Origin of the sequence: Nonomuraea sp. SBT364, from assembly GCF_001083785.1 — a bacterium.
Taxonomy (GTDB): Bacteria; Actinomycetota; Actinomycetes; order Streptosporangiales; family Streptosporangiaceae; genus Nonomuraea.
Genome location: NZ_LAVL01000043.1, coordinates 1 through 56437, shown reverse-complemented (window position 1 = coordinate 56437; position 56437 = coordinate 1). Strand labels below are relative to the sequence as shown.

The 56437-nt window shown below is 72.6% G+C and carries 49 protein-coding genes (1 of these 49 cut by a window edge); 27 read left to right on the top strand and 22 right to left on the bottom strand.

What is annotated here, in order from left to right; all coding sequences use genetic code 11:
• Window positions 1-460, top strand: part of the annotated coding region (locus ADY59_RS20715) for a tetratricopeptide repeat protein (protein WP_049564529.1) (this coding region is incomplete at its 5' end). Its footprint begins 733 nt before the window's first position; 460 of its 1193 annotated nt are in view.
• Here the strand turns inward: ADY59_RS20715 and ADY59_RS20710 are convergent.
• Complete coding sequence (locus ADY59_RS20710) at window positions 430-1410, bottom strand: helix-turn-helix domain-containing protein (protein WP_049564527.1); 981 nt, start codon at window positions 1408-1410, stop codon at window positions 430-432. The two genes, ADY59_RS20715 and ADY59_RS20710, sit on opposite strands and share 31 nt — an antisense overlap.
• A gap of 102 nt (window positions 1411-1512) precedes the next feature.
• On the opposite strand from ADY59_RS20710, the gene ADY59_RS20705 reads away from it, so the two are divergent.
• From ADY59_RS20705 to ADY59_RS20695, 3 genes are read left to right on the top strand one after another with little or no spacing between them, the layout of a single operon-like run.
• Window positions 1513-2541: a saccharopine dehydrogenase family protein gene (locus ADY59_RS20705; RefSeq protein ID WP_049564525.1), complete on the top strand. Its 1029-nt coding sequence runs from the start codon at window positions 1513-1515 to the stop codon at window positions 2539-2541.
• Window positions 2542-2578: 37 nt separating this feature from the next.
• Window positions 2579-3163 (top strand): sugar O-acetyltransferase, encoded by a 585-nt coding sequence (locus ADY59_RS20700; protein WP_049564545.1) that lies wholly within the window; start codon window positions 2579-2581, stop codon window positions 3161-3163.
• Complete coding sequence (locus ADY59_RS20695; RefSeq protein WP_049564523.1) at window positions 3160-3729, top strand: TetR/AcrR family transcriptional regulator; 570 nt, start codon at window positions 3160-3162, stop codon at window positions 3727-3729. The genes ADY59_RS20700 and ADY59_RS20695 overlap by 4 nt, the downstream gene beginning before the upstream one ends.
• A gap of 8 nt (window positions 3730-3737) precedes the next feature.
• Here the strand turns inward: ADY59_RS20695 and ADY59_RS20690 are convergent, their stop codons facing one another.
• Genes ADY59_RS20690 through ADY59_RS20675 form a run of 4 tightly spaced genes read right to left on the bottom strand, consistent with a single transcriptional unit; the run spans window position 3738 to window position 7768 of the window.
• Window positions 3738-4649, bottom strand: a complete 912-nt coding sequence (locus tag ADY59_RS20690) for an LLM class flavin-dependent oxidoreductase (protein WP_063780721.1) — start codon at window positions 4647-4649, stop codon at window positions 3738-3740.
• A 53-nt stretch (window positions 4650-4702) separates the two neighbouring features.
• Window positions 4703-6118 carry an oxygenase MpaB family protein gene (locus ADY59_RS20685; RefSeq protein ID WP_049564521.1) on the bottom strand — a complete coding sequence of 472 codons (1416 nt, stop codon included), beginning with the start codon at window positions 6116-6118 and terminating at the stop codon, window positions 4703-4705.
• Window positions 6115-6849 carry a polyprenyl diphosphate synthase gene (uppS, locus tag ADY59_RS20680; RefSeq protein ID WP_269433627.1) on the bottom strand — a complete coding sequence of 245 codons (735 nt, stop codon included), beginning with the start codon at window positions 6847-6849 and terminating at the stop codon, window positions 6115-6117. Before uppS ends, ADY59_RS20685 begins: the two co-directional genes overlap by 4 nt.
• A gap of 58 nt (window positions 6850-6907) precedes the next feature.
• Window positions 6908-7768, bottom strand: a complete 861-nt coding sequence (locus ADY59_RS20675) for a DUF4240 domain-containing protein (protein ID WP_049564518.1) — start codon at window positions 7766-7768, stop codon at window positions 6908-6910.
• A gap of 100 nt (window positions 7769-7868) precedes the next feature.
• Here ADY59_RS20675 and ADY59_RS20670 point away from each other — a divergent pair, with 100 nt between their 5' ends.
• A complete protein-coding gene (locus ADY59_RS20670) occupies window positions 7869-8663 on the top strand; it encodes a helix-turn-helix transcriptional regulator (RefSeq protein ID WP_049564516.1) in 795 nt (264 codons plus the stop codon).
• A gap of 2 nt (window positions 8664-8665) precedes the next feature.
• Here ADY59_RS20670 and ADY59_RS20665 read toward each other — a convergent pair whose 3' ends face one another.
• A complete protein-coding gene (locus ADY59_RS20665; RefSeq protein WP_049564514.1) occupies window positions 8666-10201 on the bottom strand; it encodes a long-chain-fatty-acid--CoA ligase in 1536 nt (511 codons plus the stop codon).
• A 262-nt stretch (window positions 10202-10463) separates the two neighbouring features.
• Here ADY59_RS20665 and ADY59_RS20660 point away from each other — a divergent pair, with 262 nt between their 5' ends.
• The 3 genes from ADY59_RS20660 to ADY59_RS20650 all read left to right on the top strand — a co-directional run bounded on the left by ADY59_RS20660 (window position 10464) and on the right by ADY59_RS20650 (window position 14295).
• The gene (locus tag ADY59_RS20660) at window positions 10464-12401 is read left to right on the top strand and encodes a rhamnogalacturonan lyase family protein (protein ID WP_156325620.1); all 1938 of its coding nucleotides are present in this window, start codon (window positions 10464-10466) and stop codon (window positions 12399-12401) included.
• A 128-nt stretch (window positions 12402-12529) separates the two neighbouring features.
• A complete protein-coding gene (locus ADY59_RS20655; RefSeq protein ID WP_049564512.1) occupies window positions 12530-13192 on the top strand; it encodes a response regulator transcription factor in 663 nt (220 codons plus the stop codon).
• The gene (locus ADY59_RS20650; protein WP_049564509.1) at window positions 13189-14295 is read left to right on the top strand and encodes a sensor histidine kinase; all 1107 of its coding nucleotides are present in this window, start codon (window positions 13189-13191) and stop codon (window positions 14293-14295) included. Before ADY59_RS20655 ends, ADY59_RS20650 begins: the two co-directional genes overlap by 4 nt.
• 77 nt (window positions 14296-14372) lie before the next feature.
• Here the strand turns inward: ADY59_RS20650 and ADY59_RS53425 are convergent, their stop codons facing one another.
• The gene (locus tag ADY59_RS53425; protein ID WP_269433626.1) at window positions 14373-14912 is read right to left on the bottom strand and encodes a calcium-binding protein; all 540 of its coding nucleotides are present in this window, start codon (window positions 14910-14912) and stop codon (window positions 14373-14375) included.
• Between the two features lie 386 nt (window positions 14913-15298).
• Here ADY59_RS53425 and ADY59_RS20640 point away from each other — a divergent pair, with 386 nt between their 5' ends.
• The 7 genes from ADY59_RS20640 to ADY59_RS20610 are packed head-to-tail and all read left to right on the top strand — an operon-like array spanning window position 15299 to window position 21810.
• Window positions 15299-15952, top strand: coding sequence for a hypothetical protein (locus ADY59_RS20640; protein WP_082310262.1), 654 nt, complete (start codon window positions 15299-15301; stop codon window positions 15950-15952).
• A 26-nt stretch (window positions 15953-15978) separates the two neighbouring features.
• Window positions 15979-16734, top strand: a complete 756-nt coding sequence (locus ADY59_RS20635; protein WP_049564505.1) for a glycosyltransferase family 2 protein — start codon at window positions 15979-15981, stop codon at window positions 16732-16734.
• Window positions 16734-17894: a 2-phospho-L-lactate transferase CofD family protein gene (locus ADY59_RS20630; RefSeq protein ID WP_049564504.1), complete on the top strand. Its 1161-nt coding sequence runs from the start codon at window positions 16734-16736 to the stop codon at window positions 17892-17894. The genes ADY59_RS20635 and ADY59_RS20630 overlap by 1 nt, the downstream gene beginning before the upstream one ends.
• Window positions 17891-18562 carry an HAD family hydrolase gene (locus ADY59_RS20625; RefSeq protein ID WP_049564502.1) on the top strand — a complete coding sequence of 224 codons (672 nt, stop codon included), beginning with the start codon at window positions 17891-17893 and terminating at the stop codon, window positions 18560-18562. The genes ADY59_RS20630 and ADY59_RS20625 overlap by 4 nt, the downstream gene beginning before the upstream one ends.
• Window positions 18555-19307, top strand: coding sequence for an NTP transferase domain-containing protein (locus ADY59_RS20620; RefSeq protein WP_049564499.1), 753 nt, complete (start codon window positions 18555-18557; stop codon window positions 19305-19307). The genes ADY59_RS20625 and ADY59_RS20620 overlap by 8 nt, the downstream gene beginning before the upstream one ends.
• Window positions 19295-20563 carry a hypothetical protein gene (locus tag ADY59_RS20615; protein ID WP_049564498.1) on the top strand — a complete coding sequence of 423 codons (1269 nt, stop codon included), beginning with the start codon at window positions 19295-19297 and terminating at the stop codon, window positions 20561-20563. Before ADY59_RS20620 ends, ADY59_RS20615 begins: the two co-directional genes overlap by 13 nt.
• Window positions 20560-21810: a glycosyltransferase family 4 protein gene (locus ADY59_RS20610; RefSeq protein WP_049564496.1), complete on the top strand. Its 1251-nt coding sequence runs from the start codon at window positions 20560-20562 to the stop codon at window positions 21808-21810. The genes ADY59_RS20615 and ADY59_RS20610 overlap by 4 nt, the downstream gene beginning before the upstream one ends.
• Here ADY59_RS20610 and ADY59_RS20605 read toward each other — a convergent pair.
• Together ADY59_RS20605 and ADY59_RS20600 are read right to left on the bottom strand one after the other, a co-directional pair.
• Window positions 21791-22762, bottom strand: coding sequence for a glycosyltransferase family 2 protein (locus ADY59_RS20605; protein WP_231618808.1), 972 nt, complete (start codon window positions 22760-22762; stop codon window positions 21791-21793). The genes ADY59_RS20610 and ADY59_RS20605 overlap by 20 nt on opposite strands.
• 96 nt (window positions 22763-22858) lie before the next feature.
• A complete protein-coding gene (locus ADY59_RS20600; RefSeq protein ID WP_049564492.1) occupies window positions 22859-25183 on the bottom strand; it encodes a polysaccharide lyase 8 family protein in 2325 nt (774 codons plus the stop codon).
• A gap of 252 nt (window positions 25184-25435) precedes the next feature.
• On the opposite strand from ADY59_RS20600, the gene ADY59_RS20595 reads away from it, so the two are divergent.
• The 3 genes from ADY59_RS20595 to pdxR all read left to right on the top strand — a co-directional run bounded on the left by ADY59_RS20595 (window position 25436) and on the right by pdxR (window position 30566).
• Window positions 25436-28171, top strand: a complete 2736-nt coding sequence (locus tag ADY59_RS20595) for an AfsR/SARP family transcriptional regulator (protein WP_231618813.1) — start codon at window positions 25436-25438, stop codon at window positions 28169-28171.
• A 118-nt stretch (window positions 28172-28289) separates the two neighbouring features.
• Window positions 28290-29111: an oxidoreductase gene (locus tag ADY59_RS20590; protein WP_063780720.1), complete on the top strand. Its 822-nt coding sequence runs from the start codon at window positions 28290-28292 to the stop codon at window positions 29109-29111.
• Between the two features lie 6 nt (window positions 29112-29117).
• Window positions 29118-30566, top strand: coding sequence for a MocR-like pyridoxine biosynthesis transcription factor PdxR (gene pdxR, locus ADY59_RS20585; RefSeq protein WP_049564488.1), 1449 nt, complete (start codon window positions 29118-29120; stop codon window positions 30564-30566).
• A gap of 20 nt (window positions 30567-30586) precedes the next feature.
• On the opposite strand, the gene ADY59_RS20580 is transcribed toward pdxR, so the two are convergent.
• The 4 genes from ADY59_RS20580 to ADY59_RS20570 form a co-directional block, all read right to left on the bottom strand.
• Window positions 30587-31942: an FAD-binding oxidoreductase gene (locus ADY59_RS20580; protein ID WP_049564486.1), complete on the bottom strand. Its 1356-nt coding sequence runs from the start codon at window positions 31940-31942 to the stop codon at window positions 30587-30589.
• 92 nt (window positions 31943-32034) lie between these two features.
• Entirely contained in the window at window positions 32035-33054 is a 1020-nt protein-coding gene (locus tag ADY59_RS20575) for an NADPH:quinone reductase (protein ID WP_049564484.1), read from the bottom strand.
• A 61-nt stretch (window positions 33055-33115) separates the two neighbouring features.
• The gene (locus ADY59_RS50150) at window positions 33116-33517 is read right to left on the bottom strand and encodes a hypothetical protein (protein ID WP_156325619.1); all 402 of its coding nucleotides are present in this window, start codon (window positions 33515-33517) and stop codon (window positions 33116-33118) included.
• Between the two features lie 76 nt (window positions 33518-33593).
• The gene (locus ADY59_RS20570) at window positions 33594-35255 is read right to left on the bottom strand and encodes a bifunctional metallophosphatase/5'-nucleotidase (protein ID WP_197093755.1); all 1662 of its coding nucleotides are present in this window, start codon (window positions 35253-35255) and stop codon (window positions 33594-33596) included.
• Between the two features lie 274 nt (window positions 35256-35529).
• On the opposite strand from ADY59_RS20570, the gene ADY59_RS20565 reads away from it, so the two are divergent.
• The gene (locus ADY59_RS20565) at window positions 35530-36696 is read left to right on the top strand and encodes an ROK family transcriptional regulator (protein ID WP_049564481.1); all 1167 of its coding nucleotides are present in this window, start codon (window positions 35530-35532) and stop codon (window positions 36694-36696) included.
• A gap of 20 nt (window positions 36697-36716) precedes the next feature.
• Here the strand turns inward: ADY59_RS20565 and rph are convergent, their stop codons facing one another.
• The gene (gene rph, locus ADY59_RS20560; RefSeq protein ID WP_231618812.1) at window positions 36717-39314 is read right to left on the bottom strand and encodes a rifamycin-inactivating phosphotransferase; all 2598 of its coding nucleotides are present in this window, start codon (window positions 39312-39314) and stop codon (window positions 36717-36719) included.
• A 176-nt stretch (window positions 39315-39490) separates the two neighbouring features.
• Here rph and ADY59_RS20555 point away from each other — a divergent pair, with 176 nt between their 5' ends.
• Complete coding sequence (locus ADY59_RS20555) at window positions 39491-40441, top strand: hypothetical protein (RefSeq protein WP_049564479.1); 951 nt, start codon at window positions 39491-39493, stop codon at window positions 40439-40441.
• A 13-nt stretch (window positions 40442-40454) separates the two neighbouring features.
• Here ADY59_RS20555 and ADY59_RS20550 read toward each other — a convergent pair whose 3' ends face one another.
• A complete protein-coding gene (locus ADY59_RS20550) occupies window positions 40455-43244 on the bottom strand; it encodes an AfsR/SARP family transcriptional regulator (protein ID WP_197093754.1) in 2790 nt (929 codons plus the stop codon).
• A 184-nt stretch (window positions 43245-43428) separates the two neighbouring features.
• Here ADY59_RS20550 and ADY59_RS20545 point away from each other — a divergent pair, with 184 nt between their 5' ends.
• Genes ADY59_RS20545 through ADY59_RS20535 form a run of 3 tightly spaced genes read left to right on the top strand, consistent with a single transcriptional unit; the run spans window position 43429 to window position 45867 of the window.
• Window positions 43429-43881: a carboxymuconolactone decarboxylase family protein gene (locus tag ADY59_RS20545; protein ID WP_049564478.1), complete on the top strand. Its 453-nt coding sequence runs from the start codon at window positions 43429-43431 to the stop codon at window positions 43879-43881.
• The gene (locus ADY59_RS20540) at window positions 43830-44567 is read left to right on the top strand and encodes an SDR family oxidoreductase (RefSeq protein WP_231618807.1); all 738 of its coding nucleotides are present in this window, start codon (window positions 43830-43832) and stop codon (window positions 44565-44567) included. Before ADY59_RS20545 ends, ADY59_RS20540 begins: the two co-directional genes overlap by 52 nt.
• A 10-nt stretch (window positions 44568-44577) precedes the next feature.
• Complete coding sequence (locus tag ADY59_RS20535; protein WP_049564474.1) at window positions 44578-45867, top strand: FAD-binding oxidoreductase; 1290 nt, start codon at window positions 44578-44580, stop codon at window positions 45865-45867.
• A gap of 536 nt (window positions 45868-46403) precedes the next feature.
• Here the strand turns inward: ADY59_RS20535 and ADY59_RS20530 are convergent.
• Complete coding sequence (locus tag ADY59_RS20530) at window positions 46404-46919, bottom strand: SRPBCC family protein (RefSeq protein WP_049564473.1); 516 nt, start codon at window positions 46917-46919, stop codon at window positions 46404-46406.
• Window positions 46916-47278: a metalloregulator ArsR/SmtB family transcription factor gene (locus tag ADY59_RS20525; protein ID WP_049564471.1), complete on the bottom strand. Its 363-nt coding sequence runs from the start codon at window positions 47276-47278 to the stop codon at window positions 46916-46918. The genes ADY59_RS20530 and ADY59_RS20525 overlap by 4 nt, the downstream gene beginning before the upstream one ends.
• 120 nt (window positions 47279-47398) lie before the next feature.
• Here ADY59_RS20525 and ADY59_RS20520 point away from each other — a divergent pair, with 120 nt between their 5' ends.
• Window positions 47399-48625 (top strand): MFS transporter, encoded by a 1227-nt coding sequence (locus ADY59_RS20520; RefSeq protein ID WP_049564468.1) that lies wholly within the window; start codon window positions 47399-47401, stop codon window positions 48623-48625.
• Here ADY59_RS20520 and ADY59_RS20515 read toward each other — a convergent pair.
• The 4 genes from ADY59_RS20515 to ADY59_RS20500 are packed head-to-tail and all read right to left on the bottom strand — an operon-like array spanning window position 48606 to window position 51951.
• A complete protein-coding gene (locus ADY59_RS20515) occupies window positions 48606-49514 on the bottom strand; it encodes an SDR family NAD(P)-dependent oxidoreductase (protein ID WP_049564467.1) in 909 nt (302 codons plus the stop codon). The two genes, ADY59_RS20520 and ADY59_RS20515, sit on opposite strands and share 20 nt — an antisense overlap.
• A 25-nt stretch (window positions 49515-49539) precedes the next feature.
• On the bottom strand, window positions 49540-50661 hold the full coding sequence (locus tag ADY59_RS20510; protein WP_053174961.1) for a PQQ-dependent sugar dehydrogenase: 1122 nt from the start codon (window positions 50659-50661) through the stop codon (window positions 49540-49542).
• Between the two features lie 32 nt (window positions 50662-50693).
• Window positions 50694-51188 (bottom strand): DUF1097 domain-containing protein, encoded by a 495-nt coding sequence (locus ADY59_RS20505; RefSeq protein WP_049564465.1) that lies wholly within the window; start codon window positions 51186-51188, stop codon window positions 50694-50696.
• 28 nt (window positions 51189-51216) lie between these two features.
• Entirely contained in the window at window positions 51217-51951 is a 735-nt protein-coding gene (locus ADY59_RS20500) for an SDR family oxidoreductase (protein WP_049564463.1), read from the bottom strand.
• A 118-nt stretch (window positions 51952-52069) separates the two neighbouring features.
• Between ADY59_RS20500 and ADY59_RS20495 the strand changes: the two genes are divergently transcribed.
• Window positions 52070-52765: a TetR/AcrR family transcriptional regulator gene (locus ADY59_RS20495; RefSeq protein WP_049564461.1), complete on the top strand. Its 696-nt coding sequence runs from the start codon at window positions 52070-52072 to the stop codon at window positions 52763-52765.
• 68 nt (window positions 52766-52833) lie between these two features.
• Here ADY59_RS20495 and ADY59_RS20490 read toward each other — a convergent pair whose 3' ends face one another.
• Window positions 52834-54093, bottom strand: a complete 1260-nt coding sequence (locus ADY59_RS20490) for an extracellular catalytic domain type 1 short-chain-length polyhydroxyalkanoate depolymerase (RefSeq protein WP_049564531.1) — start codon at window positions 54091-54093, stop codon at window positions 52834-52836.
• Window positions 54094-54659: 566 nt separating this feature from the next.
• Here ADY59_RS20490 and ADY59_RS20485 point away from each other — a divergent pair.
• Both ADY59_RS20485 and ADY59_RS48855 read left to right on the top strand, forming a co-directional pair.
• Window positions 54660-56117 (top strand): endo-1,4-beta-xylanase, encoded by a 1458-nt coding sequence (locus tag ADY59_RS20485; protein ID WP_049564459.1) that lies wholly within the window; start codon window positions 54660-54662, stop codon window positions 56115-56117.
• 171 nt (window positions 56118-56288) lie between these two features.
• Window positions 56289-56437, top strand: a 149-nt coding sequence (locus ADY59_RS48855) for a LacI family DNA-binding transcriptional regulator (protein ID WP_156325618.1), incomplete at its 3' end; no start/stop codon positions are given.

Genomic DNA, 56437 nt, shown 5'->3' with positions numbered 1-56437 from the left:
GGCGGCGGCCCGGGCGGGCGGCATGCGGGACTACGAGGCGACCATTCTCAACGGCCGGGCCGCGGTGCTGATCAGGATGGGCCGGCTGGACGACGCGATCGACGCGAGCCGGGCAAGCCTGGAGATCTGGGCGGAGTTCGACAACCCCTACGGCGAGGGAGCGGCGACCGACACGCTGGCCGACGCCTACCGGCGCGCCGGCCGGCTCGACGAGGCCGAGGCCGGATACCGGAGGGCGGCCGACCTCCAGCACCGGGCCGGGCACCGCGCGGTGGAGGCCGTATCCCTGTGGGGACTCGGCGACACGCTGCACGATCTCGGACGGCGGGACCGGGCGCGCGAGTACTGGCACCGGTCGGCCAGGATCCTGTGTGACGTCCATCTGCTCACCGAGGAGGAGCTGGCGGCCCTGCTCGCCGAGGACGTCCCTCAGCCGCCCGGCGCCGTCAGGTACTTCTGAGCGTCCGGACCGGTCCGTGAGCGGAAGGTGCGGCGGTAGGTGTCCGGAGGCACGCCGACCGTGCGGTTGAAGTGCCGGCGCAGCGTCGCGGCGGTGCCCATGCCGGTGGCGACCGCGATGGCGTCGACGCTGTCGCCGGTGGTCTCCAGCAACTCCTGGGCGTGGCGGATCCGCTGGATCAGCAGCCATTGCAGCGGGGTGGTGCCGGTCACCGACCTGAAGTGGCGGTTCAGGCTGCGCGAGCTCATCCGCGCCTGGCGGGCCAGGTCCTCCACGGTCAGCGGGCGGTCCAGCCGTTTCAGCACCCAGGGGAACAGCTCGGCGAGCGGGTGGACGGCCGGGGTGGGCACCGGGGTGGTGACGAACTGGGCCTGGCCGCCGTCGCGGTGCGGCGGCACGACCAGACGGCGGGCGGCCACGTTGGCGATCGAGGACCCGTGGTCGAGGCGGACGAGGTGCAGGCACAGGTCCATGGCCGCGGCCTTGCCCGCCGAGGTGAGCACGCTGCCGTTGTCCACGTACAGCACGTCCGGGTCCACGTCCACGTGCGGATAGCGGTCGGCCAGGACCTGGGTGTGCGCCCAGTGCGTGGTCGCCCGCTTCCCGTCCAGCAGGCCGGCGGCGGCCAGCACGAACGCGCCCGTGCAGAGGGAGGCCACGCGGGCGCCGGCCTCGTGCGCCGCGCGCACCGCGTCGACCAGCTCGGCGGGCGGGGCCACGTCGACGTCGGCCCAGCCGGGGACGATCACGGTGTGGGCGCGCGGGAGGTGGTCGAGGCCGTGGTCGGGCTCCAGCCGGAACCGGCCGGCCGCGACGGCCCCCGGCCCGCAGACCGCGACGCTGTACCAGGGACCGGCCACGCCGTCCGGGGCGGCCCCGAAGACCTCGTACGCCAGGGACAGCTCGAAGTGCAGCATTCCGTCGGTGACGGCCAGCGCGACAGTGCTCATGTCTGGAATTGTACGCATATCGGCGTTCCGGCCACTCGCCGGGGGCGCCGGCCCCTGCCAGGCTGATCCCAGCAGCGGATCGCTCGACTGGGAGGACAACCCGTGGAATCAGGGCTCATGGTGGCGGTGTTCGGCGCGTACGGGCACACCGGGCGCTTCGTCGTGGCGCGGCTGCGGGAGCGCGGGTTCGTTCCGGTGCTGTCCGGGCGCGACGCCGACAAGCTGAAGGCGATGGCGTACGAGTCCGGGCTGGAGGCCCGTGCGGCGTCGGTCGACGACCCGGCCTCGCTCGACCGCGCGCTGGCCGGTGCGGCGGCCGTGGTCAACTGTGCCGGGCCCTTCGCCACGACGGCCGCCCCCGTGATCGAGGCGGCGCTGCGCGCCGGGATCCCGTACGTGGACGTGGCGGCCGAGGTCGAGGCCAACCACGACACCTTCACGCACTTCGCCGCCCGGGCCCGGGACGCGAGGGCGGTGATCGTCCCCGCGATGGCCTTCTACGGCGGCCTCGGCGACCTGCTGACCACCGCCGCGATGGACGACTGGACGACGGCCGACGAGGCGCACATCGCCTACGGGCTGGACAGCTGGCACCCCACCGCGGGGACCCGGGCCGCGGGCGTGGTCTCCCGGCAGCGGCGCGACGGCCGGCGGGTCCGTTTCGCGAACGGCCGGCTGGAGTACCGCGACGACGCCCCGCCGGCTCTGGAGTGGACCTTCCCCGAACCGATGGGCCGCCGGGCCGTCATCGGGGAGTACACGATGGCCGACGTCGTCACCGTCCCCAGCCACCTGCCGATCCCCGACGTGCGCACGTACATGACGGCCGAGGCGGCCAGGGACCTGTCGTCCCCGGACACGCCGGCGCCGGTCCCGGCCGACGACCTGGGGCGGTCGGCGCAGACCTTCCTCGTCGACGTCGTCGTCCGCTCCGGCGGCGTCGATCGGCGGGCCGTGGCCAGGGGGCAGGACATCTACGCCGTCACCGCGCCGCTCGTGGTGGAAGCGGTCGACCGCATCCTCTCCGGGCGGATCAGGACGACCGGCGTCGCCTCCGCCGGTGAGATCTTCGACGCGGCCGACTTCCTCCGCTCGCTGTCCCCGTACATCTCCGTGGCCCTGCACCGGTAACGGCCGGGGCGGGGCGATGTGTACGCTTGTACGTATGATGCCTGACGCGGATGGCCGATCGATGCGCGAGCGGATGCTCGCCGGTGACCTGTACATCGCCGACGACCCGGAGCTGGCCGAGCACCTGTTGCGGGCCATGGACCTGATGGAGGCGTTCAACGCGTCGGCGGCCCGGGATCCGGGGGAGCGACGCCGGCTGCTCACCGAACTGCTCGGCTCGGTCGGCGAGGGCACGGAGATCCGCCCGCCGCTGCGGGTCGACTACGGCAGCCACATCAGCATCGGCGCCAGGTCGTTCGCCAACTTCGGCCTCGTCGCCCTGGACGTCGCGCCGATCACCATCGGTGACGACGTGCAGATCGGGTCCTACGTACAGCTCATGACGCCGACCCACCCGGTCGACCCGGAGCTGCGCCGGGCCAAGTGGGAGGCCGCCAGGCCGATCACCATCGGCGACAACGTGTGGCTGGGCAGCGGCGCGATCGTCCTGGCCGGTGTCACGATCGGGACGAACACCGTCGTCGGCGCCGGCGCCGTGGTCACCCGCGACCTGCCCGCGAACGTGGTCGCGGTGGGCAACCCCGCCCGGGTGATCCGCACCATCGGGCCCGGCACGACATGACCGGCCGGGCCGGCCCGCCCGCCCCGCGGCGGCCCCGCAGGCACGACCCCGGCCGGCGGGACCGGCTGATCGACGCCGCGCTCACCGTCATCGCCGAGCGCGGCGTCGCCGGCACGACCCACCGGGAGGTCGCCCGAGCCGCCGACGTGCCGCTGGGCTCGATGACCTACCACTTCACGTCCCTGGAAGAGCTGCTGGCCGAGGCGTTCACCCGGCACGCCGGCGCGGCGGCCCGCGTCTTCGACGAGCGTCTGAGCGCCGCCGGGGACCGTGACGCGGCGGTCGAGGCCGTCATCTCGCTGGTGTCGGACGACCTGCTCGGCTCCCAGCGCGATCTCGTCCTGAGCGTGGAGCTGTACGTGGCCGCGGCGCGCAACCCGGCCCTGCGCGCCGTCACCCAGGCGTGGATGGCGCGTAGCCGCCAGGCGCTGGAGCGCCACTTCGACGCCACCACCGCCCGCGAGCTGGACGCGCTCATCGAAGGGCTCGTGCTGCACAGCGCCCTGTCGACCGACCCGATGACGCCGGAGCAGATCCGGCACGCCATCCACCGCTTCCTGCGCTGACCGCGCCCCTAGGCGCTCGGCAGGCCGAGATTGGCCTTCACCAGCGGGACGACCTCCTCGGCGAAGCGCCGGACCTGCTCCACCCCCTGCTGCTCCGGCCAGAGGACGAAGCCGGTGAACGGCTGCTCCGTGGCGAGCCTGGTCAGCTCCGCGGCCCAGTGGTGCGCGCCGGCGCGCAAGGGGTCGGCGCCGCTGGTCAGCTTCGCGCCGCCGGTACGGCCTCCGCCCGGCTCGACGGTGCCGACCACCTGGGCCAGCCGCACGACCGACGCGGGGTCGCGGCCGGCTTCCCCGGCGGCCCTGTCGACGATCTCGTTGCACCCGGGCCAGCGTTCGTACGGCAGATAGGACGGGATCGGCGCCGCCCAGCCGTCGGCGACCCGGCCCGTGAGCTCCAGGCTGCGCGGCCCCTGCGCGCCGATCCACACGCTGACCGGCGGCGAGCCGGCCTCGGAACCGTCGACCCCGTCGACCCGGTAGTAGTCGCCCTCGAAACGTACGCGCTGACCCGGCGACCACATCCCGCGCATGATCGTGATCGCCTCTTCGAGCGCCGCCAGCGCCTCGGCGGACGAGCGCCGGGGCACGCCCATCGTGGTGATGGCGTCCCAGTAGCCGCCGGCGCCGATGCCGAGCTCGAAGCGGCCGCCGGAGATCACGTTCAGCGACGCCGCCGTCCGCGCCAGCACCGCGGGCGGCCGCAGCGGCAGGTTGGCGACGTCGGGGAAGACGCGCAGCCGTGTGGTGCGGGTCAGCAGATGCCCGGTGAGCGCCAGCGCGTCCAGGAAATTCCCCACGTACGGATGGTCCTGGACGCCGACGAGATCGAGCCCGCTCCGCTCGGCCACATCGGTCACGTCATGCGCGAGAGAGAGGTCCTGGGTCGGGGTCAGCGAGATCCCGAAAGCATATTCGCTCATGGTCATCGCACCGTACCGCAGAAGGGCGACGCCGCAAGAGGGCCCAGCCTCCGTCAGGTCAGAAGGGAGTCGTAGGCGACCGAGTGCTGCTGCCCGGTCATGAAGGACACGAACTGCCTGACGAAGGCGCCGCGCGACCAGCTCTCCCCGGTGCCGGTCAGGTCACGCCTGAAGGCCGTGCGGAACAGCGCCTGATGCTCCCGCCCGTCGATCGTCTCGTCGTCGTCGACGTCGGTGACGTCGAACAGCACGTCGGCGATCCTGATCAGGCCGGAGCTGGGCAGCCGGGCGGCCGACGCGGCGAACTCCTGGCGGGTGACCCGGCCGTCGTCGTCGGCGTCGAGCTCGGTCTGCAGCTCCCGCCACCACGTGGCGTAGGCGGTGAAAAGCCGCTCCTCGTCAGGCGCGTCCAGGTCGAGCCGGGTGGCGATCTCCCTGGCCATGGCGGCCAGATCGGGCCAGGCGAGGTAGCCGTCGCCGGTCTGGTCCAGGACCTCGGCGAAGAACCGGTCGGCCGAAAGAGTGGTCTCGCTCGCCTCGTCGGCGGCCGGGGTGACGAGCCGGAACATGGCCGCGGCCTGCTCCGCCTTGCGGCGGACGCCGTCCCATGGGCCCGGAGCGCCGGTGTGGCTGGGATCGAGCAGGCTCATGAGGGTGCCGAGGCTCGTCCACTCGTCCGGAAGCAGGCGGTCGGCCAATCCGGTGCCCAGGTAGGCGGCGTGCATGAGCATCCGCGCCCCCGGCACGTCGGGCAGGGCGAGACGCCGGCAGAAGGACTCCGGCAGCGACGCGATCGTGATCGCCGCCGCCGCGGGACCCGCCACGGCGCGGCCCGCCGCCCACGCCGCGGGGCTGGCGCGCAGCAGCGGCGGCGCGGGCACGTCGGTGAAGAGCCGGTAGAGGATGACGCGGACCGCCTCGGTGTTCTCCAGGTGGTGGTCGATCATGTCGTCGAAGTAGGGCCAGAACTCCCGCACGGTCGCGGGAAGCCGGTCGCTGTGGCCCTCCAGCAGGGACAGGAGGGTCCGGAACTCGCCGTAGAGCCTCCCCAGCGCGGGCCCGTCGAGCGACTGGCCGCTCAGCCGGTACATCGTCACCGCCGACTCGAACAGCGTCGCCACCACCCAGGCGCGCGCTCCGGCGTCGGACGCGTCGTAGGGGCGGCCCTGCGGGTCGCTGCCCGAGATGCGGGCGTGCAGGCGGTTGAGGCGGGCCGCCTCCCGCGTGCGGACGCGCTGCTCCTCGTCGAGCAGCCGCTGCGTGCTCGTCAGCGTGTTGCGCAGCCGCCGCCACGGATGCGCCACGAACGTCGAGTTGGCCATCAGCGCGGTGCCGACCTGCGGATGCGCGGCCTCCAGCACCGTGGCGCGGGTCACCGCGAGGCCCCACCGCGCCTCGTCGGAGAGCCGGCGCAACATCGAGTCCGGGCCGAAGACGTCGGCGGTCTCCTCTGCGGCGGTCTGGCTCATCGCTGCCCCTCTCCCATCGTGGTCGGCCGGCGGACGTCGCCGAACCGGCGCTGCCGGCGCCGGTAGTCATCGAGGCACTCCCACAGGTGCGCCGCGCGGAAGTCGGGCCACAGCACCTGCGGGAAGGCCCACTCGGCGTACGCGACCTGCCAGAGCATGAAGTTGGAGATGCGCTGCTCGCCGGAGGTGCGGATGACCAGGTCCACGTCCGGCGTGTCGGAGTACGGGAGATGCCCGGCGAAGGTGTCTTCCGTGACCTGCTCGGCGGGCACGGCGGCGCGGATCAGCGAACGGGCGGCTTCCACGATGTCGCGGCGTCCGCCGTGGTCGAAGGCCACCGTCAGCGTCATGTCCTTGTTGTCGCCGGTGAGCGTCATCAGATCGGTGATGTCCCGGGCCAGCGGTGCCGGGATGCGCGGATCGGACATGCCGAGGAACCGGCACCGGACGCCTCGCGCGTACAGCGCGGGCGCGTGCTTGCGGATCGCCCGGCGCACCAGCCGCATGAGGATGTCGACCTCGGCCGCCGGTCTGCGCCAGTTTTCGGTGGAGAACGCGTACAGGCTCAGCCACTCGATGCCGGCCGACCGGGCCGCCTCGATGACGTCGATGACGGCGGCCTCCGCCGCCACATGACCAGCCGTGCGCGGCAGCGATCGCTGCGCGGCCCAGCGGCCGTTGCCGTCCATGACGCATGCCACATGACGCGGTAACCCGCCAATGATTCCCATAGCTGTACGTGACTATATCATTACTGTCAGTTCCTTGCCGATGCCGTGCCCGCGCAAGTCAGAGGGCGCAGAAGCAGAAGTCATCCCCGTCCGGAGCCGTGCATCCCAGCTGGATGCCCATCGGGCAGCGCAGTTCCCGGAGGGCGATCCGGTCCGCGCCCCTGCGGCGGAACGTCCACGTGCGGTTCCGTTCGTCTCCCCGGGTCAGGGATCGGGGCCGCCACGGGGTGCGTCGTCCGGCTCGGCCGTCCCTATCGCCGTCGGGTCCGTAGCGGCGGGCGAGCCGGGGTAGCCGGCGCGCGAACTCCGCCTCGTCGTCGAAGTCCCATTCTTCGCCGTCGGGCTCAGCGACATAGGTCAGGAACGGGAATTTGCTGTCGATCCCCCGGGCGCGGACGGCCTCGCCCGGGTGGGCTGATTCGTCACCGGTGACTCGCCGGTACGGGTCGTAGGTCACGTACGAGAAAAGCTCGAAGCTCGGATAGTCGTCGTCCGGCCACCTCTGGAAGCGGACCTGCGTGACCCGCCTCAGTCGTAAGGCGCCGTCCGCTGACAAGGAGGACCGCTCGTGGATGAAGTTGCGCGACAGCTCGAAGAGCCGCTGTACCTCCGGAAGCTCCAGAACCAGGTCGGGGCAGCCGGTGACCCTCTCGAAGGATTCCCGCCCGAGGCTGATCAGCCAGTGGACGAAATACTCGAAGCCGTTGGACGACCCGTAGCCGGTGATGGTCCAGCACACCGCGTACATGTCCCAGGTGCAGGCACGGTTGGCGCAGATCGTGAACCAGGCCCTGTAGTCCACGATCTCCTCGGCCGTCAGGGCTGAAAGGTGATTCTCGAGCCAGTCCACCCGCTCTTCCCGGTTACCGGTCTCGCGGGCGGAGCGCTCGACCAGGTCCCAGAAACCGTCGATGTCCATGGAAGCTGATCATGGCATGGCGCGCGGGGTGAAGCCGCCGGGAAGAGCGGTCACAATGAGCGCAGAAGTTCGACAGGTGGGGCCGACAAGGGGCGGTGTGATGTCACATCCTTGGCACGGCTGGTGTCTGCTGCGGCCCGGCCTCCTGCTGTACGGGGGCACGGTCGGCACGAACGACCTGCACGCCCACCACGCGGTTCAGCTGATCGTCTCCGCCGAGCCCTTCACCATGACGGACGCCCGCGGTGAACGGCTGACCACGCAGGTCGCCGTCATTCCCCCCGACACCCGGCACGCGGTGCTCTCCGGAGCCCGCGAGGCGCTGCTCGTCCACCTGGATCCGCGCAGCTCGCCGGGCCGCTCGCTGCTCGCGCGCTTCCGTACGGGATGCGAGGCCGCGGCCTGGTCGCCCGCCGCCGCGCCGGCGCACCCGGGCCCGGGTGGGGGGATCAGGCCGCTGATGTTCGCGGAGCCGCCGGGCGGGCACGCGCGCTCGGCCGAGGTGGCGGGCGCGCTGCGGGTCGTGGAGGGGTGGACCGGCCACGGCGCCGCCGAGAGCCTGCCGCTCCCACCGGCGGTGGAGGCGGCGATCACGGTGATCCCCGCGCTCCTGAGCCGCGGACCGGTGCGCCTGCCCACGGTGGCGGACGCGGTCCACCTGTCGCCGAGCTGGCTGGCGCACCTGTTCAGCGCGCACGTGGGGATCCCCCTGCGGCCGTACGTGCGGTGGCTGCGCCTGCAGCGGGCCATCGGCCTGGTCGCCGGGGGAGAGACGTTGACGACGGCGGCCCACGGCGCCGGGTTCACCGACAGCCCGCACTTCACCCGGGTCTTCCGGGACACCTTCGGGACCACGCCCTCCGAGCTCGCCGCCGCCATCGACTGGGTGCCCTGAAGCTAGCGGAGCTCCCGCTTGAGGATCTTGCCGGTCGCGGTCATCGGCAGGCTCTCGCGGAACTCGACGATCCGGGGATACTTGTAGGCCGCCATGTTCTCCCTGCACCAGGCGATGAGCTCGTCCTCGCCGGCCGTCGCGCCCGGTGACGGGATGACGTACGCCTTGATCTCCTCGCCGTGCGAGGCGTGGGGCACGCCGACCACCGCCACCAGCGACACCGCGGGGTGCGTCATCAGCACCTCCTCCAGCTCGCGCGGGTAGACGTTGAACCCGCCTCGGATGATCATGTCCTTGGTGCGGTCGATGATGGCGTAGTAGCCGTCCTCGTCGCGGGTGGCGATGTCGCCGGTGCGGAGCCACCCGTCCCGCAGGACCTCCGCGGTGGCCTCGGGCCGCCCGTAGTAGCCCTTCATGACGTTGTGGCCGCGGATGGCGATCTCGCCGGGGCCCTCGCCCTCGATGGTGTTCCAGTCGTCGTCCACCAGGCGCATCCGCACGCCCCAGACCGGGAAGCCGATGGTGCCGGGCTTGGTGGGCCGGCTGAGCTGGTTGAAGCTGGCCACGGGAGAGGTCTCCGACAGGCCGTAGCCCTCCAGGATCGGGATGCCGAAGGTGCTCTGGAAGTCCTTGAGCACCTCGACCGGGCAGGAGGCGCCGCCCGCCACCGCCACCCGCAGCGTCGAGGGCGCCTCGTCCCCGTCGGCGTTGATCTTCGACAGCATGGCCCAGAACATCGTCGGCACCCCGGCGAACATCGTCACCTTCTCCCGGCGCATGAGCTCCAGCGCCTCGCCGGCCTCGAAGCGCGGCTGCAGCACGAGGGTGGCGCGGCGGCGCAGGCTCACGTTCATGACCGCCGTCTGGCCGAAGGAGTGGAAGAGCGGCAGCACGGCGAACGAGACGTCGCCCTCGGGGTCGGCGGGGAACATCTCGTCGCTGACCATGGTGTTGGTCAGCATGTTCATGTGGGTCAGGACGGCGCCCTTGGGCTGTCCGGTGGTGCCGGAGGTGTAGAGGATGGCGGCGGCGTCGTCCGGCCCTGTCTGGACCGTCTCGAACTCACCGGACATGCCGCTCAGCGCCGCCCAGAACGACTCGCCGTGCTCCGACTCCGTGGCCAGGGCCGTGGCGGGCAGGACGAAGAAGTGCTCGCAGCCCTCGGTGGCGTCGAAGGCCTCCCGCCCGCGCGCGCCCATGGGCAGGTCGGGGGAGCCCTCGAAGCAGAAGAGCGCCTTGGCGTCGCTGTCGGCCAGGTGGTAGGCGATCTCGCGCCGCTGCAGCAGCACGTTGAGCGGGACCACGGTCGCCCCGGCCTTCAGGATGCCGAAGTAGACGAAGGGGAAGTAGGGCAGGTTCGGGCACAGGAGCGCGACCTTGTCGCCCTTGCCGATCCCCCTGGCCACCAGGAGGTTGGCCACCTGGTTCGCGACGGAGTCCACCATGGAGTACGGCAGGCGCAGGTCGCCGAAGACCAGGGCGGTGCGGTCCGGGACGTGACGGGCGCTGTCTTCCAGAATGATCGACAAGTTGAGCATCGCGACCCTTTCCCATGGTGACGGTCAGGGGTCAAGGCTGTCCTGAACGATGCAGGCGCCACTTGTACGAACGTGTCGAACCGTTCAGCCTCGTTCGGCCAGGTAAATCGCTTCCAGCCGGTAACCGTACGGCCTATCTGGGGTCTACCGGTGCTGACTCACTCTTGACAGGGGCTCCCGAGCAATGCTGCCATCTGGGTTACGTAAACGCTTTAACAACGGATGCGCAAGTCCTCCCACCCCCCATGCATGGAGGAGATCGATGACAGCACGAAACCGGCACCGCAGGAGCCGGGTACTGACGCTCTGCGCCCTGACCGGCCTGGTCCTGGGCGCGGCGGCGGGACCTGCGGCGTCCGCCCCGTCACCCGGACCGGCGCCGGCGAACGCCGACGGGCGGCTCATGGAGCGGCTCGATCGCGGCGTGGTGGCCGTGCGGTCGGGCGAGAAGGAGGTACTGGTCAGCTGGCGGCTGCTCGGGCTCGATCCCAGCGGCATCGGGTTCGACGTCGAGCGCTCCACCGACGGCGGGCCGTACCGCAAGCTCAACCGCGGGGTGCTCACCGGCGGCACCAACTACGTCGACACCACCGCCGACCTGGGCCGGTCCAACCGCTACCGGGTACGACCGGTGCTCGACGGGCGGCAGCAGCGGCCCAGCCGGTCGTTCACCCTGTCCGCCGGTCACGCGATCGAACCGGTGGTACGCGTGCCGCTGCGCGCAGGCGGGCGCGTCAAGTTCGTCTGGGTCGGCGACCTCGACGGTGACGGCGCCTACGACTACGTGGTGGACCGGCAGACCGCCCCGCAGAAGGTCGAGGCCTACCGAGGCGACGGCACGTTCCTGTGGGAGATGGACCTCGGCCCCAACAGCGTCGACCAGAACAACATCGAGGGCGGCTCGGCCACCATCGACGTCGGCCACAACGACGGCGTCACCGTCCACGACCTCGACAGCGACGGCCGCGCCGAGGTGGCCGTCCGGATCGCGAACGGCGTCACCTTCGCCGACGGCACCAAGCACACCGAGAGCGACGACGTCCGCCAGTCGGTCGCCATCCTCGACGGCCGGACCGGCGTGCCCAAGGCGGTCGCCCCGGTGCCGGACGACTACCTCGCCGACGGCCCCCTCTACGCCCGCTTCGGCGTCGGCTACCTGGACGGGAAGACCCCCAGCCTGGTCGCGTACATGAAGAACCGGATCGGCCGGGGCGACTTCAACCTGATGCACGTCGCCTGGAAGTTCGACGGCCGCTCACTGACCCGGCAGTGGAAGCACCTGCGCGGCGGCCAGAACCTTCCGGACGGGCACAACACCCGCATCGTCGACGTGGACGGCGACGGGAAGGACGAGGTCGGCGAGATCGGGTTCGTGCTCAACGGCGACGGCACCCTGCGCTACAGCCTCGCGCCGCAGGGGATCATCCACGGCGACCGCTGGTTCGTCGCCGACATCGACCCCGGCCGGCCCGGCCTGGAGGGTTACGGCATCCAGCAGGACCATCCCGCCGGCCTGCTCGACTACTACTACGACGCCGACGACGGCTCCATGATCTGGAAGCACAGCACCGGCGCCCCCGGCGCCGACGCCGGCCGGGGCATGGTCGCCGACATCGACCCGCGCTTCCCCGGCATGGAGACCTGGTCCATCAACGGCGAGGTGAACTACGAGCAGGGCAGGCCCAACGGCGTCTACAACGCCGCGGCCAACCAGCTCACCGAGCCCGACACGACCAAGCAGCCGTGGCCGCACATGGGCGTGTGGTGGGACGGCGACCCGCTGCGGGAGCTGTTCAACTCCGACCCCTTCCCCGACAGGCGCGACGCCAGGATCGAGAAGTGGGATCCCGCCGACCCGGCCCCGCCCGCCACCCTGCCCCGGCTGGTGACCACCTCGCGGTACGGCGCGGTCACCGCCCTCGGCAACTCGGTCTACCCGAACCTGATCGGCGACATCCTGGGCGACTGGCGCGAGGAGGTGGTGCTGACCAGCCCCGAGTTCGACGAGCTGGTCATCTTCACCACCGACCGGCCGACCGACTCCCGGCTGTACACGCTGGCGCACAACCCGGCCTACCGTAACGGCATGACCCTCAAGGGTTACCTGCAGTCCGGCAACGTCGACTACTTCCTGGGCCACGGGATGACCACCCCGCCCCAGCCGAAGATCAGGTACGCCGGCCCGCGCCGGGGCGAATAGTCGGCGGGGTCCCGGTCCCGGCCGCTGCGACCCGGTCGGAACCCGCGACCTGGCATCGTGGGGTAGGTGACATGCCGAACCGGCGGGCCGTCCCGCCGCCGTCGCCGCCCGAGCGGTGGTGATCCGCAATGAGGGTCCTGGTGGCCGAGGACTTCGAGGTTCTGGCCCGCTCCATCGGCACCGGGCTGCGCCGCGAGGGCATGGCCGTCGACGTCGTGCTGGACGGGACCGACGCGCTCGACCGTCTGGCCACCACCCAGTACGACGTGGTCGTCCTGGACCGGGACCTGCCCGGCGTCGGCGGTGACGACATCTGCCGGCACCTCGCCGGCGACCGCTCCGCCACCCGCGTGCTGATGCTGACCGCGGCCGGCACGATCGAGGACCGCGTCGAAGGGCTCAGCCTCGGCGCGGACGACTACCTGCCCAAGCCGTTCGCCTTCGCCGAACTGGTCGCTCGGGTCCGGGCCCTGGCGCGCCGGGCCACCCGCCCGCTTCCGCCCACGCTCTCCTGCGGGGACATCACCCTCGACCCGGCCCGCCGGGCGGCCTTCCGCGCCGGGCGGCGCCTCGAACTCAGCCCGAAGGAGTTCGCGCTCCTCGAATGCCTGCTCGCCTCGGCGGGCCTGGTGCTTCCCGCCGAGGAACTGCTCGAACGGGTCTGGGACGAAGCGGCCGACCCCTTCACGTCCGCGGTCAAGCACACCATGCACCGGCTGCGGGCCAAACTCGGCGACCCGCCCGTGATCGAGACCATCCGCGAAGGCGGCTACCGGATCGGGCCGGCATGACGGCCCCGCCGCGCCTGCGGCTGTCGTTGCAGGGCAGGCTCACGCTCTTCCACGCCGCGGGCCTGTTCGCCGCCGGGGTCGTCGTGCTCGTGATCGTCGGCATCCCGCTCGCCGGTCTCCAGTCGGCGGCTCCGTCCGGCAGCCCGCCACCGGGCTCGATCACCTGGGCCGGGAACGGGCTCGCCCCGTACCAGCTGCTCGTCGGCTCCGCCGTCGCGCTCGTCCTCCTCGTCCCGGTCGCCCTCGCCGGCGGCTGGTTCATCGCCGGCCGATTCCTCCGGCCCCTGCGGGCCATCACGGTCACGGCCAAGGCCATCTCGGCCGGGAACCTCCACCAGCGCCTCGACCTCGGCGAGCCCGCCGACGAGCTGACCGAGCTCGGCTCCATCCTCGACGACCTGTTCGCCCGGCTCGAAGCCTCCTTCGACGCCCAGCGGCACTTCGTCGCCAACGCCTCCCACGAGCTGCGCACCCCTCTCGCCGGTCTGCGGACCCTCCTCGAAGTCACGCTCGCCGACCCCGACGCGGACGCCGGAACCCTCCGCTCGGCCTGCGAGGAGGCCCTCGCTCTCGGCGGTCACCAGGAGCGGCTCGTGCAGGCGCTGCTCGCCCTGGCCACCGGCGAACGCGGCGTCACCCGCTGGGACCCCCTCGACCTCGCGGACGTCGTCACGGAAGTGCTCGCCTCCCGCCGCGACCGGGCGGCCCGGAGCGGCATCGCCCTCGCCGAACGGCTGACGCCCGCGGTGACGGCCGGGGACCCGAGGCTGATCGGGAGCCTCGTCGCCAACGTCGTCGACAACGCCCTCCGTCACAACCACCCGGACGGACACGTCCAGATCACCACGGGGACCTCCGGCACGCACGTGACCCTGACGGTCGCCAACAGCGGGCCGATCGTCCCCGGCGACCAGATCGAGCGGCTCTTCCAGCCCTTCCAGAGGATGACGCCGGAACGTGACGGCCGGCGCGAGGGCTACGGCCTCGGCCTGGCCATCGTCAACGCGGTCGCCCAGGCGCACCACGCCACCCTGACCGCCGTCGCACGCCCCGAAGGGGGCCTGAGCGTCACCGTTCGCCTCAACCGTCTGCCGGACGGCTGACCAGCGGCGGGACCGGTGTCCACCGGAAGGCGAACCGCCCCCGCCGGGCTGTCCGGCGGGGGCGGTCGAGCGAGCGCCTACAGCTCGCAGTTGGTTTCCACCTCACCGTCGCAGCGGTCAGTGTCGGCGCCGCCGTTGAGCGTGTCGGTGCCGATGCCGCCGCTCAGGCGGTCGTTGCCGCCCCGGCCGTTGAGCGTGTCGTTCCCGAAACTGCCGAACAGGTTGTCGGCGCCGGTACCGCCGTTGACGGTGTCGATGCCGTTGTCGCCGGAGAGCGTGCTCGGCAGCTTGGTGTTGTTGCGGATGGCGTCGCCGCCGTCCCCCGCGAACACGTCGACGCGATCGATGCCACCGGCCGGGCACTGCGTGTCGATCCCCGCCTGCGTGCACCCGGGACCGGCGGCGACCGAGCCGAGCGTGTTGCTGATGGTCACCACGGTGCCCGCCGAGTTGAGCCCGATGTCGATCCCGTCGGCCACGGAGCTGCCGTTGACGAGGATCCTGCCGCTGTCGAGTTGCGCGGTGACCGTGGCCGCCGACGCCGGTCCGGCCAGCGCGACGGCGCCGGTGACCAGGACGGTGGCGAACCCGAGGGCCATGCTCGTGCTTCTGAGCATGCGACGACCCGTGTTGATGCTGAACATACGTTGGTTCCCCTTGATGGTGTGTTCCGGACCCCGGGAACACTCTGGGGGAGTTCCGCGCCCGCCTCCGCGTACAAGGACACACTGGCCAGGCGTAGAAATTCGTGGACCGGCCCCCCGTGGCGATCTTCAGGTACTTACATCTTCAACCGATGACCGTTCATGGGATCGTTCCACATCACCACTACCTCCTATTTCAGCAGTTTTACTGAATTTCCAGACAGGCCCTGACTAGTTTCGGAATGCTCGATATCCGATATTTGTGCCTCGAATCGATCCCGCCAGGTGCCATACTGGGCACTGGCAAGGTCGTGGGAGCGCTCCCACGGCATGGTCTGGACGAGAGGCGCGCAATCCTGATGACGGCCTACGACGGGCCCCCGCCGCGCCGGTGGGCAGCTCATGTGTGGTGGATCGCCCTGGCCGTGGGCGCCGGCGGCTTCGTGTTCGTCTGGCTGGCCACCCCCCACGCGCGGGAGATCGGCAACACGTGGGACCTGGTCGCCCGGCTGTCCGCGTTCGTCTGCCTGTGCGTGGCCATCGCGTTCTTCCCGTACGTGTCGCCCCGGCTGCACTGGCTGCTCTGCGTGCCGTTCCTGTTCTTCACCGGCTATCTCATTCCGCGAATCAGCTGGTTCTATTTCGGCGACGGCGCCCGCCTCCAGGGCGACAGCTTCTACACCCACTTGTACCTGCTGCTTTATCCGGGAATCGTGCTCACCGTCGCCGCCGCCTTCCGGCTGGCCGGCGGCAGCCCGGGCCGCACGCTGAAAATCATGGCCGGCGGCGTCGTCATCGTGTTCTCGGGATTCCTGGACGTGATGTGGCAGGTCGTCAACCCCGTCGAGATCCCCGAGCTGATCGACGCCCCGCACATCAACCTGTTCACCGGCGGTCCCATCTCGTTCGGCGCGGCGATCGTCTTCACGCTCGTGCACGTCCCGATCGTCGTGGGGATCAACCTGCTGCCCCTGGACCGCTGGATCGGGCGCCTGCTCGCGCCCCAGCCCTGAGGCGTACGACTTCACGGAGGTGACCCTTGCCCCGCACCATCGACGTCTCGGTCGCGGCGCCGGCCTACAACGAGGCGGCCAACATCGCGGCCTCCGTCCGGGAGTGGCGCGACTACCTGCGCGGCCATCCGGCGGTCGGCGCGTGGGAGATCGTCGTGTGCGACGACGGGAGCTCCGACGGGACCGGCGCCATCCTGCGGGACCTGCGCGAGGCCGTGCCTGAGCTGGTCGTCGTCACGTTCGGGCGCAACCGGGGCGCCGGCGCGGCGATCGCGGCCGCGATCGCCGCCACCCGCCTGGACTGGGTGGTGCTGCTCGACTCCGACGGCCAGTTCCCGATCGCCGAGCTGGACCGTTTCCTGCCCCGGGTAGAGGCGGGCGACGGCGTGGCGTTCTCCGGCGCCCGGGTCAAGAAGGCCGACAGCCTGCCCTACCGGTGGGGGTCGGCCGCCAGCGGCGCCGTCAGCAACGTGCTGCACGGCACCCGCTTCCGCGACTTCAACTCCATCTTCAAGCTGGTGCACGGCCCGCTGCTGCGCTCGGTGCCGCTCGAGTCGGGCGGCATGAACTGCTCCACCGAGATCACCGCCCGCATCGCCGAGCTCGGCCACACCTGGGTGGAGATCCCCATCAGGCACCGCTCGCGCGGCGGCGGCCGGCGCGGCTGGCGGTTCGCGCGCGGCGCGCTGGACCGCGCGCTGTTCGTGACCTACCTCGGCTTCCGCCACTGGCTGTTACGCCGTGGCGTGCTGCGCGCGCCGATGCCCGCCGAGGAGGGCTGATGGGCCGTCCGCAACCGGGTCCGTGGCGGGTCACCATGTTCGGCGGTGGCCGGGGCGCCGCCAGCATCGCCCGCGGGCTGCTCGACCGGCCGGGCGCCGCACTCACCCTGCTGATCAACGGGTACGACAACGGGCTGTCCACCGGGGCGCTGCGCCGCTACCTGCCGGGCATGCTGGGCCCGTCGGACTTCCGCAAGAACCTGCTGCTGCACCTCGACGCCGGCGATCCCCGCCTGGACCTGCTGGAGCACCGGCTGCCCGGCGGCGCCACCCCGGCGGACCTGGGCCGCGTGATCGACGACGTGGCGGCGGCCGGGCCCGGCCTTGAGCCGATCGTGCGCGATCTGAAGGTGTTCGCCGCCCGCCTGGCCGCCCGGCCCGGCGGCCTCGACCTGGCCGACTGCGCGCTCGGCAACCTCGTCTTCGCCGGCGCCTACCTGCGCCTGGGCGGCGACTTCAACGCGGCCGTGCGCGCCTGCGCCGAGATGTTCGGCTCACCCGTCGCCCTGGAGAACGTGACCGGCGGCGAGAACGCCTACCTGGCGGCGGTCAAGGCCGACGGCACGCTGCTGGCCGACGAGGCCGACATCGTCGGCCCGCAGGACGCCGAGCCCATCACCGGCCTGGTCCTGCTGCGCGAACCGCTCACCGCGCGGGCCCGCGCCGGCCTGACCGCCCTGCCCGCGAGCGAGCTCGGCCCGGCGCTGGCGCTGCTGGCCGCCGCCGTCACGCCGAACCCGCGCGCGCTGGCCGCCCTGCGCGACACCGACCTCATCGTGTACGGGCCGGGCACGCCGCACTCGTCGCTGCTGCCCAGCTACCTGACGCCGGGCGTCGCCGAGGCGATCGACGGCAGCGGGGCGGTGGCCAAGGTGTTCGTCGTCAACCTCCGCGACGACCACGACAGCCAGGGGCTGAGCGCCGCCGACCTGGTCGACCGCACCCTGGCGTACCTGGGCGACCCGGGCAACGAGCGGGACACCATCACCCACGTGCTGTGCCACGGCCGGACGGTGCCGCCACGCGCCGGGCGCGCGGGGGTGCGCTGGGTGGCGGCGGACCTGGAGGACGAGCGCAAGCCGGGGACGCACTGCGGCGTCCGCACGGTCGAGGCGCTGGCGGCGGTGCGGGCCGAGATGATCCTGGCGCGTGCCGGGTGACGGGATCCCTGCGGGCCGCCGTCGCCGGGCGGCGGGTCTGGTTGTGCGACCTCGACGGCACGCTGGTGGACTCCGGCCCGGCCCACGAGGCGGCCTTCCGGCAGGCGATCGCCGAGCTCGCGCCCGCCGCGCTGGCCTCCTTCCGCTACGCCGACCACGCCGGGGCGAGCACCGCAGAGGTGGCCGCCCGGCTGGTGGCCGCGCCCGGTCTCGCCACGGCCCTGGCCGGGCGCAAGCAGCGCCTGTACCGCGACAACGTGGCGGCGGGCCGGGTGGCGGTCTTCCCCGGCGCCCACCGGCTCCTCGGCGCGCTGGCCGGCGGCGGCCGGGCCGTCTACCTGGTCACCAGCGGCAGCCGCGGCTCCGTCGAGCGCGTGCTGGCGGCCGGCGGGCTGCGCCGTCACTTCCGCGACGTGCTGACCAGTGACGACGTCGCGGTGGCCAAGCCCGATCCGGAGTTCTACGCCCACGCCTGCCGCCTGTGGGGCGTGGACGCGGCCGACGCGGTGGCCGTGGAGGACTCGGCGCACGGGGTGGCGTCCGCGACCGGCGCCGGGCTGGCCACACTGCACGTCCACACGACGGCGCCGTTGCCGGGCGCGGTGGCCGTACGCGATCTGCACGAGCTCGTGTCCGTCGTCGAGCAGGAGGTGAGCGCCGGTGGGTGACCGGATCTGCGCGGTGATCCCGGCGGCCGGCCGGGGGACCCGGCTGGGCCACGCCGTTCCCAAGATCATGATCGAGGTCGCGGACGGCGTCACCGTCTGGCACCTGCTCCACCGGCGGCTGCGGCCGAGCGTGGAGCACGTCCACGTGGTGCTCTCCCCCGAGGGGGAAGGACCGTTCCGGGAGCTGGCCGCCGCCGAGCTCGCCGCCGGCGAGGTGTCGGTGAGCGTGCAGCGCGAGCCGACCGGCATGGGCGACGCGATCTTCGGCGCGGCGCCGCACTGGCGCGGCCACGAGGCGATCCTCGTCGTGTGGGGCGACCAGGCGAACCTGTCGCCGGGCACCGTCCGCGCCGTCGCCGACGCCCACACCGGGCCGGGCCTGACGCTTCCGCTGGTGGCGATGGCGGACCCGTACGTGGAGTACGAGTTCGGGCCCGGCGGGCTGACGCGGGTGCGCATGTCGCGCGAGGGTGAGCCGTGCCGCCCGGGCGGGCTGAGCGACATCGGCGTGTTCTGCCTGGCCACCGCCGGGCTGGAGGGGGAGTGGGCGCGCTACGCGGCCGGGGCGGGTCTCGGCGCGGCCACCGGCGAGGTGAACTTCCTGCCGTTCCTGCCGCATCTGGCGCAGACCCTGGACTGGCCGGTGCGGGTGGTGCCGGTGGCGGACCCGGACGAGGCGCGGGGCATCAACACGCCCGCCGACCTGGAGTTCGCCCGCCGGGCCTACGAGCGGTGCGGGAGCTGACCCGCCCGCTCGGCCGGGTGGCCCGCCTGCTCGACCGGCACCGGTGGGCGGCGGGCCCGACACTGGTGAGCACGCTGGCCAGCGGGACGGCCGCGGCCACCACGCTCGTCATCGCCCGGGGAGCCGGGGCCGCCGCGTTCGGCCACTTCACCGTGGTGCTGACGATCGCGCTGATCGTCACCGTCTGCATGCTGACCAGCCTGCACTACGTCATGCTGCAGGAACTGCCCCGCGCCGACCCGGCCGAGCGGCCCGCGCTGGTCACCACCGCGCTGCTGGCGACGCTGGCGCTGAGCGCCCTGCTGGCGGTGGCGGGCCTGCTGGCCGCGCCGCTGCTGACCGGGCTGCTCGGGGTGGACGCCCGCACGCTCGGATTCGCGCTGGCGCTGGCCCTGTCGATGACGCTCAACCAGCTCACCGAGAGCTTCCTGCGCGGGCTGGCCCGCTACGCGTTCGTGGCGTGGCTGAAGCTCGGCGTGGCGGCCGTCTACCTGGCGGCCGCCGGCTACTGCCTGCTGGTGCTCGGCGTACGGGACGCCGAGCCGTACCTGGTCGCGCTGATCGCCACCAACCTGCTCCTGGCGGCGGTCGCCGTGGCCGCCGCCGGGGTGACGCCGCGCCTGTGGTCGGCGTCGCTGGCCAGGTCGCTGTACCGGCACGGCGCGTACGTGACGGCCATCGCCGTGCTCACCTCGGTGCTGTTCGGCGTGGACGTGATCTTCCTCAACCACTGGGCGGCCCCGGCGGACGTCGGCGTGTACTCCGTCTACAACGGCTTCCCCAAGCGGCTGCTCGGAGTCGTGTTCACCGACGGGATCGGCCTGGTGCTGCTGCCCGCGCTGGCCACCAGCGACAAACCAGCCGTGATGCGGCGCATCGCCCGGATCGCCCCGGCGGTCGCCGTGGCCACGGCGGTGTTCGCGTTCGCCGCGAGCACGGTGTTCTTCCTGCTGATAGGCGGCGAGTACCCGTACGCGGTGGAGCTCATGGCGCTGTCGGCCGCCGGGATCGGCGCGCACACGGTGTTCAACCTCTACTCCGTCGCCCTGTCGATGGACGGCGTACGCGGCGCGCGGGTGCTCATCGCGTGCCTGCTGGCCGGCTCGCCGGCGGCGCTGGCCGTCCAGGTGGCGTGCATCGCCTGGTGGGGGCTGGCCGGCGGGCTGCTGGCGTTCGCCCTGTCCAATGTCATCCTCGTGGCCGTCGTGGGCGTCGCCGCCGCGCGGCTGTACCGTCGCCTGGAGGCCGAACGATGAGGATCGCCTACATCGTCAACCAGTTCCCGCCCAACATCACCGCGGGGCTGGGCCGCTACGCCGAGCTGATCACTCCCTACCTGGCGCGCGAGCACCGGCTGGCCGTCTTCACCCTGAACGACGGCCGTCAGCCGGTCGAGGAGCGGCTGCCGGGCATCACGGTCCACCGGCCGCTCGGCAGGCTCCTGGGCGCGATCGGCCGCCGTCGCCGGCTCAACCGCACCAAGGGGGTGGAGTTCCTGCTGCTGGCGCTGACCGTGGTGGCGAGCAACTGGCGCTACTTCCTGCGGCTGCGCCGCTCGGCGCGCCCCGACCTGGTGGCGGTGCACGACTCGACGAACTTCCTGGCGGCGCTGCTGTGCCACTACGCGCTGCGGCTGCCGGTCGTCCTGCACGTCCACACGACCGAGTACGGGGTCGCCGAGCAGCGCAGCATCCCCGATCCGCTGGGGATGTTCGCGGCGCTGGAACGGTGGCTGGCACGGATCTCCCGCCGGGTGGTCGTGGCCACGCCCGAGGTGCGCGACCAGCTCGTGGCGGCCGGGTGGACCCGCACGCCGATCGACGTGGTGCCGCTGGGGGGCACCTTCGAGCACGTGCTCGCGGACCCCGGCTTCGACCGGGCGGAACTCGACGTCGCGGCGGCCGGCCTGCGGGCGCGGCTCGGGATCGCGGCGGACGAACCGGCGCTGCTGTTCGTCGGCCGGATCGAGCGGCAGAAGGGCGTCTACCAGTTGCTGGACGCGCTGCCGGAGATCGCCGCCGGGCTGCCGGGGGTGCGCCTGGTGCTGGTGGGCGAGGGAGACGTGGCGGGCGTCGAGCGGATCGCCGCCGCGTCGGGGCAGACGGGACGGGTGCTGGCCCCCGGGCGGTTCGTCGCGGGGCGGGAGCTGCTGGAGTTCTACGCGATGGCCGACGCGTGCGTCTTCCCGTCGCTGTTCGAGCCGTTCGGCCTGGTGGCGACCGAGGCCATGGCGCTGGACCGGCCGGTGGTGCTGGGCGACGGCTTCTCGCGGATCTTCCTGGGCGATCCGGCCGAACCGGCGTCGCGTTTCGTCCGGGCCGGCGATCCCGGCGACATCGCGCGGGGCGTACTGGAGGTCATGACCGACCCGGGGCTGAGCGCGGAGCTGGCCGAACGCGGCCGGCGGCTGGTGAGCGAGGGGCTGAGCTGGGAGCGGGCGGCCCGTGAGACGGCCGCGTGCTACGAGGCCGCGCTGGGGCGGCTCACGCGTACCTCTTCCTGATCCCGGGCAGTATCCGCAGCGAACCGACGGCCAGCCCGGTCACGAGCACCACGTGCACGGCCAGGTGCACGCCCATGAAGTAGGCGGTGAACGCCGGGCCGCGCCGGCGCCGCACAAACCGGACCAGCTCCAGGTCGGCCAGCACGAACCCGGCCACCGGCGCGGCGGGGACGGCGAGCAGCGCGGGGGACAGCAGGCCGAGCGGCAGGCACGCCAGCGCGAGCGCGCAGGCCAGGATGCCGGTGGGCCGGTTGGCGTGCTCGGGCTTGGCGGCGCCGCGCCGGCTGGTGGCCAGGGCGAGCGGGATGAGCGGCAGGGCGCGGCGCCACTGCTCGCCGAGGATCGGCAGCAGGCGGCTGCCGTCGTCGTGGCGGCCGACCACGCTGTCGGTGAGCACGATGCGGCTGCGGACGGCCAGGCGGCTGCTGTATTCGACGTCCTCGCAGTCGCGCAGGCTCTCGTCGAAGCGGCCGGCGCCGCGCAGGACGTCGCGGCGGATGGCGGCCAGCGCGAACACGACGCTGTTGACCTCGCCGAGGTGCCGGCGCCGCCAGTGCACGGCGTGCAGGATGCGGTACCACTCGGCGGGGCCGTCGTCGATGAGCGGCTCGGTGTCGTAGACGCCGTGCACGCAGCCCACCTCGGGGTCGCCGTCGAGGATCGCCAGGGCGTTCGCGACGGCGTCGGGCCGCAGCGCCACGTCGGAGTCGAGGTAGAAGATGACGTCGCCGGTGGTGGCGTCGGCGCCGGTGTTGCGGGCGGCGGACACGCCGCGGTTGGCCGGCATCCGCACGACCCGGCAGCCGAGTTCCTCGGCGAGCTCGGCCGAGCCGTCGGTGCTGGCGTCGTCGACCACGACGATCTCGTCGGGCAGCCGGGTCTGCGCCAGCACGGCCTCCAGGCACAGGCGCAGTGTCTTGGTGGCGTTGTAGCAGGGCACGATCAAGGACACGGTGGTCATGGTGGCCCGTTTCCTCCCGGCCGGGACGCGGCTGTCGATCAAGGATGGCACAACCCCGCCACCGCACGTCCGGTTCCGCCTGATCTGTCAGGAGTTGTCAGGTCGCGTGGTTCTGCCTTCGCGGTTCAGACGCACCAGCGCGGTGCGGGCGTGACCCCGGCTGCCGCCGACCTCCACCTTGACCGACTTCTTGCTCCGGCGCACGCCGCGGTCGTTCGCCTTGACCGACTTCACCGCCCAGGGCAGCGTGATCCTCACCTCGTCGGCGGTCCTGGACGGATCGGAGACCGCGAGCCGTACCTGCTCGTCGTCGCGGCGCATCAGCAGCGCGCAGGGGCCGTCGGCGGTGAGGGGGCCGAACGCGGTCTCGACGGTCCCCGCCCGCCAGAAGACGGCGGCGAGCAGGTCGTCGCGGGAGATCGCCTGCACCGTCCCGGAGTTGGCCAGGACGTCGATCCGCCCGAGGTAGGCGGCGGTCTGCGCGACGCAGGCGCCGGGCAGCACGGCGTAGGCGTAGCGCGCCCTGCGCGGGTCGACGCCGTGGTCGATGAGGATCGTCGTGTAGTGCCTGCTGACGGGGGTGTCGTCGCCTCCAGTGGTGGCGCCCTTGTCGATGTCCCGCCAGCGGCCGGTGCGCTCCTTGCGGATCACCTTCGCGTCGGCGCCGTCGAGCAGCGCGTAGCCGGCCACCCCGGACAGATGGAACCAGCCGTCGCCCCGGGTCAGCGGCGGGTGCCAGGTGTTGGTGTTGCGGTTCTCGACGACGGTCTCGACGCGGCGGCCGTCGGAGGCGGCGATGCCGGTGCCGAGCGCGACGACCGCGTCGTCGAGCAGGAACCACGCCTTCTTGGCCCGCAGCGAGGAGCCGTCGCCGATCAGCTTCATGGCCGCCGCGCCGTACTCGCCGTCGAGCGCCACGCCGCCGGCCCACGGGGTGGGGGGCAGGCGGCGCCTGCCGTGCCGGAGATCGGCGCGCCTGCGGGTGTCGACCGTCGTGCCCGGCAGCCGGTACGGGTCGATCGTGGGCCACAGGTCGTCGTTCCAGTGGGTGAGGTCGTCGGTGTAGAGGTAGGTCATGCCGTCGCCGGTGTACCACCCGTGCAGGTTCTCCCGGTTCATGGCCTCGGCCGCGCCGATGCGCTCCGAGCTCATCGCGATCGCGAAGGCCCAGGTGGGACGGCGGTGCACGATCCGGTCCATGTCGGCGAAGACGTACGTGCCCGTGGTGCGCGGGCCGACCGGCACCGACGGGTCCGCCAGCAGGGCCCGCGCCTTCGCGATGCTCGCCAGCGGCGCGAGCGTGTCGTAGGGGACGGCCTGGTTGCGGGTGAGCCAGCCTTTCACCAGCGGTCGCCAGCGCCGGGCATGGCGCTCGGGCGCCGCCTCCAGCAGGGTGAGGATGGCCTCCACGGCCTTCTGCCCCGAGTGGTGGTCGCGGTGGCCCTGACGCGAGATGGACCGGCCGCGTACGCAGTCCATCATCAGCCCGTCGAAGATGAACGGCACGAAGGAGCGGTCCACGATGTCGTAGACGTTCCCGATGTCGGGGATCTCCCACGGTGACCGCGACAGCATGGCGATCAGCTTGGCCACGCTCTCCAGGTAGTCCACGCCGTAGCTGCCGGTGTAGGGGTACACGTCGTGCTGGATGAACGAACCGTCACGGTAGAAGCCGTCGCCCGGCCCCGCGGTGCGCCGCAGCAGGTCGGAGACCGCGTTCTTGGCCCGCTTGACGAGGCGCGCGTCGTGGGTCAGCACTCCGCGCATCGCCACCGCCATGGCCTTGCTCGCCCGGTTGGCGCCGGTCTCGACCACGCCGGGGTGACTGACGCGGCGCTCCGGGTCGGGGCACCAGCGGCGCAACGGGCGCAGCCAGCGGTCGAGCCGGTCCCGGGGCAGACCGTCGTACATCAGGGCGCAGGTGTCGGTCAGCGAGCGGGGGACGCCGATCTCCCACCAGAACCAGTTGCTGCCCCGCGGGTCGAGCCTCTCGTGGTAGGCGTGCTCGTACAGGAAGTCCAGTGCCTTCACCACGGTCCCGGCGACCTGCCGGTCATGGTGCATGGCGGTGCCCGGCGTGGCCCAGCCCAGCGCCAGGGTGCGCATGCGGTTGTAGGCGCGGTTGAAGTTGCCCGTCCGCGGGTCGCCCAGCGGCAGGTCGGGCCACAGGCTCGGGCGGCGGGCGGTGGGCTTCAGCTTGCGCAGCACCGCGTTGGCCGAGCCCTCGACCGCGCGTGTCTTGTCGGCGTAGGCGGTGTCGTACGTCCCGCCGGCCAGCAGGCTCACCCACCGCTCACGGGCGGCGTCGAACGCGGCGCTGCCGACCGCCTCGGCCGGTCTGTCCCACAGGGTGAGGCCGGCCACGGCCGCGGCACCCAGCAGGGTTGACCGCCGGCTGAGGGGGTGAGTCATGAGTGCCTTTCAAGAATCTCGCAAGCGTCCTTTGCGAAGATTTTATGGTGGTACCCGGGTGGCTCTTTCGGCTCCGCGACGGTGATCCGGCGCGCGAGGCCGGCTCAAGCAGCGATGCCGGGACCAATCAGGCCGTGACGTTTCGTCACAGCGGCCCGATCACTGGAGTCGACGATGGGAGCGCTGCCCTTGAGGCTTGAGATGAGGTGCCTCGGCCCCTGGGAGGTCGAGGCCGACGGTCTACCCGTGAAGATGGTCGGGCTGCGGCGCATCGGGGTGCTCGCCCGGCTCGCCCTCGCCGCCGGGCAGGCCGTACCCGCCGAGCGGCTGCTCGCCGACGTGTGGGAAGACAGCTCCGCCGTGACCGCGGACAAGCAGTTGCACATCGTGGTCTGGAGGCTCAGGGAGCTGTTCGCCTCCTACGGGCATGCGGAGATCGTCCAAACCGTGCCCGGTGGCTACCGGCTCGCGGTCGAGCAGGGCCAGGTGGACGCCCACGCCTTCGTGCAACTGTCCGCCCGGGCCCGCGCCGCCCGCGCCGAAGGTGCGACGGCGACCGCGGACTCGCTGTTCCGCGGGGCGCTCGCGCTGTGGCGGGGCCCGGCGCTGGCCGGGCTGGAAGCCCCCTGGGCGAGGGCCGAGGCCTACCGGCTGGAGACGGAGCGGCTGTCCGTCCTGGAGGACCACGCCGAGCTGCGCCTGGCCGCCGGTGACCACCGCGCCCTGACCGGCGAGCTCGCCGCGCACGTCGCGGCGCACCCGCTGCGGGAGCGGCCCGCCGCCCAGCTCATGCTCGCCCTGTACCGCGACGCGCGGGTGCCCGAGGCCCTGGAGGTCTACCGGCGCCTGCGCCGGGTCATGGCCGAGGAACTGGGCATCGAGCCCGGTGCCGAACTGTTCCGGCTCCACCAGGCCGTCCTCGTCAAGGATCCCGCGCTCGACCTGACGCCCGAGCGGCAGGCCGCGCCGGTCCGGCACGCCGCCCCGGCCGACCTGCCCGCCGACGCGCGGGCGTTCACGGCTCGGGCCGCCGAGATCGAGCGGCTCCATGCCGACCTGGTGAACGGCGCCGCGGTCACCGTGATCAACGGGCCGGGCGGCATCGGCAAGTCCGCGCTCGCCGTGCACGTCGCCCATGCCGTCGCCGGGTGCTTCACCGACGGCGTCATCTACGTCAACCTGCACGGCTCCACCGCCGGGCTCGCCCCTTTGGCGCCCGTCGAGGCGCTCGGCCACCTGCTGCGCTCCCTGGGACTGGACGGCGCCGCCATTCCCACGGACCCCCAGGAAGCCGCCGCGCGCTACCGCTCGCTCACCGCCACGGGCAACCTGCTGGTGATCCTCGACAACGCCCGCGACGTGCGTCAGGTCCGCCCGCTCGTGCCCGCCGGGCCGGGCTGCCGCGTCCTGGTCACCAGCCGCGACCCGCTCGCCACCCTGGACAACGCCCAGCACCTGCACCTGGGCAGGCTCGACGTCCCCGCTGCCGTCACGCTGCTCGCCCGGGTCGCCGGTCCCGATCGCGTGGCGGCCGAACCGCGAGCGGCGGAGGAGATCGTGCGGCTCTGCGGCGGATTCCCGCTCGCCCTGCGCATCGCGGGCGGCCGTCTGGCAGCCCGTCCCGACTGGTCGCTCGCCGATCTCGCGGGACGGCTGGCGGATGCCGCCCGGCGGCTCGACCTGCTGGAGCACGCCGATCTGGCCGTACGCGCCAGCATCGCGGTCAGCCACCAGCAGTTGCGCGAGGAACCCGCCGGCCGGGACGCGGCCCGCTTGTTCGCCCTGCTCGGGCTGGCGGACCTGCCCACGCACACCCCGGCCGCCTCGGCCGCGCTCGCCGGCTGGCCCGAGCGCCGCGCCGAGGCCGCTCTGGAACACCTGCTGGACGCCCGCCTGCTCGAAGTCGCAGGACCGGGCCGCTACCGCTTCCACGACCTCGTCGGCCTGTACGCCCGGGAGCAGGAGGTCCCCGACGAGGACCGGACCGGCGCGGCCGCCCGCGTGCTGGACCACTACCTGGCCACCTCGCAGCGGGCCTCCGTGCTGCTGAACGGCGGCAGCGTGGACGCCTTCCACTTCCCCACCGAGCGGCCAGGAGAGGAACTCGCCACCATGGCCGCCGCCAACGACTGGGTCGAACGCGAGCGGGACAACCTGCTGGCCGTGGTACGCCAGGCGGCGCGGGACGCCGATCCCGCCACCACGGGGCTCGCGGTCTCCGCCCAATGGCTGTTCGACCGCCGGGGCTGGTTCCCGGAGGTCATCGAGGTGAGCGAGGAGGCGCTGCGGCTGGCCAGGGCGGAGGAGGACTGGACGGCCCAGGCGATCCTGTTGCAGGGGCTCAGCTCCGTCGAGCAGCAACTCGGGCGCTTCCAGGAATGCGTCTCCCGCCTGGAGGACGCTCTGGTCTGCTGGGACCGGGCCGGACTGCCGGACCGGAAGGCGGGAATCCTCAACGACCTCGGCATCAGCTACGGCGTGATGGGCCGCTACGACGACGCGCTCGCCGCGCTGGGGCGCGCCCTCGCCATCACCGAACGGACGGGGCGCCGGGATCACGAGGCCCACGTGCGCAACAACCAGGTGGACGTCTACTACCGCCAGGGCAGATACGAGGAAGCCGTGCGCGAGGCGCGGCACGTCCTGGCGATCATGGAGGAAGTGGGCGACGTGGGCGACCTCGGCGACGCCCGCGACACCCTGGCCGACGCCTATCGCGCCCAGGGACTGCTCCACGAGGCCGTCGAGGAGTACCGGCACGCGATCGAGCTCCTGCGCACGGCCGGATCCACCGTGGCCATCGCCGTGGCCTGCTGGTGGCTCGGCCACGCACTGCACGACCTGGGGCGGCGCGAGCAGGCCAGGGAGTCCTGGCGGGAGTCGCTGGAGATCCTGTGTGAAACCGGTCTGCTCACCCCGGCCGAGATGACCGCCTGCCTGGCCCAGCCGGTCCCGGACACGCCGGAACCGATCAGGAACCAGTTGTAACCCTGCGGCTGCGATCGCGAGGGGCGACGCAGCCGCGTTGACAAATTAGCGCAATACGTCAAACTGACAATGCGCTTCCGGCGAGGCTCCCCCCGCCGGGCACCGACGTGGAGGTTTGATGATGAAGGTCGTCCTCGTCACCGGGGCGTCGTCCGGGATCGGCAAGGCCACCGCGCTGGAGCTGCTGCGCGCCGGCCATATCGTGTACGGAGCGGCCCGCCGGACCGGGCACATGGCGCCGATCCGCGAGGCCGGTGGGCACGCCCTCCCGCTCGACCTGCGCGAGCCACAGGACCTGGAGCGTGTCGTCGACACCGTCGTGGCCGAGCAGGGCCGGATCGACGTCCTGATCAACAACGCGGGCACCGTGCTGCACGGCGCCGCCGAGGACGTCCCCCTGGACCTGGCCCGCGACCAGTTCGAGGTGAACGTCTTCGCCCCGGCCAGGCTGATCCAGCTGGCCCTGCCGTACATGCGCGAGAAGGCGGCGGGCACGATCGTCAACGTCTCGTCCATCGGCGGCGAGATCACGCTGCCGCTCGGCTGCTGGTACTACGCGACCAAGCACGCGCTGGAGGCCTACTCCGACACGCTGCGCCTGGAGGTCGAGCCGTTCGGCATCGACGTGGTGATCATCCAGCCCGGTATCATCAGGACCGAGTTCGAGGACCACACCGGGCGCGACCTGCGGGAGATCTCCGGCGGCACCGCTTACGGCGCGATGGCCGAAGCCATGGCCCGCAAGAGCGAGACGCAACTCGGCGAGGAGGGCCCCGCGTCGGACCCCGGCGTCGTGGCCGAGGTCATCCGCGAGGCCGTCGAGGCCGGCAAACCTCGCACCCGGTACGCCGTCGGCTACCTGGCCGACAAACTGCTGGAGCTCAACCGGACCCTGCCCGATCGCGAGTGGGACAAGCTCGCGCTGAACGCCACCAAGTAGGTCACCATGAGCGCTGGAAGCGGCGGCGGATCGAGGACCAATTCGGGGCCGGCCGAGGACCTGCTCATCGAGCTGGACCGCGACGCCGGGGTGCCGCTGCACAGGCAGATCGAGGCGTCCATCCGCGCGAGCATCCGGGCCGGCCGGCTGCGGGCGGGCGCGTCGCTGCCGCCCACCCGCGCCCTCGCCGCCGGCCTCGGGGTCTCCCGCGGGGTGGTCGTGGAGGCCTACCAGCAGCTCACCGCCGAGGGCTACCTCGCCAGCCGGTCGGGCGGCTACACCCAGGTCGCCGCGTCGATGCCGGCCGCCGCCGAGGCGGGCGCCACGGCTCCGGGGGCGCGACCACCCGCGCGCGGGGTCTTCAAGGTCGACTTCGGGTACGGGCGCACCGACGTGTCGCAGTTCCCCCGGGCCGCCTGGCTCCGCTCGGTCCGCACGGTGCTCACCACCACGCCCAACGACCGGTTCGCCTACCTCGACGGGCGCGGCGTGCCGGAACTGCACGAGGCGCTGTGCGACTACCTCAACCGGGTGCGCGGCACGTCGGCCGTCCCGGGCGACATGGTCATCTGCGGCGGCTACGGGCAGGGCATCGCGCTGCTGATCCAGGTGCTCGTCCAGCGCGGCGCCAGGCGGATCGCCCTGGAGGACCCGTCGTCCAACGACGACGCCCGGGTGCTGGCCGCCGCCGCCGGTCTGGACGTGGTCGGCATCCCGGTGGGGCCGGACGGCGTCCGGGTCGACGCGCTCCACCGGGCCGACGCCGACGCGGTCGTGCTCACGCCGTCGCACCAGTGGCCCACCGGGGGAGTGCTGTCGGCCGCGGCGAGGGCCGAGGTGATCCGCTGGGCCGAGCGCCGCGGCGCGATCGTGATCGAGGACGACTACGACGCCGAGTACCGCTACGACCGGTCGCCGGTGGGCGCCATGCAGGGCCTGGCTCCCGATCACGTCGTCTACTGCGGCACGGCCAGCAAGACGCTCGCGCCGGGGCTGCGGCTCGGCTGGCTGGTGGCGCCTCCCCATCTGGTCGCCGACGTCGCGGCGGCGAAGGTGCTCGCGGACCGGGGCTCGCCGGTCATCGACCAGCTGACGTTCGCCGACTTCCTCGCGCGCGGCGAGTTCGACCGCCACCTGCGCCGGATGCGCCCGGTGTACCGGCGTCGCCGTGACGCGCTGCTGGACGCCCTGCGCACTCACCTGCCCGATCTGCGGCCGGCCGGAATCGCCGCCGGGCAGCACGTGGTCGCCTGGCTGCCGCCCGGCCTCGACGAGACGGCGGTGGTGACGGCCGCCGCCCGGCACGGCCTCGGCATCCACGGCGTCGGCCCGTACCGGATCGCCGGCACCGGACCGGGCGGCCTCATCTTCGGCTACGCCATCCTCGGCGAGGCCGCCATCGCCGAGGGGATCGCACTGCTGGCGCGGGCCGTCCGGGAGGTACGGGGGTCCTGATCCCGCGCGGGCGGCGCGCATCAGGCCGCCGGGCGGATGTTCTGGTTCAGGTGGAACACGTTGGCCGGGTCGTACGCCGTCTTCACCTCGGTCAGCCGGGCCAGCTTCGCCGCCGAGTACGCGCGACGTACGCCATGCCGCCCATCGGCCAGGTCGTCGGCCGTCAGCGAGTTGACGTACACCCCGCTCGCGTACGGTTCGAGCGCCGCGCCGGCGGCGCGGGCGGCGTCCATCCTGGCGTCGTCCTCGGCCGGGTCGGTCCAGCGGGAGCCGGCGCCGAACTCGAACATGGTGCCGCGGTGGCTGAACGCCGCGTCCGCGTCCGGGACCTCGGCGATCGCGCCGCCGTGCGCCTGCAGGCCGGCGCCCGGCAGGTACGGGCTCGCGCCCAGGTCGGCGGCGCCGCGCAGCAGGAACGCCTCGATCGCCGCGGTGGGGAATCGCCGCAGGTAGTGCCCCTTGGAATAGCGGCGGTAGGTGTGGCCGCCGGTGGAGTCGTCGCGCCGCTGCAGCGCGAGGTACGACGGCGTGGTGACGCGCGACGCGACGGGACGCCCGAGCGCCCGCATCGCGGGCAGCAGGCGGCGGCCCTCGTCCGGGTCGCCGACCCACACGAACCCCAGCGTGGCGATCGGGCCGGCGGGTCCGCTGCCGACGCCGGCGGTGAACGTCGCCTGCCGGGGCGCGACGGCGTTCAGGTCGCGCCAGCCCTCGATGACCGGCACGGCGTCCTCGGCGCGGAAGTCGAACTCGGCGACCAGCGTCCGCGTGCCGACGTGATGCAACTGGAACTCGAACTCGGTGACGACGCCGAAGTTGCCGCCGCCGCCGCGCAGGCCCCAGAACAGGTCGGGGTTCTCGGTGCGGCTCGCGGTCACCACGTCCCCCTCGGCGGTGACCATCGTGTACGAGACGACGTTGTCGCAGGCCAGGCCGTACTGGCGGGCCAGCCAGCCCATGCCGCCGCCGAGCGTGAGCCCGCCGACGCCGGTGTGCGAGACGTTGCCGGCGGTGGTGGCCAGGCCGTACGCCTGGGCCGCCCGGTCCAGCGCGCCGAGCAGCGCGCCGCCCTGCACCCGGGCCCGGCGGCGGACCGGGTCGATCCGCACGCCGCCCATGGGCGTCAGGTCGATCATGAGACCGTCGTCGGGGACGGCGAATCCGGCGACGTTGTGGCCGCCGCAGCGGACGCCGATCTCCAGGTTCAGTTCCCGGGCCAGCCGCACGGCGGCCACCACGTCGGCGACGCCCGCCGCGCGGACGATCATGCGTGGACGCCGGTCGACCATGGCGTTCCAGACGGTGCGGGCGGTGTCGTAGCCGGCGTTGCCAGGTGTGAGGAGCCGGCCGTCGAAGCGGGTCGCTGTCGTTGTCATACCACTGAGCCTGACAGGAATCGGTACCCTTGCCAGGGTCCGATCCTGTAGGCGGTTTCAGGACCAATTTCGGGCCGGCGGCGGCCCGGGCGTCACGGCGTGACGTCCACCAGGACCTTGCCGACCGCGCCGTTCTCCACGGCCAGGTGCGCGTCGGCGGTGCGGTCGAGCGGGAAGCGGACCAGCGGCAGGCCGTGCTCCTCGCCGACCGGCAGGGCGCCGTCGCGGACCGCGGCGGCGACGTCCTCGGCGGCCGAGGTGAGCGCCTCGGGACCGACCGTGTAGAGCACCAGGAACTGGAAGCGGGTGTTCAGCCGCATGTTCTGCATCACGTCCAGCTCGACCGGCCTGCCGCCGTCGTTGGCGTAGGTCGAGATCGTGCCGCGGGTCCGCAGCACGGCCATGTCCAGGGCGAGGTTGGCGCCGAGCGCCACCTCGGCGACGATGTCGACGCCGTCCGGGGCGAGCTTGCGGATCTCGGCCGCCGGATCGCCCTCGCGATAGTTGACCACGTGGTGGGCTCCGGCGGCGGTGGCCAGCCGGGCCTTCTCCGGGCTGCTGATCGTGCTGATCACGGTGGCGCCGGCCCAGCGGGCGAGCTGGATCACCGCGTGCCCGACGGCCCCGGCGCCGCCCGCGGCGAGCACCACCTTGCCGTCGAGCGCGCCGGGCCGCAGACGCCGCGGCCCGTCCTCGGCGACGGTGAGCGCGCGGTGCGCGGTGAGGGCGGGGACGCCGAGTGAGGCGCCGACGTCGAAACCGGCCTCGTCCGGCAACGGCACGGCCTGCCCGGCGGGCACGACGGTGAACTCGGCGGCGGTGCCGGTGGGCCGCCCGGCGGTGGCCATGAACAGCCAGACCCGCTGGCCGACCCGGCTCCGGTCGACCCCCTCACCGACGTCGTCGATCACCCCGGCGCCGTCCAGGTGCGGGGTGACCTCCGGGAAACTCATGGGGTTGGTGGCGCCGGAGCGGGTCTTCCAGTCGGTCGGGTTGACCCCGGACGCGGCGACCCGGACGCGGACCTCGCCGGGGCCGGGGGCTGGCACGTCACGGTCGACGAGCTGCAGAACGTCGGGGCCGCCGTTGTCGCGGTAGATGATGGCCTTCATACCGATAACTCTCTCCCAGGAGCACCTGCCTCACCAGGACGACACCCTGGGCGCGATCACATCAAGCGGTGCAGATCGCGTCTCTCGGCCAGCGCTTCGAGGCCGGCCGACCGGTAGGTGGCGGCGGCGGTGTTGGAGCTCCCGCAGCACACGACCACGCTGGACGAACCCAGCTCCCGGAGCGCTCGCGGGTGAACGTCGGCCCGTCGAACGACGCCGGCAGGACCGCGGTCCACTCGTGCGCCCGTTCCGGCCCGATCTCCTCGACGTGTACGCCGGGGTCCGGCACAGGCGCGGTGAGGTCACGCCGCAGGAGGGTCCACGGTTCGCCGATCTCCCAGCCGTCCTCGGACAGCAGGTCAGCGCCATCCAGCAGCCCGATCGCCAGGATCTTCCCGGCCCGGCTCCAGGTCCGCGTAGCCTCCGCCGACCGCTGCGCACCGAACCGCCGGAACCATCCCACACCACCCCGTCGCCCCTCCGCACTCCGGGCCCGCCCCCTGTGCGGGGGGCGAGCCCGGATGCGATGGTGGAGATCCCTACGTCAGCGGCACCGCCCGATCCAGGGCGGGCGGGGTCAGCGGCCCCTGCCGCAGGTAGGCCCGCATGGCGTCGTAGTCGCGGCTGCCGCGCACCGCGTCGGTGTACCCGGCGAAGGCGGAGTATCCGTCGGCGCCGAGCAGCGTGTAGGCCAGCGCGGCGAGCCGGTAGGTCTTACCGGTGTCGAGCGGCTGCCCGTTGACGATCACGTCGGCGGGGTTGATCCGATCCCCCACGGGCCCGTCCGGGGCGTAGGAGAAGCGCACGTTCCCGGACACGGCCAGCGGCGCGAACTTCACGCTGCCGTCGGCCTGCGCCTGCCACTGCTGCTCCAGGGCCTGCTCCAGCTGCGAGCCCCGGACCGAGACCGTGAGCACCGGGTTGGCGTAACCCCACGCCGCCCACGACTCGCCCATGAGCACCTGGCCGTCACTGTCGGCGGGGTTCGTCCCCTTGGCGAACCTGAGGTCGCCGCGGAGCGAGTTGGAGCCCTTGGCCGGCGCCACGGCCACCATGGCGAGGTCGGCCTTGCCGCCCTCGGTCTGCTGCGAGTCGAAGTACGCCACGTCCGCCACGGTGTTGCCGAGCGTGCTCTGCCCCGTCGCGTCGCGGGTCCTGGTGATGTCGCCGGTGATGGTCCCGTACGGCTTGGCGTAGGTCTCCTTCTGCTTGGCGTTCCAGTGGTCGACGAGCTTGACCATGCCGGGGTCGGGGGTGACGTCGCGGGTCACGGGGTGGTTGACCGCGGTGGTCGCGGACCTGATGACGTCGCGGGTGCGGCGGTCGATCTTCAGGTTGATCTCGTTGATGAGGCGGCCGTGGTTGGCGGCCTCGACGACCGGGCGGGGGTCGCCGGCGGGGTCGGGGACCGTGCAGGAGAAGTACGCGTGCCAGTGGCCGGTGACGATGACGTCGATGTCGGGGGAGGCGTTCCTGGCGAAGTCCCAGATCGGCCCGTTCATCGGGTCGGCGCAGCCGTTGTAGTCGGCGCCGGCCGAGCCGCCCTCGTGCACGTTGGCGACGATGGCCTCGACGCCGCGCCGCTTCAGGATGGCGGCGTACTTGCCGGCGGTCTCCACCAGCGGCAGGTTGTCCAGCGACGGCTGGTAGGAGGTGGACCCGTCCACGGTGGTGGGCGTCGTCAGGTTGATGAACCCGACGGGCATCCCCTGGAAGCGCTTGATCACGTACGGCTGCAGCACCGGGCGGGTGTCGCCCTTCTCGGTGATGTTGGCCGTGGAGAAGGCGAAGTCGGCGCCGTGGAACTGCCGCCCGTCGGAGTCGGTGAAGCAGCTGTCGACCCCGATCTCGCCGAAGCACTCGCCCTTGCCCATGTGGTCGCGCAGGAACTCCAGGGACCGGTCCAGCTCGTGGTTCCCGACCGAGGTGAACTCCACCCCGATCTTGTTCAGGAACTCGATCGTGGGCTCGTCGGCGTGGTAGGAGACCTCGGTGGGCCAGCCGCTGAAGTTGTCGCCGTTGGAGAAGGTGACCGTGTTCCGGTGCCCTTCCCTGAGCTTGCCGAGATGCGTCGCGACGTACGGCGCGCCGCCCACCACCAGGGTGTTCCCCTGCGCATCCTTGATCGTGCCGTCGGCGGCGTTGTTCTGCGGGGTGATGTAGCCGTGGAAGTCGGTGAGGGACAGCAGTTGTACGTCCACGGGCTTCGGCTCGGCCTGTGCAGGTGAGGCTGCCGAGGCCAGAGTGACGCCTAAGGCGACAACGATCCACTTGCGAACGGAATGCACGCATACTCCTCGATAGGGGACATAGCGGGAGGAAAGACTTGCTGGTCAGCCCGACGAGCCGGTGAACGCCATCCCGGAGATCGGCTGCCGCCGCATGGCCGGGACAAGAACGATCACAGGGTGGTGATCACCTCGATGAGCATTTATGATGGAGTTCACCATTAAGATTCGTCAAGAAGGGTGAACAGTGACGCTCCCCGTGATCGGCGGCGACCTTCAGCGGCTCCGCCGTCTCAACGCGCTCGCCGCGCTCTCCGCCCTGCGCGCCGGGGGGCCGCTGACGCTGACCCAGCTCGCCGAGCGCGCCGACCTGGCCAGAGCCACCATCAAGGTGGTGGTCAAGGACCTGATGGAGCTGGGCTGGGTGACCCAGCTCGACCCCAGCGGCGGCGAGAAGGGCAGGCCCGCGCGCCGCTACCGGTTCCGCGCGGAAGCGGGCCGGGTGCTCGGGCTCGACATCGGGGCGCACAAGGTGCTCGCGGTCGTGGCCGACCTCGACGGCGACGTCCTGCACACCACGCGCGAGCAGGTCACCCCCGGGCACTCCCGCGCCGAGCGGCTGGCCGCCGTGGACCGGGTCGTCGACGCCTGCCTGACCGGCTCGAACACCCCCGCCTCGGACGTCTGGATCGCGGTCGCGGGCAGCACGGGCTACGTCGACCTGCAAGGACGCGTCGTGCTCTCACGGGCCATCCAGGACTGGGCGGGCGTGCCGCTGGCCGGCCATCTCGGCGCGCGACTGCGGTGCGCGGTCCTCGTGGAGAACGACAGCAGGCTCGCCGCGCTCGCCGAGTGCCGCAGGGGCGTCGCCCGCGACACCCGGAACCTGATCTTCCTGCACGTCGGCCGGCGGGCCGGGGCCGCCATCGTCCTCGACGGGGTCCCGCTGCGCGGCGGCGGCGGAGCGGCGGCGGAGATCGGCGCGCATCCGCTGTTCAGGTTCGGTCACGCGGGTGAGCTCCTGGGGTCCGTCCCCGCCGTGGCACCGGGCACCCCGCCCGACGCGGTCGCGGGAGCGGTGTTCGAGGCCGCCAGGCGCCGCGACCCCGATGCCCTGGGCGCCGTGCTGCGCTACGTCAAGGTGCTCGCGCTGGCCACCGCCGCGATGGCCCTCACCGTCGACCCCGACCTGGTGGTGCTCGGCGGGGGCTTCTCCCGGTCGGCCGACGTGCTGATGGAGCCGCTGAGAGGCGAGCTCGCGACGATGTGCCTGCGCACTCCCGAACTACGGGCCTCCGTGCTCGGCGACGAGTGCGTGGCCGTCGGGGCCGTCTGTCACGGCGTGGAGCACCTGTCCGAGCTGCTGTTCGACCCCGAGAGCGGCCCGCTGCCCGCCCGGCCCATAATGGTGTAGCTCACCGAATATCAGGGGGTTCAGTCGAGGAGCTCGATGTAGCCGTCGGTCCCGTGGACGCGGATCCGCTGCCCGTCACGGATCAATCGGGTGGCCTGCGCCACACCCACGACGGCCGGCAGGCCGTACTCACGGGCGATCACCGCGCCGTGGGTCATCAGGCCGCCCACCTCCGTCACCAGACCGGCGACGGTGACGAACAGCGGGGTCCAGCTGGGGTCGGTGTAGGCGGTGACCAGGATGTCGCCCGCCACCAGGTCGGCCCGCGCCATGTCCGTGACGACCCGCGCCCGGCCCTCGACGGTCCCGGCCGAGACCGGGAGGCCGGTCAGCGCGCCGGGCGGGGCGTCGTCACGCCGGTACCGGCCATTGAGGGCCTCGCCCTCGGAGGTGAGGATCCGGGGCGGGGTGAGCGCCTCGTACGACCGGAACGCCTCCCGCCTCTCCCGGATGAGCCCGGCGTCCACGGCTCCGGTGCGCGCGACCTCCCGCAGCTCCTGGAACTGGAGGAAGAAGATGTCGTCCCGCTCGCGCAGGACGCCCGACCGGACGAGGCGATCGGCCTCGCGCAGCAGCGCCTGCTTGTAGGCGAAGTAGCGGTTGATCATGCCGTACTTGGGATACTCCCGGTATCCGGCGAACGTGCGGACGCGGTCGATCATCCGCTTGGTCTCCTCGGCCTTCTCCTCGCCGCCGGGCAGCGCGCGCAGGCGCGTCAGCAGGTCCTCCTCCTTCCGCTGCGACGCCTGGAGTCCCTGCTCGAAGTGCCGCTTGCCGGCGCCCGGCTCGAAGTTCCTGATGTTGCCGAGGAGGGTGGGCACGAGCACGGCGGGATTCTCGCTCCAGCGCGTCCTGGTGATGTCGATCTCGCCCGGGCAGCGCATGCCGTACGTGTCGAGGTAGCCACGGATGGCGTCACGCGCTTCCGGCCCCCCGGTCAGCCCGGCCAGCTCGTCCAGGAAGCCGTCGCCCTCCCGGCCTTCGTCCACGACGCGCTGCAGGAACGTCACGACGCCTGCGTGGGGCCGGATGGTGTCCGCGACGTCGAGGAGCGCCAGCCCCATCTCCGACGTGACGTTGCCGGGGACGGACTGCGTGAGCGCGTCGGCCGCGTTCTTCTCGCCCAGCCAAGCCTCCAGGTTCTCGTTGAGCCAGGAGGTCGCCGCCATCCCCGTCATGATCGCCTGGATGCCCCGCGGATAGAACAGGATGCGCTTCAGCTCGGCGAGGTCGGCCAGGACGAAGTCGAACAGCGCCGGCCCGGACAGGTGCTCGATCTCGCGCCGCAGCGTGGCGACGGACTCCTGATTCTGCCGGATCAGCTCGGTGACCAGGGCCGGATCGGGTTCGATCAGGGCGGGCGGGCCGCCGGCGGGTGCGCTGCCGGAATCCTCGTCCGGGAGCGAGCGGATGAAGTCGCCGCGGTCGAGGACGCTCTGGAGCGCGTCCCGGATCAGCGGGTCGTCCTTCCCCAGGGTCCCGAGGAGGCGTGCGCGGCCCGCGGGCGTCGCCAGGTCCGGGGCCACGTCCACGAACAACCGTCCGCCCGCCTCGTACATCGGCCGCAGGGTCGTCAGCCGCCACACGGAGAGCCCCAGCGGCTTCATCGCGTCGGTCATCATCTGCTGGTGACCGACGGAGACGTAGAGGTGGTTCTCCTCGTCGCCGGTCTCGGGGACGGGGAACAGGGTGGTGATCGGCCGGCTCTGGACGATGTGGAAGTCGCCGCCGGCCAGGCACCATTCGATGTCCTGGGGGCGGCCGTAGTACGCCTCGATCCGGCGGCCCAGCCGCACCAGGCCGACGACCTGCTCGTCCGTCAGAGCCGGCTGCGTCCGCAGCCGCGCCTCGACCGGCTCGTCCCGGGTGCCGCCTCCCGGCGTCGCCCGGACGGACCTCGGCTTGTCGGCCACCGCCGCGCTGACGACCCGATCGTCGCGCACCGTGTAGACGTCACCGGCGACCAGACCGGAGACGAGCGCCTCGCCGAGCCCCCACCCGGCTTCCACCGTGGCGATCTTCCGGTTCGAGGTCACCGGGTCCGCGGTGAACAGGATCCCGGCGGCGTCCGGGAACACCATCCGCTGGACGACCACGGCCATCCGCACCTTCCGGTCGTCGAAGCCGTTACGGCGCCGGTAGGTCACCGCCCGCTCGGTGAACAGCGACGCCCAGCACCTTCTGACGTGCCGGAGGATCTCCGCCAGGCCTGTGATGTTCAGGTAGGAGTCCTGCTGGCCGGCGAAGGACGCGGTCGGCAGGTCCTCGGCCGTCGCGCTGGAACGCACCGCGCAGGAGACCCGCTCCCCGAGCCGGTCGAGCGACGCGCCGATCGCCGCCACGAGGTCGTCGGGGATCGCGACGCCTTCGATGACGCGGCGGATGTCGGCGCTCAGCGTACGGATCGCCGCGTGGTCGTCCGGTTCGACGCGCGCCAGCAGGTCGAGCTGGGCGTCGATCGACGGCATCCCGGCCACGACCCGCTGGAAGGCGTCCGTCGTCACGCAGAAGCCGTCCGGCACGCGGATGCCGTCGATGCGGGAGAGCTCGCCGAGGTGCACCCCCTTTCCGCCGACGTCCGCGGCATTCGTCGAGTCGATGTGCTCGAAACCCATCACGTAGCGCAAGGCCGTTGCCCCATCGTTCGTCCGGTCGGTTCGCAACGGGCAGTATGGAGCACTTTTCGACTTCTCATGAGGCGCCCTGATCTGCTATAAGGTGAAAGTGGCGGGAGATGTCAGCCGCTGGGCACGGCTTGACCCTGACACCGCGTCAGGGGGCATCGTGCGGGAGCATGTCTGTCACCTATGTCGGCTCCGGGCCCTACTGCTACGCCAACTCTCTCGCGATGATCCTCGGTGCTGAGGCGCCGCCTCCCGCCGTGATCGAGGTCCTGACGGGCTCCCCGTACGGGATGCAGCTGATCGGCGGGAAGCTTCCGCTGTTCGACCCGTTCGGCTGGGACCCCGAGCTCGGGCTCGACGCCGCGATCGGCCTGCTCGGCTGGGAGTGCGAGCGCCTCGACGGCGGATCGGCCCCGGCGGCGCTCGACCGGCTGCGCCGCGCCTGCCAGGACGGCCCGGTGCTGGCCGGGCCGCTCGAACTCGGTCTGCTGTCCTACCAGCCGGGGTCGGGCAAGGCGGTCGGCGCCGACCACTACGTGGTGGTGCTGGAGGTGGGCGACGACACCGTGCTCGTGCACGACCCGCAGGGCTATCCGTACGCCACGCTGCCGGCCGGCGCCTTCGCCGAGGCGTGGCGCGGGGAGCTGATCTCCTATCTGGAGCGGCCGTATCGGATGCGCCACGGGTTCATCCGGCGGGAGCGGGTCAGCGCGGCGGACGCGTTGCGGCGCTCCCTGCCCGCCGGGCGGCTCTGGCTGGCCGGCCGGCCGGACGTGGCGGTCGCTCCCGGCACGCTCGGGCAGGCCGAGGCCGCCGAGCGCACGGCCCGGCTGGTGGAGGAAGGGCTGGACCCCGAGGTCAGGACGGTGTGGCAGGCGTTCGCGGTGCGGGTCGGCGCGCGCCGGCTCAACGACCTGGCGGCCTGCCTGTCGTCCCTCGGCTTTGATGCGGCCGAGGCCGTCGCCGTGGAACAGGCCCGCATCGTCGGTGGGCTGCAAGGCCCGCTCGTGTCGGGCGACGACCCGGCGCTCGCGGCGGGCCTGCGCCGGCTGGCGCCGACGTACGACCGGCTGCGTGCCGCCTTGGTCGCGGGGCCCCCGGAGCTGACCTCGGCGACATGAGCCGGGCGGTGTGTCAGGAGCTCGCTCTCACGGGGGCGGCGCGGTCGTGCCCGCCCTCGCGGTCCAGCAGGCCGAGGCCCGTGCGGGCGCGGGACTGCTCCGCGAGGTCGCCCACCTCGACGGCCACGTCGAGTGCGGCACGGTACAGGGTCCGCGCCCGGCCGGGCTCGCCGAGCGCCAGCGCGGCCGCCGCGACGCCGTTGAGCGCCTTGGCCTCGCCGCGCCGGTAGCCGAAGCGGCGGTACAGCTCCAGCGCGTCGCGGTGATGTCCGTCCGCCTGTGCCGGCCGGCCCTGCCGGAGGCGGGCGACGCCGAGGTGGTGCAGGGCGTCGGCTTCGCCGCCCCGGCTGCCGATGCCCCGGAAGAGCTCCAGCGCCTCGCGGTGGAGTCCGGCCGCCTCGGCGAACCGGCCCTGCCGCTCGTGCGCGACGCCGAGGTAGTCGGTGGTCACCGCCTCGCCGAAGCGGTCGCCGAGCTCGCGGAACAACTCCAGCGACCGGCCCAGCGCGGCCAGCGCGGCCCCGTGGTCGCCGGTGCGGGCCCGCACGTCACCCAGGCCGGTCAGGGCACGCGCTTGGCCCCTGCGGTCGCCGGCGCTACGGCACACGGTCAGGGCCTGCTCGAAATGCTCCGCCGCGAGCCGGTGATCCCCCTGCGTGTGGCGCACCCAGCCCAGGTCGGTCAGCGCCCGGCCCTCACCCGCCGGGTCCCCGAGCTGCCGGGCCGCCGCCAGCGCCTTGCCGTACAGCGTGAGGGCGTCGTCGTGCAGCGCGTGGTCGTACAGGTAGCGGTAGAGGGTCGTGGCCAGCAGGCCGGTGTGGGCCGGCCGGCCGGTGTCGCAGGCGTGCGCGGCGGATCGTACGAGATTGCCGCGCTCGGCCTCCAGCCAGGCGCGCGCGTCGGCGACGCCGCCGAAGCGCATCGTCGGCGGGCCGGTCCTCGGCCGCCGGTGCGCGCTGTCGGGATAGAGCAGGTCCATGGCGGCGGAGGCGGCGCTCAGGTGGTGGTCCAGCAGCCTGGTCAGGGCGGCGTGCCGCTCCGGCGGCGGTTCCTCGGCGGCGGTGTCGTGGGCGTACTGCCGCAGCAGGTCGTGGAAGCGGTAGCGGCCCGGCTCGTGCTGCTGGAGCATGTGCGTGTCGAGCAGCGCCTCCAGCCTCTCCTCGGCCTCCGGGACGGCGGTGCCCGCCAGGGCGGCGGCGGCGTGCGGGTCGACGTCCCGCCCGGGGTGGAGACCGAGCAGGCGGAACAGGCGGCGCTCGGCTTCGTCGAGCTGCCGGTAGGACAGCGCGAACGCGGCCGCCACCCCGCGCTCGGCGGTCGCCAGCTCCGACAGCCTGCGCCGTTCGTCGCGCAGGCGCTGGGCCAGGTAGGCGACGCTCCAGCGGGGCCGGTGGCGGAGGCGGGCTCCGGCGATGCGTACGGCGAGCGGCAGGAATCCGCACAGCAGGAGGACCTCGGCGACCGCGTCCGGCTCCCGGACGGCGCGTTCACCGGCGATCCGGGTGAAGAGTTCGGTGGCGTCGGCGGCCGGCAGCACGTCCATGGGCAGGGACCGGACGCCGTCGAGATCGGTCAGCCGGCGTCGGCTGGTGATGAGGACGAGGCTGTCGGACGGGCCCGGGAGCAGCGGGCGTACGTGCGCGGCGTCGGCGGCGTTGTCCAGGACGACGAGGACGCGGCGGCCCGCCAGCTCGGCCCGCCACAGCGCGGCGCGCTCCTCCGCCTGCGCCGGGATGGCCTCGGCGCGGATGCCGAGCTGGCGCAGCAGGGCCTCCAGCGCTTCGAAGGCGGTCACCCGCTGCCTGCCCGCCGTGTGGGCGTGCAGATCGACGAAGAGCCGGCCGTCGGGGTAGTGCGCGGCCAGGTGGTGGGCGGCGTGCACCGCGAGCGCGGTCTTGCCGATGCCGGCCATGCCGTCGATCGCCGTGATCGACGGTACGGCGTCGCCCGTGGGGGAGGGGGCGTCGATCAGCTGTGTGAGCTCCGCGGTGCGGCCGGCGAAGTCCGCGATGTCGTAGGGCAGGAACGTCGCCTTCCGGACGGCCGCCGGCTCCCCGCGCCGGCTCTCCCCGGCGGTCGCGCCGGAAGCCCGCACGACCGGGCCGATGGGTCCGTGGAGCACGGATTCCTCGACGGCCAGGAACGCGGGACCCGGATCCAGGCCCTGCTCCCGGACCAGGCGCGCCCGGTAGCCGCGCCCGGTGGACAGCGCGTCCGCCTGCCGACCGGCGCGGTTCAGCGCCAGCATGAGCTGCCCGGTCAGCCGCTCGCGCAGCGGATGACCCGCCAGTTCCGCGCCGAGCAGGTCGATGAGCCCCTCGTGCCGTCCAGCGGCGAGCTCCAGGTCGGCCAGCCGTTCCACGGCGGTCAGCCGCCGGTCCTCAAGCCTCGCGCGTGCGCCCGGCGCGTAGTCCGCGTGCACGTCGGCGAGCGCGGGCCCGCGCCACAGCGCCAGCGCCGAACGCAGGTGCCGGGCGCTCTGCCCTGGATCGTCCTCGGCCGTGGTCACGAGGGCGGTGAAGTCCTCCAGGTCGAGCTGTCCTGGCCGGGTGGTGAGCACGTATCCGGCCACGCTCGTCCGTAGCTGGTCGGCCGCACCGGCCGCGCGCAGGACGCGCCGGATCGCCGCCAGCGCGGCGTGCACCTGGGCGCGCGCCGTGTCCGGCGGCGTCGGCCCCCACACCGCGCCGATCAGCCGCTCGACGCTCTGGGCACGCCCCGCGTGGAGCAGCAGGCAGCCGAGGAACGCGCGGTGCCGGGGAGCGAGTGCGGGCAACGGCCGCTCACCTGCCGAGACTTCCACGGGACCCAGGATCGCGAAACGTACAGGCACCCCGAGATCGTACAAGGTGCGACATATCGCCAACCCATAGCTCACGCATCGCGGGCGCATCAGAGGCATTGCCGAAACTCGTCAGCGGACGGCGGTCACCTTCTCGGGCCCGCCGTCGTCATCGAGGTAACCGAATCTGCTGAGGAGTCACGACATGGAAGTCCGGATGAAGAACCCCGCCCTGGTCCTGCCGGGTGCGATGCAGGCACTGATCGCTCTCGGCAAGGCGGCCGACCAGGCCGGGCTGCCCAGGACCACGGTGGACCTGGTGCTGCTGCGCGCCAGCCAGATCAACGGGTGCGGCGTGTGCGTGGACATGCACGCGAAGGACCTGCGCAAGCAGGGCGAGAGCGACGAGCGGCTGTTCGCCGTGGCCGCGTGGCGCGAGACGCCGTACTTCACCGAGGCCGAGCGCGCCGCGCTCGCCCTGGCCGAGGAGGCCACCCGGCTGGCCGACGGCGTTCAGGTCGGCGACGCGGTGTGGGACGAGGCCGCCGACCACTTCTCCGAGCAGGAACTCGCCGCCCTGGTGCTGCAGATCGCCACCGTCAACCTGTGGAACCGCCTGAACGCCACCACCCGGCAGGTCGCGGGCGCGGCATGGTGAGCGTCGCCCTGATCACCGGGGCCACCAGGGGCATCGGCCTGGCGACCGCCCGGCTGCTGGCCGAGCGCGGCGTCACCGCGCTCGTCGGCGCCCGGGACGAGGCCGCCGCCGAGCGGCTCGGCCTGCCGTACGTACGCCTGGACGTCACGGACCCGGCCACCGTACGCGCCGCCGCCGCGCGGATCGAGGCGGAGTACGGCAAGCTCGACATCCTCGTCAACAACGCCGGGATCGCCCTCCCCGACGGGCCGCCGAGCCAGGCGACGGCCGAGCAGGCCCGGCAGGTGTACGAGACGAACGTGTTCGGCGTCATCGAGGTCACGAACGCGATGCTGCCGCTGCTGCGCCGCTCGCCGGCGGGGCGCGTGGTGAACGTCTCCAGCGAGCGCGGCTCGACCGGCCGCGCCCTGGACCGGACGCACCCGCTGTGGCCGATGCTCAACCTGGCCTATTGCTCGTCGAAGGCCGCACTCAACATGATCACCGTGTCCTACGCCAAGGAGCTGTGGGACACGCCCGTCAAGGTCAACGCGGTCGACCCCGGCTGGGTGAAGACCGACATCAACCACGGCGCCGGGATCAAGACCCCCGAGGAGGGCGCCGCGCCGATCGTGGCCATGGCGCTGCTCGGCCCGGACGGCCCCACCGCCGCCTTCGTCCAGGACGACGGCCCCATCCCCTTCTGAGGAGCGACTCATGCGTGAAATCGTGCAAGGCCGGGTGTTCCTGCCCGGCGACGACGGGTTCGAACAGGCCGCCGCGCCGTGGGCGGTGGGGGTGCGCCAGCCGGTGGTCGCGGTCGCGGAGGTGGCCGACGCCGCGGACGTGGTCGCGCTGGTCCGCTACGCCCACCGGGCCGGGCTGACCGTCACCGCCCAGCCGTCGGGACACGGCGCCTCCGGCGACGTCGACGGGGTGATCCTGCTGCGTACCGCCCGTCTGGACGAGATCGCGGTGGACCCGGCCGAGCGGGTGGCCCGGGTCGGCGCCGGCGCGCGGTGGGGGCAGGTGCTGGCCGCGACCGGCAAGCACGGCCTGACCGGCCTGGCGGGCAGCAGCCCGGCGGTCTCCGTCGCCGGGTTCGTCGCCGGCGGGGGCATCTCGTGGTTCGGCCGCGCGCACGGCTGGGCCGCCGACTCCGTGCGCGCGTTCGAGATCGTCGGCGCCGAGGGCGAGCAGGTACGCGTGACCGCGAGCTCCGACGCCGACCTGTTCTGGGCGCTGCGCGGAGGCGGCGGCGACTACGCGGTCATCACCGCCGTCGAGCTGAACCTGTACGAGGTGCCCCAGCTGTACGGCGGCCGCATCGTGTGGCCTGCCACGCGCACCGGCGAGGTGTTCGAGGCGTACCGGGCGATCACGGCGGACGCGCCGCGCGGCCTGTCGGTGTGGCTCAACCGGATGGCCGCGCCGCCGCCCGCCCCGGCGACGGTCGGCATCGACGTGACCTATCTCGGGGAGGCCGCCGAGGCGGAGGACCTGCTGGCCTCGCTGGCGGCCATCGGCGGCAGCCTGTCCGACAGCCGCGGCCCGATGGACGTCGCCGACCTCGGCGCCATCGCCGCCGAGCCGGTCGACCCCAGTCCGATGCTGGCACGCACCGAACTGCTGACCGGGCTGCCCGTCGACGTCCTCGCGGACACCGACCTCGCGCCGCTGCTGAACCTGCAGATCCGGCACCTGGGCGGCGCCCTGGCCGAGGCGCGGCCGGACGGCGGCCCCGGCGGAGCGCTCGCCGAGCCGTACCTGCTCTACCTGCTCGGCCTGCGGCTGCCGCACCTGGCCGAGGCGGTGCAGGGCAAGCAGGCCGCGCTGGTCGCGCACCTGGGCGAGGCGGTCAGCGGACGCAAGCCGTACACCTTCCTCGCGCCCGGCGAGAGCGCCACCCAGGCCTTCCCCGCCGAGACCGTGGCGCGGCTGGCGCGGATCAAGCAGGACCGCGACCCCCGCGGCGTCGTACGCGCCAACTTCCCGATCACCGGCTGAACCGTCGCCCGGCCAGGGCGGGCCTCGGCCCTCGCCACCCGCCCTGGCCTGATTCCCCCGGTAACTGCCGGACTTCCGGATGTGCGGCACAGCCGGTCACTGCCTGCGGCACCCCGCGGCCGTCCGCACCCCACGCCGGGCCCACTGCGGGCGGGTGCGGCCGGGCGAGCGCGCGCGACTTCGACGGCGACGGCCGTGACGACGTCGCGGTCAGCCGGCAGCGGGACGGCGGCGCCGTCCACCTCCTGACGGCCGGCGAGCTGGTCCCGCTGCCCGCGCCCGCCAACCGGGAGAACGCCGGCTTCGGCCAGGCGCTGACCCTCGCCCGGGCGGCTTGTTCGGCTGGTCGCTGGCCGCCTACGGGCACGCTGATCCGGTCGTTCAGCCAGGACAGCGTGGGCGTCCCGGGCAGCGGCGAGGAGACGGACCATTTCGGCGGACGGGTGGCACTGGGCCCGCCGGCATCCGGCAAGGTGGGGCTCGACGTCGGTGCGCAGTGGGAGAACGGACCCGCCGCCCCTCGCACGGCGGCGTGGTCAGGGGAGGTCGCGCGCGGCCAGTCCGGCGTAGTAGGGCTTCATCGCGGGGTAGTAGGCGTCGAAGTCCGGTCCGGGGGAGCCGTCACGGGCGGCCACGAGCATGTCCAGGTAGTACTCCCAGCCCGCGCCGATCTCGCCGATCATGCCGAGCTTCTCGCCGGTGTCGAGATGCTGCACGAACCGCAGCAGGGTCGAACCGTCAGCTTCGGACAGGTGCACCTCGATGAGCCAGGTGCCGGATTCGTCGATCGCGGACAGGGCCAGCCGCCGTGGCGGTTCGCACGCGTCGATGCGCATGTCGACCCAGGGCGCCTGGTCCTCGAACGCCAGCTGCACCTTGATCGTGCTCCCGGGCGTCGCGTCGCCCTCCCATGGGCCGTACCAGCGGGCCGTGCGCTCGGACTCGGTGAGACTGGCCCACACGTCCTCGGCGGACGCGCGGAACGACCGGGTCAGGACGAGATCGGCTCCGGCGTCGGTACGGAAGAGTTTGCCGGTGGGGTGACGGTTCATGCGGTTTCTTCCTTCGCTTGATCGGCCACGGTGTGGGCGCGGCGTTCGCGGCGGGTCCGGTAGACCTCGGTCTCCAGGGCGTCGAGGCGGTGCTCCCAGCCGAGCGGCGGGGCGAACTGCGCGAGCCAGCCGGCCAGCTGGGCGAACTGTGCCGCGTCGAGCTCGTAGAGCCGTTGCCGGCCGACGAGTTCGTCGCGGACGAGCCCGCTTCGTCTGAGCACCCGTAGGTGGCGGCTCACGGCCGGCCTGGTGATCTGGAAATGCCCGGCGATCTCTCCTGCCGAGCGCCTGCCCTCGCGCAGCATGACCAGGATCTCCCGGCGCACCGGATCCGCGATCGCTCCCGCCACGTCATCCACCCGGAAAGCGTAACCTGTTGGTTACGCGTTTGTCGATGGGTGACCGCGACCGGCCTCCACGCCGCGCCGGCGGGAAAACGCGTTGCCGTGGATGTCCGGGAAACGTATGGTTTTGCGCTCGTGACTACCGTGGTGGAGCGAGTCCTTCCTGCCCGGCTGGGGACGGGATTCCGGTGGCTCCTGGGCTCGAGCTGGCTGACGAATCTCGGTGACGGCGTCGCGGCCGCCGCGGGTCCCCTGCTGATCGCGACGTTGACCCGCGACCCGCTGATGATCTCGCTGTCGGCCCTGGTGGGCTGGGCGCCGCCGCTGCTGTTCAGCCTGTCGGCGGGCGTGCTGTCGGATCGCCGCAACCGGCGCACGATCGTGCTCGTCGCGAACGCGGTGCGGGCCGTGGTGCTGGTGGCGCTCGTCGCGCTCACGGTGACCGGCACGGTCACCGTGGCGACGGCACTCGTGGCGCTCACCCTCCGGTCCATCGCCGAGGTGTTCGCCGACAGCGCGACGGCCACGCTGACGCCCATGATGGTCGGCAAGGACGATCTCGTCGTCGCCAACGCCCGCCTGGGCACGGGCTTCATCACGCTCAATCAGCTCGCCGGGCCGCCGGTCGGCGCGGCGCTGTTCGGCCTGGGCTGGGCCTGGCCGTTCGCGGGCCAGTTGCTCCTGGTGGTGGCGGGGATGGTGCTGGTCTCCCGCATCACGTTGCCGCCGCACGGCCGGCGGGCCGACGACCCCAGGTCCAACACCGTACGGGAGCTGATCGCCGGGTTCAGCTGGACCATCCGGCACGCGGCGATCCGCACGCTGGCGCTCACGATCCTGATCTTCAACTTCACGTTCGGCGCGGCCTGGTCGGTTCTCGTCCTCTACACCCAGGAGCAGCTCGGCCTCGGCGCCATGGGCTTCGGGCTGATGACCACCATCGGCGGGATCGGCGGCCTGATCGGCACCGGGCTGTACGGGGTCATCACCCGCAGGGTGAGCCTCGGCGCCCTGATGCGGATCGGGCTCATCATCGAAACGCTCACCCACCTGGGCCTGGCCCTGACCCATTCGCCGTGGGTAGCCGGGGGCATCTTCCTGGCGTTCGGCGCGCACGCGTTCATCTGGGGGACGACCTCGGTCACCGTCCGCCAGCGCGCGGTCCCGCACGACCTCCAGGGCCGGGTGGGCAGCGTCAACACCCTCTGCGTCTACGGCGGACTGGTGGTCGGCTCGTTGATCGGCGGTGTTCTGGCCACCCGCTTCGGCGTCGCGGCCCCCTTCTGGTTCGCCTTCGCCGGCTCGGCGGTGTTCGTGGTGGTGCTGTGGCGGCAGCTCATGCTCATCGCCCACGACGACTGAGCCGCTGCCGGGGGGTCAGCAGCTCGCCGAACCCCAGGCGCCGGACGAAGCCCTCGCGCGTGTCGCGGGCCACGTCGTTGACCGCCTCGACGCCGGACCCGGTGAAGTCGACGACGCTGCGGAAGGGCTTGGCGCCGTGCGGGAGGGCGAGGATCCGCGTGATCTCGTCGGCGACCCCGGCGGGACTCGGGTCGGCTCCGGGGACGAAGAGCGCCGAGGTCGCCTCCTCGTTGCCCGCGACCATCGGGTCGAGCTCGGCGTACGCCGCGGAGACGACCAGGTCACCGGCACGCGTGGCGTCGGGGAAGTGCCGGGTGCCCCGGGTGATCGCACCCGGCATGACGATGCAGGTCTCGATGCCGAACGCGTTCGCCTCGTACGACGTGGCCACCGCCAGGGTGTCGAACGCCGACTTGGACGCCGCGTACGGGCCGAGGAAGGGCGGCGTGGTGACGATGATGGTGCTGCCGACGTACAGCAGGGTCCCGGTGCCGCGGCCGCGCAGATGGGGCATGACCGCCCGATTCACCCGGTGGGCGCCGATGACGTTGATGTCGAAGAGGCGTGCCACGTCCTCGGCGGTGAACGCCTCGGTGTATCCGATGTAGAGGTGCCCCGCGTTCTGGATCACGACGTCGAGGTCGCCGCCGTCCCGCAGGACGGTGGCCACGGCCGCGTCGGCCGACTCCTGCGAGGTGACGTCCAGCTCGGCCACGCGCAGGGTTGCGCCCTGCCGTTCGGCCCAGTCGAGCAGTTCCCGGCGGTGCGCGTCGTTCAGCCCGTACGGCTCCAGCATGGTGGCCCACACGGTGTGCCCGGCCCGGGCGAGCGCCCGGGCGGTGAGGTTGCCGATGCCGGTCGCGGCTCCGGTGATGAGGACGGTGGACATGGCGGTTCTCCGTTCGGGGGAAGGATCAGGAAGGGGGGCGGACCAGGTCGACGCGCAGGATCCGATCGTCGCCCGGCCGGGCGCCGGTGCCGCCCCACGTCGCGCCGTCGGTGTTGGAGGTCGTGATCCACAGGGAGCCGTCGGGTGCCGGCTCCACCGTGCGGATCCGTCCGTAGCGCTGGGCGAAGTACGCGACGGGGTCGCCGTCCGCCCGTGGGCCGTCGACGGGCAGGCGCCAGAGCCGCTGCCCGCCGAGCGCGCCCATCCACACGGCACCGCCCGCGACGGCGATGCCGGACGGCGAGGCGTCGTCGGGGTGCAGGGTGAAGATCGGGCGTTCGCCGTGCGAGCCCTCGCGCCCCTCGGACCCGGGCCATCCGTAGTCGCGTCCCGGGCGCAGGACGTTCAGCTCGTCCCAGGTGCGGTGACCGAGTTCGGAGGCGTAGGCGGTGCCGTCGGGGCCGAACGCGATGCCCTGCACGTTGCGATGGCCGCCGGAGTAGACGGCGGTCCCCGAGGGGTTGCCCGGCGGCACGGACCCGTCGGGCCGGACCCGCAGGATCTTGCCGTTCAGCGACTTCTCGTCGGCCGCGTTCGCGGGCGAGAAGGCGTCGCCGGTGCCGATCCAGAGGTTGCCGTCCGGCCCGAAGCGCAGGCGGCCGCCGTGATGGCGGTCGGCGGTCGCGATGCCGTCCAGGACCACCCGGTCCTGGCGCAGGGAGCGCAGGCCGGGAGCGAGGCGCAGCGCCACGACGCGGTTGGCGGGCGAGGCCGACACGTACGCGTAGACGGTGCGGTCCCTGTCGAAGGACGGTGAGGCGGCCAGTCCGAGGAGACCGCCCTCGGCGCTCACCTCGACCCCGGGAACCGTGCCGACCGGCACAGGATCACGGCCCCGCCGGACGTGCAGGATCCGTGCCGACGACCGCTCGGACACCAGGGCGGAGCCGTCCGGGAGAAACGTCAGGCCCCAGGGCATGGCCAGGCCGCGGGCGACCTCGGTGACCTCGCCGGGGACCAGGCCACGGGTTGCCTGCCCGGTGACCTGCTGTGACGCGCGGGGCTCCGGTGTGGCGCAACCGGGCAGGACCAGGGCGCAGAAGAGAGCGGCGACGGCGCCGAGGCGGCCACCGGTACGTGGAAGCATGGCTGATCTGTCCTCCATGTCGGTCGGGCCCGCTACGTGGCGAACCGGTGCTGCAGCCGCTGGCAGGCGAAGCCGGCGAAGGCGCCCAGGGCGCTGGCGGACATCAGGGTGAGCAGGCCGGGGAGCACGTGCTCGGGCTCCGCGGCGAAGAAGGTCACCAGGCCCACGAACCAGGCGAGCATGTTGTCGAGCACGGGCGTCGTCCGCAGGCCGACCACGACCGAGGCCAGGACGAGGACCGCGAGCGGCAGCGCCGCGGCGCCCGCGAAGGGGGTGGCCAGCGCGACGATGCCGTGACCGGCCACGGCGAGCGCCATGCCGAGCCAGAGGCAGATGACCGCGTGGACGCCGAGGCGGGCGGAGGCGGGCTGGGTGAACCAGGCCACCCAGCCCGCGAACATGACCCAGGCCTGCAGGCCCAGAGCTGTGCTGCCGTAGGCGGCCAGGGCGGCCACCACCGCCGCGATGGCGGTGAAGGCCACGAACCGGCCGGTGGTGGGTGCGGGGGTGCTGGTTCGGGGTTCCATGGGGCCTCCAAGGTGATCGGGTGGGGAGCTAGGCGGCGCCGCCGTTGGCGAACACGACCTGGCCGTTGATCCAGCGGCCGGGGCCGGCCAGGAAGGCGACGACCTCCGCGATGTCCTGCGGGGTGCCGAGCCGGTTCGTCGGGGCCAGGCCGGCGATCTGGTCGATGACCTGCGGTGACTTGCCGTCGAGGAACAGCTCTGTGGCTGTGGGGCCGGGCGCCACCGCGTTGACCGTGACGTCGCGTTCGCCCATTTCCTTGGCGAGGATCGGCACGAGGGCCTCCACCGCCCCCTTGGTCGCGGCATACGCGCCGTAGGATGGGAGGTGCAGGCGGGTGACGCTGGTGGAGAAGGCGATGACGGCGCCACCGGGCCGCACCCGGCGCGCGGCCTCCCTGGCGATGACGAACGTGCCCCGTACGTTGACGCGGAGCAGCCGGTCCAGCTCGGCCAGGTCCAGCTCGGCGGTGGGCCGCAGCGCCATCACCCCCGCCGCGTTGACCACGACGTCGACGGGGCCGAGGCGCTGCTCCACGGTGTCGAAGGCGGCGGCGGCGGCGACCTCGTCGGCCACGTCGGCCCGCAGCGCGATCCCGCGGGCGCCGGCCGCCTCGATCTCGCCGACGGCGGCGTCGGCCTCCTTGTCGTTGGACGTGTAGACGACGGCGACGTCCTGGCCCGCCTTGGCCAGTGTGGCGGCGACGGCGCGGCCGATGCCCCGCGAACCCCCGGTGACGATGGCGACGCGTGATGCGGTGCTCATGAACTTCCTCCTGCGCATGGTGCTAACAATCTCAAGTTAGCACTGTAACTACACCGATAACAATATAGCGTTAGCGATAGAGTTAGCGCAGACGCCACACCGCTGTTAGCATCGATACATGCCGAGCGGGAACAAGCGGGAAGCGATCCTGGGCGCCGCGGCGGATCTGCTGGCCCAGGGGGGAAGGGACGCCGTCTCGACCAGGGCGGTGTGCAAGGCGGCCGGTGTGCAGGCGCCGATCCTGTACCGGCTGTTCGGCGACAAGCAGGGCCTGCTGGACGCCGTGGCCACGCGAGGGCTCGTGTCGTATCTCGCCCAGAAACGGGACATGCCCCTCAGCGGCGACCCCGTGGAGGACCTGCGGCGCGGCTGGGATCTGCACGTCGGCTTCGGCCTGGCCGAGCCCGCCCTCTATGCGCTGATCTACGGGAGCCCGCGACCGGGGGCCGAGCCCGACGGGGCCAAGCAGGCTTCGGAGATCCTCGCCGGGCTGGTGCACCGCGTCGCCCTGGCCGGCCGGCTCCGCGTCCCGGAGCGGCGGGCGGCGCGCGTGATCCACGCGGCCGGGCGTGGCACCACGCTGGCCCTGATCGCCACCCCGGAGGCCGAACGCGACCTGGACGACGCGCGGATCGTCCGCGAAGCGGTCATCGACGCCGTCACCGACGCCTCCCCGGCGGGCTCGGCGCGCACCGGGGACGACGTCGTGGCCGGCGCCATCACCCTGAAGGCCGCACTCCCGGACGTCAAGGTCCTCAGTCCTGCCGAGGGCCGGCTGCTCGGCGACTGGCTCGATCGGATCATCGACGGCTGACGGAAGCCGTCACCCTCCGGGCCGCCTCGTCGGCGACATCCTGGCGGACCGGAGGGTTCCCGCGTGTGTCAGGAGCGGGTCCAGCGCTGGTTGGCGCCGCCGTGGCAGGTGTAGAGCTGGAGCCGGGTGCCGTTGGCGGTGCCCTGGCCGGCGGCGTCCAGGCACAGCCCGGACCGCACCCCGGCGATGGTCCCGTCGGAGTTCAGGCGCCACTGCTGGTTGGTGCCGCCGTGGCAGGAGTAGATCTGGATCCTGGCGCCGTTGCCGGTCCCCGCCGCGTCGAGGCACTTGCTGCCGTAGACCCTGAGCTCGCCGGCCGGGGTGGACTCCCACTGCTGGTTGCTCCGCCCGTTGCAGTCCCACAACTGCACCGAGGTGCCGTCGGCGGTGGCGGCGTTGGGCACGTCCAGGCAACGCCCGGAGCCCACTCCCTTGATCTGCCCGGCGGGCGGCGGGGTCGGCGTCGTGGTGGACGAGCCGTCGTCCAGGCCGAAGAAGCGGATGGCGTGGGCGGCCATCCCGGCATGCGGCAGATCGTGGCCGGCGCCGTTGATGGTGTACGCCTCCACCTGGCCGGTGCCGAAGACCCGCCGGGTCCAGCCGGATTGCGGGCTGTCAGTGGAGGTGGGGGTCTGGCTCAGTCCGTGCGCGTTCGTCCACTGGTCGACCTCTTCCTGCAGCATTGAGTAAGGCAGGACGGAGTCGGCGGTGCCGTGCCAGGCCATCACGCGCGGCCGGGGCCCGGTGTAGCCGGGGTAGGCGTTCCTGACCAGGTCGCCCCACTGCTGCGGCGTCTTGTCGCCGCACCCGGCGGGGCCGAGGCAGGCGTAGGGGACTCCCGCGAACGGCGCGCCGGCCTTGAACACGTCCGGGTAGGTGGCGAGCAGGTTGAGCGTCTCCATCGCGCCGGAGGAGAAGCCGGTGGCGAACACCCGCTGCGGGTCGCCGTTGTGGCGTTGCAGCACGTAGTTCGTCATGGAGACGATCGACACCGGGTCGCTGCCGCCACCGTGGCGCAGGGCCTCGTCCGACCACACGTCGAAGCAGTTCGACAGGCCGTTGGCGCTCTTGTTCGCCTGCGGGTAGATGACGACGAAACCGTACCGGTCGGCCAGCGAGGCGAACTCGGTCCCCTGGTGGAAGCCCGGCGCCCAGCCGTTGCAGCCGTGCATCGCCACCAGGACGCCCGGCCGGGGCGCCACCCTGTCCGGGACGTAGAGGTACATCCGCAGACCGCCGGGGTTGGCGCCGAAGTTCGTCACCTCCGCCAGGGCCGCCGCCGACGCCTGCGGCGTGGCCGTCAGGAACATGGACAGAGCGGCGGCCATCGCCGCGACCAGGGCCACCAGGCCCGCGGACCAGCTGGTGAGCGTTCTCGTGGGCTGCACTTCTTCGCCCTTCTGTGGAAGCCGCCGGCTCGGCGGGAAAGCGTTGCAGCGGGACGCACGCCGATGCGGGGTGTTAGCGCTAACCCGAATCGGCGAGTGGTGGTGGCGGACGGAGCAAATACGAGGCGGAAACGTACTGTCAAGAGATCCCGCGGCGGCAGTGAGGCGATTCGCCCCGCCTCACGGGCCGGACCAGCGGTTCGTCGGCTATGGGGTGGATGAAACTTTCAGAGAGACCTGGACTCCGGCGGTCAGGCCGAAACTAGCCGCAGTGTTGAATCGGCCATCTGCGCAGTACAAAGGGCCTGTACGGGACGGGATGGTTCCGAAAGTTTTCGTTCATTCCTTGACAAGTTTCGGCGCGCTTCTCACACTGAGTTCCCGAGGCGATCTCCCTGCCACATCGGTGGTGCGCGGCGGGGGCCGCGTCGCGACGCCGCTCCTGTGAGCGCGGCGTCGATCCTGCAACGCTCCTTCCCCATGAATCCCCTTACGGAGGCTCAGGCATGAGCGTCAACGCCATGTCCCCACCCGCCGCCCGACGGCCGCTCCGCGGACGTCGCCGGGCGCTGATCGTCGGCGCGCTCGGCGCACTCGGCCTGACCGCGGCGCTGCTGGCGTCGCCTCCGGCCGATGCCGCTGAGAACACGCTCGGCGCGGCCGCCGCGCAGAGCGGCCGCTACTTCGGCACCGCCATCGCCTCGGGCAGGCTCGGCGACTCCGCCTACACCACGATCGCCAACCGCGAGTTCAACATGGTGACGGCCGAGAACGAGATGAAGATCGACGCCACCGAGCCCAACCGGGGGCAGTTCAACTTCTCCGCCGGTGACCGGGTCTACAACTGGGCCGTCCAGAACGGCAAGAGGGTCCGCGGGCACACCCTGGCCTGGCACAACCAGCAGCCGGGCTGGATGCAGAGCCTGTCCGGCGGCAGCCTGCGTCAGGCGATGATCGACCACATCAACGGCGTCATGGCGCACTACAGGGGCAAGATCTACGCCTGGGACGTGGTCAACGAGGCCTACGCCGACGGCAACTCCGGCGGCCGGCGTGACTCCAACCTCCAGCGCACCGGCAACGACTGGATCGAGGTGGCCTTCCGCACCGCGCGCGCCGCCGACCCGGCCGCCAAGCTCTGCTACAACGACTACAACATCGACAACTGGAGCTGGGCCAAGACGCAGGGCGTCTACAACATGGTCAGGGACTTCAAGGCCCGCGGCGTGCCGATCGACTGTGTCGGCCTGCAGTCGCACTTCAACGGCAACAGCCCCTACAACAGCAACTACCGCACGACCATCCAGAGCTTCGCCGCGCTGGGGGTCGACGTGCAGATCACCGAGCTGGACATCCAGGGCGGCTCGGCCACCACGTACGCCAACGTCGTCAACGACTGCCTGGCGGTGCCGCGTTGTACCGGCATCACGGTCTGGGGCGTTCGCGACAGCGACTCCTGGCTCGGCGCCGGCGCCGCTCCGCTGCTCTTCGACGGCAACGGCAACAAGAAGGCCGCCTACACCTCGGTGCTCAACGCGCTCAACGGCGGCACCACGACGCCGCCGCCCGGCGGCGACGAGGGTCAGATCAGGAGCGTCGCCGCCGGGCGCTGCGTGGACGTGGCCAACGCCGGCACCGCCGACGGCACCGCGGTGCAACTGTGGGACTGCAACGGCCAGACCAACCAGCAGTGGACGCAGACCTCGGCCGGAGAGCTGAGGGTCTACGGCAACAAGTGCCTGGATGCCGGGGGCACAGGCAACGGCGCCAAGATCCAGATCTACTCCTGCTGGGGCGGCGACAACCAGAAGTGGCGCGTCAACTCCGACGGCTCCATCGTGGGCGTGCAGTCCGGGCGGTGCCTCGACGCCGTCGGCGCCGGCACCGGCAACGGCACAGGGCTGCAGCTCTACTCCTGCTGGGGCGGCAGCAACCAGAAGTGGACCTACAACGCGGGCTCCTGATCCCGCGATCACGACGGCCCCGGAGGCACGGCGTGGCGGGCCGGTGGGGTGGCCGGGCCCGCCACGGGTCGTGCGGCGGAACCGCACTCCGGTCACCTGCCCCATGCCGGGCCTTTGGCCGGGCTCTTTGCCCGGCGCGGCCGGTCCGTACTGCCTGACTAGACTGCCGCCATGACCATGGAGTCGTCTCCTCTCACCATCGCCGAGCTCGCCGAGCTGGCCGGAGTCTCCACCGCGACGGTCTCCAAGGTCGTGAACGGCCGGTCCGAAGTGTCCTCTCAGACCCGCGCCGCCGTGGAGGAGCTCATCCGCCGCCACGG

Excerpts from the sequence above, each read along its gene's own strand:
- ADY59_RS20500 (WP_049564463.1), bottom strand. The coding sequence starts at position 51,951 with ATGAGCACCGCATCACGCGTCGCCATCGTCACCGGGGGTTCGCGGGGC.
- ADY59_RS20660 (WP_156325620.1), top strand. The coding sequence starts at position 10,464 with ATGACAGCACGAAACCGGCACCGCAGGAGCCGGGTACTGACGCTCTGC.
- ADY59_RS20640 (WP_082310262.1), top strand. The coding sequence starts at position 15,299 with ATGACGGCCTACGACGGGCCCCCGCCGCGCCGGTGGGCAGCTCATGTG.
- ADY59_RS20495 (WP_049564461.1), top strand. The coding sequence starts at position 52,070 with ATGCCGAGCGGGAACAAGCGGGAAGCGATCCTGGGCGCCGCGGCGGAT.
- ADY59_RS20610 (WP_049564496.1), top strand. The coding sequence starts at position 20,560 with ATGAGGATCGCCTACATCGTCAACCAGTTCCCGCCCAACATCACCGCG.
- ADY59_RS20670 (WP_049564516.1), top strand. The coding sequence starts at position 7,869 with ATGTCACATCCTTGGCACGGCTGGTGTCTGCTGCGGCCCGGCCTCCTG.
- uppS (WP_269433627.1), bottom strand. The coding sequence starts at position 6,849 with ATGGGAATCATTGGCGGGTTACCGCGTCATGTGGCATGCGTCATGGAC.
- ADY59_RS20650 (WP_049564509.1), top strand. The coding sequence starts at position 13,189 with ATGACGGCCCCGCCGCGCCTGCGGCTGTCGTTGCAGGGCAGGCTCACG.
- ADY59_RS20485 (WP_049564459.1), top strand. The coding sequence starts at position 54,660 with ATGAGCGTCAACGCCATGTCCCCACCCGCCGCCCGACGGCCGCTCCGC.
- ADY59_RS20600 (WP_049564492.1), bottom strand. The coding sequence starts at position 25,183 with ATGACTCACCCCCTCAGCCGGCGGTCAACCCTGCTGGGTGCCGCGGCC.
- ADY59_RS20695 (WP_049564523.1), top strand. The coding sequence starts at position 3,160 with ATGACCGGCCGGGCCGGCCCGCCCGCCCCGCGGCGGCCCCGCAGGCAC.
- ADY59_RS20700 (WP_049564545.1), top strand. The coding sequence starts at position 2,579 with ATGCCTGACGCGGATGGCCGATCGATGCGCGAGCGGATGCTCGCCGGT.
- ADY59_RS20710 (WP_049564527.1), bottom strand. The coding sequence starts at position 1,410 with ATGAGCACTGTCGCGCTGGCCGTCACCGACGGAATGCTGCACTTCGAG.
- ADY59_RS20545 (WP_049564478.1), top strand. The coding sequence starts at position 43,429 with ATGGAAGTCCGGATGAAGAACCCCGCCCTGGTCCTGCCGGGTGCGATG.
- ADY59_RS20590 (WP_063780720.1), top strand. The coding sequence starts at position 28,290 with ATGATGAAGGTCGTCCTCGTCACCGGGGCGTCGTCCGGGATCGGCAAG.
- ADY59_RS20530 (WP_049564473.1), bottom strand. The coding sequence starts at position 46,919 with ATGAACCGTCACCCCACCGGCAAACTCTTCCGTACCGACGCCGGAGCC.
- ADY59_RS20510 (WP_053174961.1), bottom strand. The coding sequence starts at position 50,661 with ATGCTTCCACGTACCGGTGGCCGCCTCGGCGCCGTCGCCGCTCTCTTC.
- ADY59_RS20655 (WP_049564512.1), top strand. The coding sequence starts at position 12,530 with ATGAGGGTCCTGGTGGCCGAGGACTTCGAGGTTCTGGCCCGCTCCATC.
- ADY59_RS20555 (WP_049564479.1), top strand. The coding sequence starts at position 39,491 with ATGTCTGTCACCTATGTCGGCTCCGGGCCCTACTGCTACGCCAACTCT.
- ADY59_RS20675 (WP_049564518.1), bottom strand. The coding sequence starts at position 7,768 with ATGGACATCGACGGTTTCTGGGACCTGGTCGAGCGCTCCGCCCGCGAG.
- pdxR (WP_049564488.1), top strand. The coding sequence starts at position 29,118 with ATGAGCGCTGGAAGCGGCGGCGGATCGAGGACCAATTCGGGGCCGGCC.
- ADY59_RS20630 (WP_049564504.1), top strand. The coding sequence starts at position 16,734 with ATGGGCCGTCCGCAACCGGGTCCGTGGCGGGTCACCATGTTCGGCGGT.
- ADY59_RS20575 (WP_049564484.1), bottom strand. The coding sequence starts at position 33,054 with ATGAAGGCCATCATCTACCGCGACAACGGCGGCCCCGACGTTCTGCAG.
- ADY59_RS20580 (WP_049564486.1), bottom strand. The coding sequence starts at position 31,942 with ATGACAACGACAGCGACCCGCTTCGACGGCCGGCTCCTCACACCTGGC.
- ADY59_RS20515 (WP_049564467.1), bottom strand. The coding sequence starts at position 49,514 with ATGTCCACCGTCCTCATCACCGGAGCCGCGACCGGCATCGGCAACCTC.
- ADY59_RS20685 (WP_049564521.1), bottom strand. The coding sequence starts at position 6,118 with ATGAGCCAGACCGCCGCAGAGGAGACCGCCGACGTCTTCGGCCCGGAC.
- ADY59_RS20490 (WP_049564531.1), bottom strand. The coding sequence starts at position 54,093 with ATGGCCGCCGCTCTGTCCATGTTCCTGACGGCCACGCCGCAGGCGTCG.
- ADY59_RS20535 (WP_049564474.1), top strand. The coding sequence starts at position 44,578 with ATGCGTGAAATCGTGCAAGGCCGGGTGTTCCTGCCCGGCGACGACGGG.
- ADY59_RS20505 (WP_049564465.1), bottom strand. The coding sequence starts at position 51,188 with ATGGAACCCCGAACCAGCACCCCCGCACCCACCACCGGCCGGTTCGTG.
- ADY59_RS20665 (WP_049564514.1), bottom strand. The coding sequence starts at position 10,201 with ATGCTCAACTTGTCGATCATTCTGGAAGACAGCGCCCGTCACGTCCCG.
- ADY59_RS20595 (WP_231618813.1), top strand. The coding sequence starts at position 25,436 with ATGGTCGGGCTGCGGCGCATCGGGGTGCTCGCCCGGCTCGCCCTCGCC.
- ADY59_RS20690 (WP_063780721.1), bottom strand. The coding sequence starts at position 4,649 with ATGAGCGAATATGCTTTCGGGATCTCGCTGACCCCGACCCAGGACCTC.
- ADY59_RS53425 (WP_269433626.1), bottom strand. The coding sequence starts at position 14,912 with ATGCTCAGAAGCACGAGCATGGCCCTCGGGTTCGCCACCGTCCTGGTC.